This is a genomic window from Flavobacterium sp. ALD4 (assembly GCF_002836475.1).
GTDB lineage: Bacteria > Bacteroidota > Bacteroidia > Flavobacteriales > Flavobacteriaceae > Flavobacterium.
The window spans coordinates 403,701-461,371 of record NZ_PJBJ01000023.1; the positions used below are offsets into that span (position 1 = coordinate 403,701).

Below are 57,671 nucleotides of genomic sequence, written 5' to 3' on the forward strand. Positions count from 1 at the left end.
GGTGTGATTTTAATTTTTAACTCTGCTGTATAAGTTTAATAGACGAGTAAAAAAACGGTTGAAAAACGAGTCCGCACTATAATTTGCGGCACATCCATAAAAAAATCCCAAAATCTAAGAGTTAGATTTTGGGATTTTATACTTGAACTAATCCGTTTATAAAAAGCTATTCGATAGGTAAAATTACAGTAGAAGTAATTTGTTCTAAAACCTCAAAAGCGGTTTCTGCCATCTTATTTCCTTTTGTATCCAAAAGTGGGTTTACCTCCACAACTTCAAAACAAATAACTTTTTTAGACTTAATAATTTGGTTGATCATGGCAATCACTTCATGCTGGTCAAATCCTTTAGGGACTGGAGTTCCTGTGCCATACGAAATCATATCACAATCCATTGAATCTACGTCAAACGAAATATAAATTAAATCACAATTTGATAACTTAGTCAAAGCTTCAGCAACACAGGTTTGAAGTCCTCTATAACGTACTTCAGCGACTTTGTAGTTTCTAATGTCCAATTTTTTAATTTGGCTATCTTCTGCCTCTTCAGTGTCACGAACCCCAAAATAAATTAAATTTTCTGGACGTATTTTGTTACCAGGAGTACCAATGTTTTTAAGGTCTTCCCAGTGTTGTGCTGTATCCGGAGTGATCTCGTTGACTTGACAATCAAAATTATCTTCTCCCAGAGCTGCTGACAAAGGCATCCCATGAATATTTCCCGATGGTGACGTATAAGGCGAATGCAAATCGGCATGCGCATCAATCCAAACAACCCCCAATCTCTTTGTTGGATAAACTGCTTTAATACCGCTTATTGTTCCCAACGCTGAGGAGTGATCCCCTGACAATACTATCGGAAAATAATTCGCTTTTAAATTATGCTTTACGGCATAAGAAACTCGCGTACATTGTTCTAAAACATGTTCAATCCTTTTGGCAAAATTGTTTCTATTTTTATCATAGATGCTTTCGTTGTGAGTTTTCACGTCTTCAAACTCAAATTGACTAAAATAATCACTGTTGCGATTGATGGCTGCAATTTCAATAGCATCAATCCCTAAGTCAGACCCTCTCGTTCCTGCGCCAATATCTGACCGGTTTTTTATTAATTTTATAAATCGTTCCATAACAATTTTTTTTATTTGAAATCGTTGAGCGCTTTTTCTATAATTGAAAGACATTCCTGAATTTGAGCTTCAGTAATGACCAATGGTGGAGCAAATCTTATTTTATTACCGTGAGTTGGTTTAGCCAACAATCCATAGTCTCTAAATTTTAAACAAATCTGCCAAGCTAAATCAGATTCTTCATCACAATCGATCACGATTGCGTTCAACAACCCTTTTCCTCTAACTAAACTGATTAATGAATTTCTTGAAGCGATATCATTTAGCCCTTTTCTTAATATAATTCCTAGACGTTCTGCATTTACAGATAAATTTTCTTCACGAACTACCTCAAGAGCAGCAACAGCAACAGCAGCTGCAACTGGATTTCCACCAAAAGTCGAACCATGTTGTCCTGGCTTGATTACATTCATGATTGCATTATTTGCCAATACCGCAGAAACTGGATAAACTCCACCTGAAATTGCTTTACCTAATATAAGGATATCTGCTTTAACTTCTGGTTTATTTTCACATCCGTTTGTACAAGAGCAATTGCCACAAGTAGCTAATAACCTTCCGGTACGTGCAATTCCTGTTTGTACTTCATCTGCAATGAACAAAACATTATGAGCTGCACAAAGCGCTTTGGCTTTCGCCAAATAACCTTCTGTAGGAACATAAACTCCCGCTTCTCCTTGAATTGGCTCCACCAAGAAACCTGCAATAGTAGTACTTGATTTTAAAGCTGCTTCTAATGCATCAGTGTCATCATAAGGAATTTTGATAAAGCCTTCTGTAAACGGGCCAAAATTCTTACGCGCATTCTCGTCATTTGAGAACGAAATAATGGTTGTCGTTCTTCCATGGAAGTTATTTTCACAAACAATAATTTGTGCTTGATTTTCTGGAATCCCTTTTACTTCATACCCCCATTTTCTACATATCTTCAAAGCCGTTTCAACAGCTTCGGCACCTGTGTTCATTGGTAATACTTTGTCAAAACCAAAGTACTTAGTCACATACTCTTCAAAAACTCCCAACTGGTCATTGTGAAATGCTCTAGATGTTAAAGTCAAGGTTTGTGCTTGCTTTACCATTGCTCCAACAATTTTCGGGTGACAATGTCCTTGATTTACTGCGGAATATGCCGACAAGAAATCATAATATTTTTTACCATCAACATCCCAAACGAAAACCCCTTCTCCTTTGTCAAGAACTACCGGTAATGGATGATAATTATGAGCTCCATATTTATTTTCTTTTTCTATTAACGCTTCTGCTTTAGAAGAAAGTCCTTGATGTGTGTGTTCCATGGTATATTATTTTTTTATGCTTAGAAGACAAAAATACAAATATTTTTTAGGTTTACAATAAAAATAGGTGGTTTTGACTTATTTATAATTATATAAAGTTAATTTTATTAAATTTTATCATTAAAAAAGTCAATTCAAACAAAAAAAATCAACGTTTGGTATGATAAAAGAAAAAAAACATTTACTTTTATATCTATAAAATTACGCATTTTAATTTAAACTAAGTTTCATGGATGTATTAGATGAATTCGATATAAAGATCATACAGGAATTAGAAAAAGATGGTCGTATGGCGTACTCTGCAATTGCTACGGCATTAAAAATATCAAACACTATGGTGCACCAGCGGATCAATCGCTTAATGGAGCAAGGAATCATTACGGGAATCAAACCCATCATAAACGAAAAGAAAATAGGATATGATTGGGGCGCTTTTACTGGGATTACTTTAAATAAGGATGAAGATTCAAGCAGAATTATAGAAGAACTTAAAAAAATCCCTGAAGTGACGGAGTGTTATTACATTACAGGCTCTTATACCTTGTATATAAAAATGATTGCCCGCGACCATGAACACATGAGAAAATTACTATATGAAAAAATTGACACTATTCAAGGAATTGCCAAAACGGATTCCATGATTGAATTGGGCTGTGCCTTTAAAAGAAATATTTCATTGTAACTTTTCTTTCAGAAAACTGTAGAAATTTGTCGCTTTTTTCAAATAAAGAGATACATATATTGGTTTATTCTATCGGATAAAGTTAAATATTTATTTTTATTTCTGATATTTGTCTGAAACAATAACACACAATGAAAAATTTAAAATATTTTATTTTGGGAGTTCTTATATACTCAAACGCATCTTTTGGACAATTAAAAGCCATTGTTTATAAAGACGGAAGTCAGGTTTTAAATGGTTTTGAAATTACGCCAAAAAAGAAAAGCGCCAAAAATCCGGGGATTTTGATTCTTCCTGCATGGCATGGAATTGACAAAGCATCCAAAGATATTGCAGGAGATTTGGCTGAGTTAGGGTATTACTCCTTCATAGCGGATATTTATGGAGAAGGGAATTACCCGAAAGATAATGCTGAAGCAGGCCAAAAATCTAGTTATTATAAAACCAACTACAAGGAATATCAAACAAGAATTTCATTAGCCTTGGAACAATTGGTTAAGGCTGGTGCTAATCCAGATAATATTGTAGTTATTGGATATTGCTTTGGAGGAACAGGTGTACTTGAAGCTGCTCGTGGGCATATCAATGTAAAAGGAGTGGTTTCCTTTCATGGTGGCTTAGGCAGAGATGCTACAAGGCCTACTGAGGCGATTACCGCTAAAGTCTTGGTTTGTCACGGAGCTGATGATCCTTATGAATCTGCAGCAGAAATCACAGCATTTCAACAGGAAATGCGTGACACAAAAGCGGATTGGCAAATGATATATTATGCAAACGCAGTACACGGCTTTACCAACCCAGAATATGGAAATGACAATTCAAAAGGCGCTGCTTATAATGCCACAGCGGCGAGACGTTCATTCGAACATTTAAAACTTTTCCTGAATGAGGTATTAAAAAAATAATTTAGTAACCCCTGTTATTCAAAATCGCTATTATGAGTAAGGATCCTTTAAGAAAAGACAAAACCTGTTTAAATTGCAGATACGTTGTAGAGAATCGATTCTGCTCAAATTGCGGTCAGGAAAATACAGATACGCGAAAAACTTTTCATCATTTGTTCATTCATTTTTTTGCAGATTTAACGCACTATGAAAATGCTTTTTGGAAAACCATAAAAAACCTTTTGTTCAAACCGGCAACTTTAACTAGAGCCTATCTTTCCGGTAAACGATTGTCTTATTTGGCGCCAGTGCGCCTCTATATTTTCATCAGTTTTATTACCTTTTTTTTAATCACCGTATTTCCCAACCGTGATTCAACATCCTCAAACAGTAATGATAAGAAGGTAATGGTGAAGTCAGCTAAGGAGGAAGTAATAGAAAAACGCAAAGTAAATGTTTTTGGAGTTGAGTTTAATTCGTTGAAAGAGTTAGACTCAATTCAAAAACAGGCTCCACAATCTGAAAAAATGTCCGATTTTAATTACTGGGTCGTCGAGAAGGTATTAACAGTCACAGAAAACAATACAAAAGAAGAGCTTCTTGAAAAATTCTTAGAATCCTTTTTGCATAATCTGCCTAAAGTTTTATTTATATTCATGCCATTTTTCGCCTTTAATCTGTGGGTTTTCCACAACAAGAAACGCTGGTATTACTTTGACCATGGTATTTTTACACTTCACTATTTTTCATTCCTATTATTGCTTTTCTTACTACTCTTTCTGACTGATAAAGTACTGTCTCTCTTTCAAGAATCAAGTATTCTTAGTTTTTTGTCGGGAGCCATTAATTTTGTGGGATTTGGCTGGATGGTATATTATTTTTATCCGGCACACCACCGCTTTTATCGCGAAACACGATTAGTTTCCTTCCTCAAAAGTAGTTTTCTATTTTTAATCAACTTTATTATAGTTATTATACTTTTGACCACATTTGCATTTTATACCTTTATCAATCTAAAATAACCCCTAAATGAAAAAAATCCTTTCCTTATTTGTGCTGGCAGCGGCGCTATCATGTAGTAGTGCAAAAGTCAGCGAGTCAGCCGATAATTCTGATCCTACTCCATTTATGAATACCATTACTGCAAATGAGTTAAAAACACATCTTTACGTTGTGGCGGCAGACGGAATGGAAGGTCGAGAAACCGGTTCTGCCGGGCAAAAAAGAGCCGGAGTTTACCTTATCAGTCAATATGTAAAAAACAATATTTCTTTTCCTAAAGGTACCACAAGCTTTTACCAAAAAGTTCCTGCTTCCTTTTTGAATGCCAAGCGAGATCAAAATCTACCTGACTCTGAGAACATATGGGCCTACATAGAGGGATCAGAAAAGCCAAATGAAATATTGGTAATATCTGCTCATTATGATCATGTGGGCGTCAAAAATGGAGATGTCTATCACGGCGCTGATGACGACGGTTCAGGAACGGTTGCACTACTGGAAATTGCTGAAGCATTTCAAAAGGCAAAAAAAGCGGGGCACGGTCCTAAACGTTCTATTCTGTTTTTACATGTCACAGGCGAAGAGCATGGTTTATTGGGCTCCAGTTATTACTCGGAAAACCCTTTGTTTCCTATGGAAAACACCATTACAGATATCAATATCGATATGATAGGCCGTCGAGATGAGGCGCATGCCAATACAAATAACTATGTGTACGTGATTGGCGCAGACCGCCTATCAAGTGATTTAGACAATATCACTACCACTGCTAATAAAAAGTATGTTCAAATGGATCTGGACTACAAATACAATGATCCAGCTGACCCTAATCATTTTTACGAACGCTCAGATCATTATAACTTCGCAAAGCATGGGGTTCCTTCCGTTTTTATATTTAATGGTGTTCACGCAGATTACCATCAAAAAACAGATACACCAGACAAAATCGAATACGACGCCTTAACAAAGAGAGCCCAACTGGCTTTTACTATCGCATGGGACTTAGCCAATAGAGAAAACAGACCGGTAGTAGATAAAAAATAAAACACGAGCCGCTGCTCGCTTTTGCTATCATTCTAGCGACAATGGACTTCCTGATATAAAATAGAAAAGAGCTTTGAAGTAATTTCAAAGCTCTTTTTTTATACTCCGCTTTATTCCACAAAAAAAGCCTCGAATTTCTTCGAGGCTTTTGCCTTTTGGGTGGAAGACGGGGCTCGAACCCGCGACCCTCGGTACCACAAACCGATGCTCTAACCAACTGAGCTACAACCACCATAATGCTTAGCGGTGGCAAAGATACAATATAAGTTTACTTTTGCAAATGATTTTTTCGGAAAATCACATCAAATTTAGATCAAATCCCCTAAACTATTGACTGCCAAACATCTTTCCATCGTAAAACCTTCTGCATAATCGACTCCTACCAGCCTACCTAGGTCCTGCGAACGGTAATTCAGGCTTTCGAAGAAGTTTTTAGAGGTAATAGGCGACTCTGGCTCCTTAGAATCCTTGTCGTAAAACTGGGAACCGTAGGCCAAGATTGACTCTATTTTTTTATCTGTAAATCCTGTAATATCAACAACAAAATCTGGTTCAATGTTTTTCCATTGAATATAATGGTACACTAATTTGGGTCTCCATGCCTGCTGTTGCTCTCCGTCCAGTTCTGTTTCCACCTTCATCAAGCCGGATAGAAAACAAGCGTCAGAAACTAATTTGCTCCCTTTTCCGTGATCAATATGACGGTCGTCGATTGCATTACACAATACGATTTCTGGTCGGTACTTCCGAATCATTTTTATAATTTCACGTTGGTGCTTTTCGTCGTTGACAAAAAACCCGTCGCGCATCTCCAAATTTTCCCTAACAGAAACACCAAGGATTTTTGCTGCAGCATTTGCTTCCTGATCTCTAATTTCAGCTGAACCTCGAGTCCCTAACTCCCCTCTTGTCAAATCAACAATCCCAACTGTTTTCCCTAAGGATATTTCTTTTAATATGGTTCCCGAACACCCTAATTCCACGTCGTCTGGATGGGCTCCGAAAGCTAAAATGTCTAATTTCATTTTTATTTTATTTTGCTTCTTTTAATTAATTCTTACCTCTGTTCTCTAACCTCTTTTGTCTTACCTTTCCTATCCTCTTCCTGCAATACCCTTTTCATCGTCATGGATTTGTTAACGCTCTCCTCCCATTCCAATCTTGGATTACTATCTTTTGTAATGCCGCAACCCATAAACAAATGTGCCTGATTGTCCATAATTTTCATGCACCTTAAATTGACATACAAATCAGATTTTAAACTGTTTTTATTAAATCCTTCTTTGTTTAATTCCCCCAAAAAACCAGTATAATATTCCCTGTCATAACCTTCGTTTTCGAAGATGAACGACTTTGCTTCCTGCTTAGGTAACCCACAGACAGCAGGCGTGGGATGCAACACAGAAATCACTTGTTTCAAATTGGAATTATCGTTTAATATTCCTTCAATATCTGTTTTAATATGCAATAAAGCACCTGCCTTCAAGGCATAAGGACTTGATATAGAAACTTCTGAGGTCAGGTCTTCTAGATTATTTAAAATGAAGTCCGTAACGAGCTGCTGTTCTTCCATTTCCTTTTTCTCCCAGGTCACTTCTGCTGAATACTGATTTTTTTGCGTTCCCGCCAATGCCATAGTAGAAAACTTTTTGTTATCGGATTTAAGCAATCGTTCCGGCGTAGCACCCATCCATAAACCTATTTTTGGGTGAAACCAACAATAACAAAAAGCATTCGGATAGCTTCGAATCAGTCTTTCAAAAACTGAAACTAAATCAAAATTAGTCAAGTCAATGATTTCTTTCCTTGATACCACAACTTTTTTGAAAACGTCGGCACCGATAGCGTCAATTCCTTTTTGGACGAGAGATTCAAAATGTTCTTGATTTTCGTTATTTTCCGTCTGCGCAAAATCAGAATCACGGGTTTCTTCACCAGAAGCTACCAATGTGCTCCATTTTACCGACTGCTCATAAGGAATCAGTATCTTTTGGCTACCTTCAAAAGGAGCAAAAATAAAACCGGCCTCCTCGAAGCTTTCAGCAAAATACAAATGATCATTTTTCTGAAAATACCCCACTACTTTTACGTCACCCGGCTTCTTGTAAAGCACAAAAGGGAGGCTTTGCGATTCTTGTTGTTTTACTTTGATAAAAAAATCATTCATATTTACTTTATTATAAACCTAAGTTTAATTAATACAAAGCCCCCTTCATTCTTATTTATTGGATTTTGCCAATACCATATTAGTCAACTTGCAAAGCGAAATCAAATTCCCTTCTTCATCGGTAACTTTTATTTCCCACAGATGCAACGTTCTTCCTTTGTGAATAATTCGGGCTGTACCAATAACAACTCCTTCGCGAATGCTTCTCAAATGATTCGCAGAGATTTCGATTCCACGTACTTCCTGTTCCTTGTCATTAATAAAAAAATGAGAAGCTGCACTTCCCACACTTTCTGCCAATGCCACTGAAGCGCCGCCATGCAACAATCCCATGGGTTGGTGAACCGATGCATTAACTGGCATTTTGGCTACTAGGAAACCTTCACCCGCATCTATAAACTCAATATTCAGGGTCTCCATTAATGTGTTTTTGGAAAACGTATTGCAATATTCGAGCATTTTATCTTTATCTAATGTCATGGATTATATTTTATAGAATGTAAATTTATGCAAAACAGGAGAAACAAAACAGTAAAAACAATCTTTAGCATAGAATTAGCTTTTGTTCCTAATTTAAATCAACAGATTATTGTTGGATTTAGAAATAGGAATTTTCAATTTAACCATTAAGAACTTAAGAACAATTTAGTCCAAATAAGATAAACCTTTTATTTTCTCCTTTTCGTATCACAAATAACAATTAGACTGATTAATAAAAATTAGGTTGATCGGCGGTTCGTTTTGCGTTTATGACAATAAAGAAAGCCGTATTGTGAATTCTAATCTAAAAATCATCACCATTCAAATGAGTTTTTTCTTATTTTTACAGAAAATAAAACGAAATGCGTCCTTTCTCTCTATTGTTTTTTATCGGAATATTGTTGTCAGTTTGTTCATGTCGTTCTGATTTTGAAACAGTGGCCAGTACCGGAGATTTAACGTTCTCAAAAGATACAATATATCTGGACACCGTTTTTACCAATATCGGTTCCAGCACATACCGACTTAAAGTGTACAATAACAGTAAAAATGACATTACTATTCCCACAATAAAACTGGCAAAAGGACTGAATTCTAAATACCGCATGACTGTGGACGGAATGCAAGGAAACGAGGGAAAATCATTTAATAACATTGACCTACTTGCAAAAGACAGCCTGTATATATTTATAGAAACGACAGCTAATAGTACCGATGCAAACGCAACTGATTTCCTATATATTGACCAAATCGAGTTTGATGCCGGAACAAATCTACAAAAGGTAGAGCTGGTGACGCTTATCCAAGATGCCGTTTTCTTGTATCCGAAACGTTTTGCAGATGGCACCACCGAAACGTTGCCGCTGGGTGATGAAAAAATTTATGGCTTTTATTTGGATGAAAATGACCCCATAAATGGAAACGAACTCGTATTTACAAAACAGAAACCGTATGTTATTTATGGTTACGCTGCGGTCCCCGCAGGAAAAAAAGCTGTTTTTAATGCAGGGTCCCATGTCTACTTCCACGCTAACTCCGGACTTATCGTGGGCAATAATGCCTCATTAAACATCAATGGTTCCAAATCAAATTCAGCTCTATTTGAAAATGAAGTCGTTTTTGAAGGCGACCGATTGGAGCCTCAATATGCAGATGTTCCCGGACAATGGGGAACCATTTGGCTTACAAATGGCAGCACTAATAATGTCATTAACCACTTGACTATTAAAAATGCCACCATTGGTTTATTAATTCAAAACAATAACAGAACTACGGTTTCCATTAAGAATACCCAAATCTACGATTCGTCAAATTATGGGATTTTGGCCCAAACAGCGAAAATCAACGGTGAAAATATTGTGATTAATACTGCCGGTCTGGCGACTTTGGCCTGTTCCTATGGCGGAAATTATAAGTTCACCCATTCTACCTTCAATAACGAATGGAACAGCTCTTCTCAAGTGGCCGTCTCCATAGATAATTTTATTGTGGGTGCCATTCCCGAAGTAAGAAACCTGACGGAAGCCACTTTTAATAATTGCATTATTTATGGTTCCTTTTCGAATGAATTGAGCTTAAGGAAAAAAACAACAGCTGCATTTAACTATCTATTCAATAACTGCCTGATAAAATATGATGCTGCAACGACAAATCCCGATTACCAGTTTACGAATGACAATGTTCATTATTCAGGAATTATTTTGAATCAAAGTCCAAAGTTCTATAAAGCTTCTCAAAACAAACTCACTATCGACGAAACTTCCGGCGCTTTCGCAAAAGGGAACTCGGCCTATTTGATTCCGCTGGATATTTTAGGAAACACACGAACTACGCCCCCTGATTTAGGTGCCTATCAGAATAAGCCCTTTCCTAAATAAATCTCACTTCTCCTATAAGAGGGCACATCTCTTTTCTATATTTTTCAACAGCTTTCCCTGTAAACACATGGAAAACAGTAATTACTGTAAGAAAATTAATGAAAAATATTAAACATTTCATAACATAACATACTCATAAAACATTTAGATTTGCCAACATCTAAAAAGTCAAACTCAAAAAATTCCGTCTTTTTGAAGCTTCTTTTTGGATGCCCTGCTTAACAAATCGATATAAATTAAATTTTATGAAAAAAACCTACTCTTTACTGTTTTTACTGTTCTTCACAGCGGCTATCGCCCAGATACCTTCGGGGTATTATACGACTGCCACAGGAACATCGTACACATTGAAAACTCAATTGTACACTATTATTAAAGGCCATACTGATAATGGATACGGAGGACTATATACTATCTATCAAACGTCTGATGTTGATAATTTTTATGAGAATGACGGAACCGTTTTAGACATGTATTCTGAAAAACCAAACGGAACCGATCCTTATAATTATTCAACAGGATCTACACAACGATGCGGTAACTATTCTGCGGAAGGGGATTGCTACAACAGAGAACATATCATTCCACAATCCACTTTTGGGTCTGCGGCTCCCATGGTTTCCGATGCTCATTTCATCACCCCAACAGACGGTAAAGTGAACGGACAAAGATCAAGTTACCCACATGGAACAGTTGGAACCACTACTTGGACTTCACTAAACGGAAGCAAATTAGGTTCTAGTTCCGTGGCTGGTTATTCAGGAACTGTCTTTGAACCTATAGACGAATTTAAAGGTGATATTGCTCGTATGTATTTCTACTTTGCAACCCGCTATGAAACCACTGTTTCTGGTTACTCTTATCCTATGTTCAACGGAACAAGCAATCAGGTATTCACAACTGCTTTTTTGAATATGCTTTTAGCCTGGAATAGTCAAGACCCAGTTAATGCAAGAGAAATTGCGCGTAACAACGCTATTTATGATACTCAAAATAATAGAAACCCTTATATTGACCATCCCGAATATGTTCAACAAATCTGGAACCCGTCAGCTGATTCGCAAGCACCATCAGTACCAACCAATTTAATAGCTTCAGGAACCACCGACTCTACAACTAACTTATCTTGGACGGCATCCACAGACAATGTGGGAGTGACAGAATATGATGTATACCAAGGAGCGTCTTTAAAAGGGACGGCATCTGGAACTACTTATACCGTTATTGGTTTAACAGCGGCTACTGGTTATACATTTTCAATAAAAGCAAAAGATGCTGCCGGGAATTCATCAGCTTCCAGTACAACTGTAAATGTAACTACTACTTCAACTCCTGCGATTGTCTATTGTGCATCACAAGGAAATAGTACCGTAGACGAAAAAATAGCTAAAGTTGTTTTTGGATCAATAAACAACAGCTCTTCCGGAACGGCAGGATATGAAAATTATACTTCCCTATCAACTACTGCTACTCGCGGAACAGGATATACAATTACTATTACTCCTACTTGGACAAGCACTATTTATAGCGAGGGCTATGCAGTTTGGATTGATTACAATCAAAACGGTGTCTTTACGGATGCCGGAGAACAAGTTTGGTCTAAAGCAGCTTCAACCATAAATCCTGTTTCAGGTTCTTTCATGATTCCTGCCACAGCAACTTTAGGTGCGACAAGAATGCGCGTTTCCATGAAATACAATGGAATCCCGACTGCTTGCGAAGCATTCCCTTACGGGCAAGTGGAAGATTATACGGTAACAATTAGCACGACTGCTGCTGACACTGATGCTCCAACAGCTCCAACATCTTTAACTCCTTCTGGAACAACACAAACGACCACAAATTTATCCTGGACCGCATCCACTGACAATGTAGGGGTAACAGCATACGATGTGTATCAAGGCGCTATTTTAAAAACTTCTGTAACTGGTACTTCATATTCTGTTAGTGGATTAACAGCTTCAACAGCCTATTCTTTCACCGTAAAAGCGAAAGATGATGCAGGAAATGTTTCTGCTTCCAGTAACACTGCAAACGTAACAACTACCGCTTCTGCTGATGCAGGAGCTTCCGACTTATTTTTCTCTGAATACATTGAAGGTTCTTCCAATAACAAAGCATTAGAAATTTCGAATGCTACAGGAAGTGCAGTAAATCTCTCTGTGTATACCGTTAAAAAACAAACAAACGGTGCAGGTGCGTGGAGTTCTGGAATAACTTTAAGCGGAACATTGAACAATGGAAGTAAATACACGTTGGTTAACAGTTCGATTTCTTCTGCCTGTTATTCTACAACTTCAGCAAACATTTCTACCACTGCTACCGAAATGACTTTTAATGGTAATGATGCCGTTGGTTTATTTCAAAACGGAGTACTTATCGATATCATTGGAACCTTCAATGGGGGGACGGCTAATTTTGCTGCAGATGTAACCTTAAGAAGAAAAGCAATCGTAACAGGTCCAAATACAACTTTCAATATTTCTGGGGAATGGGATTCTTATTCAGCAGATACTTGTAACAATTTAGGAAGCCGTATAGCAGTAAAAGGTGCCAAAAAGGAACTAACTGTAGACTCCGATGATTTCAATATTTATCCAAACCCGTCTAATGGTAACTTCACTATCGCTAATTCAAATAAGGTCTATTCGATTGAAGTGTATAACATAATCGGTCAAAAGGTTTTTGAAAGAAAGAACACCGCTGATTCTACATTATCATTGACTACGGTTAACAAAGGAGTGTATTTGGTAAAAATAACGGATGACACAAAATCTATTATTAAAAAAATCATAATCAACTAATTAGATTTAAATATTCAACTATTTTAAAAGCGGCAATTATGCCGCTTTTTTAATTAGAAATTTTAATCTTAATTGACTAAATTTGCACCGAAATACAACAAACTACACAACAATGATCCATTTCTTTGAAAACCAAAGCAACGCAATTTTTGCAGTACAAACGCAAGGCGAAATTTCAGCTCAAGACATTTCAAAATTAAACTGGCTTTTTGCCGACTCAAATAAAATCGAAAAATCCGCACTGACGGATTTTTTTGTTGGTCCCCGCGCCGCAATGGTAACTCCTTGGAGTACCAATGCCGTTGAAATCACCCAAAATATGGCAATTTCAGGAATCATCAGAATTGAGGAGTTTCATTATGCTTCGGCCGATACTGTGGATTTTGATCCCATGCTTTCGCAAAAATATTCCGAGTTAAATCAAACTATTTTCACCATCGACATCGCACCGGAAACCATTTTAGATATTGATGATATTGCAGCATACAACAAAAAAGAAGGGTTGTCTTTAAGTCCTGATGAAGTGGAATACTTGGATAACTTAGCTGTTAAAATAGGTAGAAAACTGACCGATTCTGAAATCTTTGGCTTCTCGCAAGCCAATTCAGAGCACTGTCGTCACAAGATTTTCAACGGAAAATTTGTTATTGATGGTGTAGAAAAAGAATCTTCTTTATTTAAAATGATTAAGAAAACATCGTTAGAAAATCCTAACGATATTGTTTCGGCATATAAAGATAATGTGGCTTTTGTAAAAGGACCTCGTGTAGAGCAATTTGCTCCAAAAAGCGCGGATAAACCTGATTTTTATCAAGTAACAGAATTTGACTCGGTTATTTCCTTAAAAGCAGAAACACATAATTTCCCAACAACTGTAGAGCCTTTCAACGGAGCCGCAACCGGTTCAGGTGGAGAAATTCGCGATCGTTTAGCAGGTGGACAAGGTTCGTTGCCGATGGCAGGAACAGCAGTTTACATGACTTCGTATTCTCGATTAGAAGAAAATAGACCTTGGGAAAACGGAATGGCCGAACGAAAATGGTTGTACCAGACTCCAATGGATATTTTAATCAAAGCCTCTAACGGAGCGTCTGATTTTGGAAACAAATTCGGACAACCACTTATTACAGGTTCTATCCTTACTTTCGAACACGAAGAAGATGCCCGTAAATTAGGTTTCGATAAAGTGATTATGCAAGCGGGTGGAATTGGTTACGGAAAATTAGAGCAAGCCATTAAAAAAACACCACAAACAGGAGATAAAATCGTTATCCTAGGTGGAGAAAATTATAGAATCGGAATGGGTGGAGCTGCGGTTTCTTCTGCGGATACGGGTGCTTTTAGCTCTGGTATCGAGTTAAACGCAATCCAACGTTCGAATCCAGAAATGCAAAAAAGAGTTGCCAATGCCATTCGTGGATTGGTAGAAAGCAATGAAAACCCAATCGTATCCATTCACGATCACGGTGCTGGAGGACATCTAAACTGTCTTTCGGAACTGGTGGAAGATACAGGTGGATTAATTGATTTAGACAAATTGCCTGTGGGTGACCCTACCCTTTCTGCAAAAGAAATCATTGGTAACGAGTCTCAAGAAAGAATGGGATTGGTTATTGGTCAGAAAGACATTGACACCTTACAAAAAATTGCCGACAGAGAGCGCGCTCCTATGTACCAAGTAGGTGACGTAACCGGAGACCATCGTTTTACTTTCGAATCAAAAACTACGGGTGCTAAACCAATGGATTTTGCTTTGGAAGACTTTTTTGGAAGTTCTCCAAAAGTGATCATGACCGATACAACTATCGACAGAAAATATACCGATTTAAATTATTCAAAAGATAAGATCTTAACTTATTTAGAGCAAGTGCTTCAATTAGAAGCAGTAGCTTGTAAAGACTGGTTGACAAATAAAGTAGACCGTTGTGTGGGTGGTAAAGTAGCCAAACAACAAAATACAGGACCATTACAATTGCCGTTGAATAACTGCGGTGTAATGGCTTTGGATTACAACGGAAAAGAGGGAGTTGCCACTTCTATAGGGCATTCGCCTGTAGCCGCTTTACTTGATCCTGTTGCAGGAAGTAGAACCGCTATTGCTGAGGCTTTATCAAATATTGTTTGGGCACCTATCAAAGACGGCTTGGACGGAATTTCATTATCTGCAAACTGGATGTGGGCTTGTAAAAACGAAGGAGAGGATGCTCGTTTGTACGCTGCCGTAGAAAGCTGTTCGAATTTTGCAATCGAATTGGGGATCAATATTCCAACAGGAAAAGACTCCCTTTCCATGAAACAGAAATACCCGAATGACGAAGTAATTGCGCCAGGAACAGTTATTATTTCGGCAGGTGGAAACTGTACCGATATCAGAAAAGTGGTAGAGCCTGTCCTTCAAAAAGACGGTGGGGCTATTTATTATATCAATTTATCGCAAGATGAATACAAACTGGGTGGCTCTTCGTTTGCACAAACGTTGAACACTATCGGGAAAGACGCACCAACAATTAAAGATGCCGCCTTCTTCAAACGAGCGTTCAATACCATTCAGGAATTAATCTTAGAAGACAATATTCTTGCTGGACATGACATAGGAAGTGGTGGTTTGATTACTACCCTTTTAGAAATGTGTTTTGCCGATAACAATTTAGGAGCTAAAATAGACTTCTCTGTTTTTGAAGAGAAAGACATCATCAAATATTTATTTGCAGAGAATATCGGAATTGTATTTCAGGCAAAAGACGATGCTGCATTGGAAAGCAAGCTAAACGCAAACAATGTCGCTTTCTACAAAATGGGAACTGTAACTGCCGAAGCGACTTTAGACCTTGGCCCTATCAAATTAGACATTGCTAAGTACAGAGACATTTGGTTTAAAACTTCATTTTTATTAGATCAAAAACAATCTAAAAACGGAATGGCGCAAGCGCGTTTTGACAATTATAAAAACCAAGCGTTAAACTATACTTTTCCAACACATTTCACAGGAAAAAAACCAGTTATCGATGCTTCAAAACCACGTCCAAAAGCGGCTATTATCCGTGAAAAAGGAAGTAACTCAGAACGCGAAATGGCAAATGCCATGTATCTTGCCGGTTTTGATGTAAAAGACGTGCACATGACCGATTTGATTTCAGGTCGGGAGACATTAGAAGACATTCAGTTCATCGGAGCTGTAGGTGGATTCTCTAACTCAGATGTATTAGGTTCAGCCAAAGGTTGGGCAGGAGCATTTTTATACAACGAAAAAGCAAAAACCGCTTTAGATAATTTCTTTAAACGAGAAGATACTTTATCTGTTGGAATTTGTAACGGTTGTCAGTTGTTTATGGAACTGGAAGTAATCAATCCGGAGCACGATGTACACGGAAAAATGCTACACAACGAAAGTCACAAACACGAGAGTATCTTTACTTCGGTAACGGTACAAGAAAATAAATCAGTGATGTTGTCAACATTGGCAGGAAGCACTTTGGGAGTTTGGGTTTCACACGGAGAAGGAAAATTCAACCTACCAATGAGTGAAGACAAGTATAACATCGTGGCCAAATACGGTTATGAAGGCTATCCGGCAAATCCGAATGGTTCTGATTTCAACACCGCCATGCTATGCGACACTTCAGGTCGTCACTTAGTAATGATGCCGCACATTGAGCGTTCTACATTTCAATGGAACTGGGCGTATTATCCAAAGGATAAAAACGACGCAGTTTCGCCTTGGCATGAAGCCTTTGTGAATGCCAAAAAATGGATTGACAAAAAATAAATTTTCGTAATTTATATAATAAAAAGCGTTCTCGAAAGAGAGCGCTTTTTTTATTGGATTTAATTATAGTATTTTGGGAGTGACCACAAAGGTCAGGCTATTCGCTGCAATCTCTCTCGTCTCGTTTTAAGAATGTGACGAGAGCCGATTTCCGCTGCTATCCTTCACGTGGTTTACACAAGAGCTATTCAACTAGTAGAATTATCCAATTCGTACCCATTTCATTGCTTTATGAACAAAAAAATTTGATAAATTTGGATTAAAAATTATACCGTTAATATAGTAACGATCGCAGTAACTGGGCGTATTGCAGTCGTGTTTTCGATAGTTGGTCCTGCAACCCAAACTGTTTTATACGTAACTTCAGTAGCTGCTTTAGTAACGGCATTAGATCCCATCATGTATCGGATCATTTTTACCCACTTTTTCAACGCTTTATTTTTATTTAAAGTGCTTTCTAACCAGGTTTGCTTTGTACCTACTTTTTGAATATAGGGCGTATTAATCACCGTACAAGGCGTCCCCGATATTTTCTCAGTCAAAACTATATCTTTGGCACCATAATCAACACAGGCTTGTTTGTATTCCTCTGAAACGCCAGACTCCAATGAGGCTATAAAAGGGCTGCCTACTGATACGCCGATAGCACCATAACTTAACATTTTATCTAAATCTGATTTAGTACTCACCCCCCCGGCAGAAATAACAGGTAATCCGGTATTTAAATTTAGGTCTTTAATCAATTGCTCCGGAGCTTGGGGTCCCCTATGTCCTCCAGCCAGATTGTTAACCGCTATTAAGGCATCAGCACCAAGACTTTCCACTTTTTTGGCGAAAGCCAAGTCGGTAACATCACAAAAAACTTTAATCCCAACTTTATGGGCCGCCTTAATAGTTTCTTCAGGTGAACCCAAAGAAGTGATAATAAAATCTACTTTTTCTTCACACAAAACAGCTAATTGATCTTTATATTTGATATTTGATTTATTGACAATCAAATTATAACCAAAACTACCTCCTGGCACTTTAGCTGCCTTAAGTTCAATAATGGAAGCGCGCAATTCCTCTAATGTGCGATAATTTAAGGCTGGTATGCAACCCGCCACACCCGCTTTCATTCCTTCAATTACCATTTTATTATTTGAAACCAGAAACATAGGTGCCATTATCAGCGGTTGATTGATATTCAAAAGGGAAGTTAACGTAGGCTTTGTCATTACTTTAAGTTTTAATTGAAACAAATATAATAAAATATACTATGCACGCCTACTATATACAAAGTAAAAGAAAAGTCGAGACTCAAAGAAAAAATAAGCGGTTTTAATGGAAAAATGGGTAATCTGTCGGCAGCTGTATTGACTGCAGACGGATAAAATGTCAAAGTTAATAGACCACGAACGAAATTAAATTAGGCAAAACTGAAATGCTTAGGTTCCCTGATGCCAATAATCACCATCGACTCCCGATACGGCAACCCCATCCACCACACTGATCTCATTTTTTTTTCAGTTTCAAAATAAACAGCTAAAAAAATCGAGCCTTTTTTAAGCACCAATAAAAAAAGAGCAGAAAGCGTTTTTATCACTTTCTGCTCTTTTTTCAGTGCTCAATAATAATTAGTCTCACAAACTAATACCTTTAATGTATAAATGTATAGTCACGATGGCACTATTGTTAATCTCTAAAGTCTATGTCACGTTAAGATACTACTACAGCTATTTTGTTTATTATTTTATCTATAACTGTGACAATGAATCTGCCTACATTAATTAATCTATGTTAATTTCAACATTTTCCATAAAAATTTCAGGTTCCCTTATAGTTAACCAATAATCGGCAACGATACTTAAAACGACATCCTTTAAACCAGTCAAAGAGCTTTCTATTTGATGTTCTTCGTCTTTAATTACTTCAATAAGCATTTCATTCACTTTTCTGATTTTTTCTGAATTCGTCATCTTGTTTATTATTTAATTGCTAACTATAGGTCTAATTACATGTCTGAAGTTCCCTCAATGTTAGTGCCTAACCTATTAAGAGGCTTCAACTTAAGGGGCGCTTAAATCTTCATTCTTTTCGAGCTAAAAGTAAATGAAATAACTCTTTACGGCAATACCCACTTTTAGTGATATTTTAAATACGAAACAGAAACTAAATTTAGAAAATAAAAACTGTTTAATAAAACCCCTAAAACGAATTAATAGGTATCAAGCTCGTGTACAATTTCCTTAGTCAACGCTATAAAACGACTATGTCATTATTCTATCCTATCAAACTACTTCTTCTGATACCATCAAACAGAATCTATACATTGTAAAAAAAGCTGCTTCATCGCCTGTTTTTACATGACCGCAATGCGAGTAGCTAACCTATAGTTTATTATATATTTATAATTTATCTGTAGAAAAACGAATCCTATTATTCTTGTAATAATTGTTTGAAAATCAAAATCGGTAAAGTTGATAGTAACTTGAGTATTCATTTTATTTATATTTCCTTTACCTAATTCCAATAAGCGATGCAAAGGTTTGTCTCGTTTTATGAGCTACATTTAATGACTATTTATATTTAGAAATTATAGAAAGCATGGAATCTTTTTTTTACTTTAGTAAAAAAAATGGCTGATATTTCTTTAACAGACTGGGTCGGTTATTTAGCATCACTAACATTGATGATTTCATTTTTAATGAAAAACTTCAATACATTCCGTATAATAAATTCAATCGGAGCATTGCTATTTATCATTTACGGAATTATGTTGGCCATCTCCTGGCCAATCATCATAACGAACGCCTTTATTTTAGGAGTGAATATATATTATTTAACAAAGTACTATCTCAAACCTGACCGCACGCAAACGTAATTTGACTTCAATATATTTTACATGGAACTATAATCGGGTTCTTTTAAAAAATAGAGAGACCGTCTCAAAAGACAGCCTCTATTAATTTTCATTGAAAATAAAATTTTTCAATACTCTATTTCTTTTTCCAAAATTTTGTCACTATAATACGCTATTTCGTTGGTAATCATTCCCTCATCATTGAAAGTGTCAATAAAAAGAATTGGCATGACTATTTTTTTATTGTCTGATTTTCTCGTCATGTTACAATTCCACCAGGACTGTACGACTTTAGCATCTCCAAGTTCATAATTTAAATAATCAGGATACCCTCTTACGTCCATACTTGTAACGTCAAATTGTTGCATCATTTTTTTATCCATTTCTTTCATTTGGTCCAATGTTAAACTTTTTTCATCTGGAGCCATATTACTATTTCTAAAACTTGCCTTTTTATCATAAAAACTATAGGCTTTATCGTAATCTTTGTTTTCAAATGCGTGAACCATCACTCTTACTTTGTTGATATAGTCATGATGATTGTATATGGTTCCGTTTTTTCTGACACTATAACTATCTCTTACTTCATTTCCAATACCTGCGTCAGAATACGTCATTATTGATTTTATTTTGTTGTCTTTATTTACTACGAATAATCGATGCATAGGCATGTCTATCTTTACGCCAGTCGTTTTGTGCACTCCTTTCACATCTTCCCAAGTCTGTACCCAAACAACGTCTTTTTGACTGTCATCGGTATATTCTAATGCATCAGGATAAGCCCCTGCCGAACGTTTGATACTCAGATAATCAATGTTATCTTTCCAGTTTTTAACACTTCTTAAAAAAGAAGCTTTATCGCTCCCCTTATCGTCCTTATTGCTACCATCAAAGGATTTAAAATCATCTGCTAAATAACCTGCAACCTTATTCTCATCTCCATTAACAAAAGCTTTAATCATGCCTTCCACTACCGTAATGGCAGGATGATCAACATAAATAGTACCATTAGCTTTCTTTTGCGCGTATGTAATGAAAGTTGCTCCCATCATCACAATTAGTAATACTTTTTTCATTTTATTGATAGTATTGATTAATAATACATTAAATATACATATAATTAACTAATTACCTGATATACAATAATATATAAAATTTAAGTTTTAACCAAAAAATGATTTAAAAAGCATAATAATACCCGAAAATCCTTTTCGAGCTAAAATCTAAGTTTTAGAAACATGATTCTAAAGGAGTCGATTACTGAAAAACTTCTGTTTTTTTAAAAAGTTTAAATTCAATTGGACACCATCACACCTTTGAAAAACGAAAAACTACCATTAATAGAAAATGGAAGATCCCTCTCTACAAAAAAAAATAACTTTAGGCAGATACATAACACTCCCAAACATTATTAAATTCTGTCAATACCGCTATTTAATCTGTAAAAAAAAGTAATTATCGTTATTTTTTAACTATTTTGCAGTAACATTTAATATTCTATGATGACATCCGTAACCCGAATTTTTGATTTTCCATATTATCAATTAGAAAAATATTCCTCTATACCAGATGCTTTCGTAACAAAGAAAAATGGTGTTTGGAAAAAAACTTCAACGGTAGAATTTATTTCCAAAGTCAATGCTGTTTCCAGGGCACTCTTGAAAATGGGTATACAGAAAGACGATAAAATCGCGATGATTTCCACTAACAACAGAACGGAATGGAGCATTGTTGATATTGGGATTCTACAAACGGGCGCGCAAAATGTTCCGATATACCCCACAATCACAGCAGATGATTACGCCTATATACTGAATCATTCTGGCGCAACTTACTGTTTTATATCGGACGGAGAAATACTTCAAAAAGTAAATTCAATACGAGCTAAAGTTCCGGCTTTACAACAAGTGTACTCCTTTGATGAAATTGCAGGCTGTAAAAACTGGTCAGAATTGCTTCTTCTTGGAGAAGACCGAAGCAATCAAAATGAACTTGAAGAAAGAAAAGAAAAAGTGCTGCCGGAAGACTTGGCAACCATTATCTATACCTCTGGAACGACCGGAACGCCGAAAGGGGTTATGCTTTCTCACCAGAATCTTGTTTCCAATGTCCGCGGTATTATTCATTTAATTCCCTTCCCAGCCGGAAAAGGAAAAGCGCTGAGCTTCCTTCCTGTCTGTCATATTTTTGAACGAGTCACTTTATATGTCTATCAATATTATGGTGTTTCCGTTTATTTTGGAGAATCTATAGAAAAAATAAGTGCGAACCTTAAAGAAGTAAAACCAAATGTAATTACTGCAGTTCCAAGACTCTTGGAAAAAGTATATGATAAAATATATTCAAAAGGAACGGAGTTGACTGGAATTAAAAAGAAGCTTTTCTTTTGGGCCATCAATTTAGGCTTGCAATTTGAGCCATACGGAACCAACGGTTTATGGTATAAAATACAACTGAAAATTACCCGAAAATTAATTTTCAGTAAATGGAAAGAAGGATTAGGTGGGAATCTCGAAGTGATAGTTACCGGTAGCGCTGCATTACAACCCAGATTAGCGCGTATTTTTGCGGCAGCAGCAATTCCAGTGTTAGAAGGCTATGGCCTAACAGAAACTTCCCCTGTAATTTCAGCAAATAATTTAAAAAATAAAGGTTTCAGGATAGGAACGGTAGGAAAGTTAATTGAGTATGTAGAAGTTAAAATTGCCGAAGACGGTGAAATACTTTGTAAAGGACCTAACGTGATGATGGGTTATTTTAAAGAGGAAACGCTAACCAATGAAGTCCTGATTGACGGTTATTTCCATACTGGCGACATTGGAACCCTTGACAAAGACGGCTTCTTAAAGATCACGGATCGCAAGAAGGAAATGTTCAAAACCTCTGGAGGAAAGTATATAGCACCGCAATTAATAGAAAACACAATGAAACAATCCCGTTTTATTGAACAGATTATGGTCATAGGAGAAGGCCAAAAAATGCCGGCAGCTTTTATCCAACCTAATTTTGAATTCCTTAAAGAATGGGCAGTTATCCATAAAATAGATATTGGAAAAAGCAATGATGAGCATGTTCTTCATGAAAAAGTATTGGAACGCATACAGCAAGATATTGACAGTTTGAATGACAAATTCGGAAGTTGGGAAAAAATCAAACGATTCGAATTGACGCCAGATGTTTGGTCTATCGACGGAGGACAATTGACTCCAACACTGAAACTGAAAAGAAAAATTATTAAAGAGCTTTACAAAGACCAGTACCACAAAATATACAGCTAGTGTATAGGTGTTCAATTTATGAATAACAGCACTTATTAGGTTAAACAATAGCCGGGTAAAAATAAATACTGGATCACATTTAGTTTTATTATGCTTTAAATCAGCCTAAAAAGTAGAACGATACCAATCGTTGAAACGTTTTACCTTTAAAGAAACCACTTTTTAAAAAAAAGGCTAAAATTAGTTCTGCCTCTCTTTTTACTTATAATCAAGCTTTTAAACTCCGTTTAAAGAAATCGTTTTCGTTAAATGCTAATGTATGAGTTATATATTTTCAACTTTAATTTTTAAAATCAAAAATTATTGTCATTTTTTATTTAATTTGCGGTAAAATTCAACCTTCGAATAATGACTCCAATAACCAGACTCTTTGATTTTCCTTATTATCAACAAGATAAATATACTTCAATTCCAGATGCTTTAAATACCAAACAGAATGGTGTTTGGGTCAAAACGTCTACACAAGAATATATTGCTCAAGCCAATGCTGTTTCGAGAGCGCTATTACGAATGGGAATTAAAAAAAACGATAAAATAGCAATTATTTCTTCAAGTAACAGAACGGAATGGAATATTATGGATATTGGGATCCTACAAACCGGAGCACAAAACATCCCCATTTATCCAACAATTACAGAAGATGATTATGAATATATCTTGAACCACTCAGAGGCAATGTATTGTTTTGTATCTGATGCGGAAATACTTCAAAAAGTAAATTTAATAAAAGATAAAGTTCCCAGTCTGAAAGAAGTCTTTTCTTTTGACCCTATTGAAGGTTGTAAAAACTGGAAGGAACTACTCGTTCTTGGTGAAAACCAAGACAATCAAAATGATGTTGAATACAGCAAAAATTTAGTTAAACCTGAAGATTTAGCCACTATCATTTATACATCGGGGACAACAGGGCGTCCAAAAGGAGTTATGCTGTCCCACAATAACATCGTATCAGACGTACTAAACAGCTCAAAAAGGATTCCATTTGAGGCCGGAAAAAGTACTGCATTAAGCTTTCTTCCTGTTTGTCATATTTTTGAAAGAATGATTTTGTATTTACACCAATACTATGGTGTTTCGATTTATTTTGGAGAGTCTATTGATAAAATCAGTGATAATATAAAAGAAGTAAAGCCCACGGTAATAACAGTCGTTCCAAGACTTATTGAAAAAGTATATGATAAAATCTACGCCAAAGGAGCAGAACTAACCGGGATTAAAAAGAAATTGTTTTTTTGGGCAATTGAATTGGGATTAGTCTATGAACCTTATGGTGCCAATGGTTTATGGTATGAAATGCAACTAAAAATTGCCCGGAAATTAATTTTCAGCAAATGGAAAGAAGGGCTAGGTGGTAACTTAGATTTAATGGTTTCAGGAAGTGCTGCACTACAGCCTAGATTAGCGCGAATTTTTGCCGCTGCCGAAATTCCGGTAATGGAAGGATATGGTTTAACCGAAACTTCACCAGTTATATCAGTAAATGACATGAGAAATGGTGGTTTCAGAGTTGGAACTGTTGGAAAAGTAATTGATAACGTAGACGTTAAGATTGCCGAAGACGGTGAAATTCTTTGTAAAGGACCTAATGTAATGATGGGGTATTATAAGGATGAAAAATTAACCAATGAAGTCATCGTTGACGGTTATTTCCATACCGGTGATATAGGAATCTTTGATAAGGACGGGTTCTTAAAAATTACGGATCGTAAGAAAGAAATGTTCAAAACTTCAGGAGGAAAATATATTGCACCGCAACTTATTGAAAACACGATGAAACAATCCCGTTTCATAGCTGAAATTATGGTAATAGGTGACGGACAAAAAATGCCAGCAGCCTTCATCCAACTGGATTTTGACTTCATTAAAGAATGGGCCATTATTCATGGAATAGACATCGGTGACAGTAATGAGTCGATTGTCTCAAACGAAAAAGTAATTGCAAGAATTCAGGAAGAAATTGACCTATTAAATGCAAAATTCGGTAATTGGGAGAAAATCAAGCGTTTTGAGCTGACCCCAGATATTTGGTCTATTGAAGGTGGTCAACTGACCCCGACACTAAAGCTTAAAAGAAAATTAGTTATGGAAAAATACATTAATTTATTTCATAAAATCTACAATTAATCTAACCTCTTGCTTTATAATTATAACTAATAACTATAGTAATCATGAAACTAAAAATCCTGTTTTATTCTCTATTAAGTATTTTATTATTTTCCAATTGCGAGCAAAAGAAAGAAGAAGAAAATCCAATTAAAGCACATTATTTAGATTTTTCTAAACGAGATGATCAGTTTACGGGAGGCATCAAAATGATTCCGATAACCACACCAAAAGGCACCTTTAAAGTCTGGACAAAAACCGTGGGGAATAACCCCAAAATTAAAGTATTATTACTTCACGGCGGACCTGGATTAACGCATGAATTATACGAATGTTTTGACGGTTATTTTCCGAACGAAAGCATCGAGTACATTTATTACGATCAATTGGGATCCTACTACAGTGATCAGCCTAATGATGACAGTTTGTGGACTAACGAACGTTTCGTTGAGGAAGTGGAACAAGTCCGAATCGCATTGGGCGCAGACAGTTCAAATTTTTATGTTTTAGGTCAATCCTGGGGTGGAATCCTAGCCATGGAATATGCCTTAAAATACCAAAAAAATCTAAAAGGGTTGATTATATCCAATATGATGGCCAGTATTCCTGAATACAATGCCTACGCACAAGAGGTTCTTGCTCCACAAATGGATCCTAAAATCCTGAAAGAGCTGCAAGAAATGGAGAAAAACAATGATTTTGATAATCCAAAATACAGCGAACTGCTTTTCAAATATTATTATACAGAACACATTCTGAGAAAACCATTGGAAGAATGGCCGGAATCCATTAATCGCTGTTTCAAGCATATCAACCCTAATGTCTATGTGTTTATGCAGGGACATAGTGAATTTGGCATCACTGGAAATGCTTCACTAAAAAACTGGGATGTAAAAAACAGACTCAAAACAATAACAGTACCTACATTGACAATCGGTGCTAAATATGATACCATGGATCCGGAGCACATGAAATGGATTGCCAACGAAGTTCAAAACGGACGGTTTCTATTTTGCCCAAATGGCAGTCATCTTTCACAATATGATGATCAAAAAACATATTTTACCGGCCTGATAAAATTTTTAAAAGATGTAGACAACGGCACTTTTAAAAAAGGATAACATAAATAGTGTAGTCCCATTTTAAAGCCTCCTACATACAGGAGCCTTTTTTTGACACTATATAAACTCCCTATTTCTCGAATTACAAACGGACTTTCATTGCATATTTAGCGATTTTTAATAGATTACACCGCTTAATTGATTGTTTTTTAATACTTTTAATACTCTAGTAATTAATGACTTAAAAATAATGAAAGCAAAAAACTTTGTAGTTTCAGGAATTGTAGCTGGTGTTGTCTCCTTTCTCTTAGGCTGGCTACTGTATGGATTCATTTTTAAAGACATTTTCCCGCAAGATGAAAACATGAACTTACTGTTTGTCGTTTTAGGAAGCATGACTTACGGTTTCTTTGCTTCCTATATAATGAATCGGTTTTCGATAATTAAGAATCCAATCATCGGTATACAAATAGGAGCCACAATTGGGTTTTTTTACAGTTTGTCTATGAACTTTTTTAATTATTCCAATATTCCCGTGAATTATGAAACAATGGCTATTGATATTCTTATTGCGATAGCAACGGGTGCTTGTGTGGGAACGTCGATTGCTTTTGTCAACGGAAAGCTTAAATAAAACTTTGACAACTATACCTTTTCTACATAAAGTTCTCCTTTTGTGAGGAGTTTATTTTACAATCCTGAATTTTTAACAAAAAAATAAATTAATTTTATTATGCGTGCATAGTATTTTTTGTTATATTTGAAATCGATATAGTTTATAGATGAAAGATAAAACGATAGATTACATATTAAGAGCTACTTGGCAAGCTGTTTCAAGAATGTACAATGAAGAAGCCTCTAAGTACGGTGCTACAATGGCAACAGGTTTTGCTTTATTGAGTATGGATAAAAAAATAGGCACCCCTTCTACATCATTGGGACCAAAAATGGGAATGGAGGCTACTAGCCTTACCAGAACCTTAAAGTCAATGGAAGAGAAAGGCTTAATCATCCGCAAGAAAAATCCAGACGATGGTCGTGGCGTATTAATTTACTTGACTGAGTTAGGTAAAGAAAAAAGAGATTTATCAAAAAACACTGTTTTAAACTTCAATGACACTGTGAAAAATCACATCACTGAAGAAAAATTACAACATTTTATTGAAGTCTCAGAAACGATCAACGAATTAATTCAAAATAAGAATATATTTAATCAACCTGAAAAAATAGACAATGAAACGCACAATTAAAAAAGTTGCAGTAATCGGATCCGGAATTATGGGTTCGGGAATTGCTTGCCATTTTGCCAATATTGGTGTCGAAGTTTTACTTCTCGATATCGTTCCTAGAGAACTTACTGAGGTAGAAACAAAAAAAGGATTGACATTAGAGAGTAAAATTGTTCGCAACCGATTGGTAAATGAGCATTTAAATAATGCTTTAAAGTCAAAGCCCTCTCCTATTTACACCCAACAATTCGCTAACCGAATTACAACTGGAAACACAACCGACGATATGGCAAAAATTGCCGATGTCGATTGGATTATTGAGGTTGTTGTAGAAAGATTAGATATCAAAAAATTAGTTTTTGAACAAGTAGAGAAATACCGCAAACCGGGTACTTTGATTACTTCAAATACATCGGGAATCCCTATTCACTTTATGAGTGAGGGAAGATCTGAAGATTTCCAGAAACACTTCTGCGGAACTCACTTTTTTAACCCTGCACGTTATTTAAAATTATTTGAAATTATCCCTGGTCCTGCAACTTCTCCAGAAGTATTGGACTTCCTTACAATATATGGAGAGAAATTTTTAGGAAAAACCTCGGTTGTTGCTAAAGACACTCCTGCTTTTATTGGAAACCGTGTTGGAATTTATGGGATTCAAAGTTTGTTCCATTTGGTTAAAGAAATGGGCTTAACGATTGAAGAAGTAGATAAATTGACCGGACCGGTTATCGGACGACCAAAATCAGCTACTTTTAGAACAGTGGATGTCGTTGGTTTAGATACTTTAGTACACGTTGCAAACGGTATCTACGAAAACTGTCCAAACGACGAACAACATGAATTGTTCAAATTACCGAGTTTCGTCAATAAAATGATGGAAAACAAATGGTTGGGAAGTAAAACAGGTCAAGGTTTTTATAAAAAGGAAGGAAGAGACATTCTAACATTAGATTTAGACACTTTAGAATACCGTCCGGCTAAAAAAGCTTCGTTTGCTACTTTAGAAATGACTAAATCAATCGATAAGCCTATCGATCGTTTTAAAGTTTTGGTAAAAGGAAAAGACAAAGCAGGTGAATTTTACAGAAAAAGTTTTGCCGGAATGTTCGCTTACGTTTCTAACCGAATTCCAGAAATATCGGATGAACTTTACAAAATCGATGATGCAATGAAAGCCGGTTTCGGATGGGAGAATGGTCCTTTCGAAATTTGGGATGCCATCGGTGTTGAAAAAGGAATTGCCATTATGAAAGCGGAGGGCCTTGCTCCTGCTGATTGGGTAAATAATATGTTGGCTTCAGGGAGCAAAAGTTTTTACACTATAAAAGAAGGGGCTACTTATTTCTACAATATCCCATCTAAAGCACAGACAAAAATTCCAGGACAAGATTCATTCATTATTCTGAACAACATTCGCGAAAGCAAAAAAGTTTGGAGTAATAGCGGCGGTACTATCACAGACTTAGGAGATGGTATCTTGAACTTAGAGTTCCAATCAAAAATGAATACTATTGGTGGTGATGTTTTACAAGCCATCAACAAAGCAATCGATCTATCTGAAAAAGAATATCAAGGTCTTGTTATTGGAAACCAAGCAGCGAATTTTTCTGTAGGTGCTAATATCGGAATGATCTTTATGATGGCCGTTGAGCAAGAATACGACGAATTGAACATGGCAATCAAAACATTCCAAGATACGATGATGCGTGTGCGTTACTCTGGAATTCCAGTGGTAGTTGCCCCTCACGGAATGACTTTTGGTGGTGGTTGCGAAATGAGTTTGCATGCAGACAAAGTTGTTGCGGCAGCAGAAACCTACATGGGATTAGTGGAATTTGGTGTAGGAGTCATACCAGGTGGTGGTGGATCTAAAGAAATGGCGTTAAGAGCCTCTGATTTATTTCATAAAAATGACGTGGAACTAAATGTATTACAAGAGTATTTCTTAACCATTGCTATGGCAAAAGTATCTACTTCTGGATATGAAGCCTTTGACAGCGGACTTTTACAAAAAGGAAAAGATATCATTGTTGTAAACAAAGATCGTCAAATTGCCGAAGCTAAGAAGCATGCTTTATTAATGGCTGAAGCCGGATATACACAACCGATCCACAGAAAGGATGTAAAAGTACTTGGAAAACAGGCATTAGGTATGTTCTTAGTAGGAACAGATCAAATGGAAGCAGGGAAATACATCTCAGAACATGACAAAAAAATCGCAAATAAACTGGCTTATGTAATGGCTGGTGGTGATTTATCTGAAGCCACTTTGGTCTCTGAACAGTATTTATTAGACTTGGAGAGAGAAGCTTTCTTGTCTTTATGTACAGAAAGAAAAACGTTGGAAAGAATCCAACATATGTTAACCAAAGGAAAACCGCTTCGTAACTAGAAAATAGAACAAAGAGAAAAGAATATAGATTTATTGAACAATCACAGTCTATTTTCTACTATCTATTTCTATTCTCTTAAAAAAATAAAAAGATGAAAACAGCCTATATAGTAAAAGCATACAGAACAGCAGTAGGAAAAGCTCCAAAAGGGGTGTTCAGATTTAAAAGACCTGATGAATTAGCAGCAGAAACCATACAGTACATGATGAATGAGCTGCCTGATTTTGACAAGACTCGTATTGATGATGTTATGGTAGGAAATGCCATGCCTGAAGCAGAACAAGGGCTTAATGTGGGACGTTTAATCTCTTTGATGGGGTTAAAAATTGAAGATGTCCCTGGAGTAACTGTAAACAGATACTGTGCTTCTGGATTAGAAACAATCGGAATGGCTACAGCCAAAATCCAGTCAGGAATGGCACATTGTATTATTGCAGGTGGTGCTGAAAGTATGAGTTTTATTCCGATGGGAGGTTACAAGCCTACTCCGGACTATGCTGTTGCAAAAGCAGGAAACGAAGATTACTACTGGGGAATGGGTTTAACAGCCGAAGCAGTTGCGCAGCAGTTTAAGGTTTCTAGAGAAGATCAAGATGAGTTTGCTTATCTCTCTCATATGAAAGCCTTAAAAGCACAAGCAGAGGGTAAGTTTGACAAACAAATTGTTCCTATCAATGTAGACCAAACGTTTATTAATGAAAACGGGAAAAAAGAAACTAAATCTTACGTAGTAAACAAAGATGAAGGACCTAGAGCGGGAACTTCAAAAGAAGTTTTGGCTGGTTTAAGACCTGTTTTTGAAGCTGGCGGAAGTGTTACAGCTGGTAACTCGTCACAAATGAGTGACGGTGCTGCTTTTGTACTTGTGATGAGTGAAGAAATGGTAAAAGAACTTAATCTTGAACCTATTGCAAGATTGGTAAATTTTGCTTCTGCAGGAGTTGAACCTAGAATAATGGGAATTGGGCCTGTAAAAGCAGTACCAAAAGTATTGAAACAAGCTGGGTTATCTCTAAATGATATCGGTTTAATTGAATTAAACGAAGCTTTTGCCTCGCAGTCACTAGCGGTTATCCGTGAATTAGGATTAAATCCGGACATCGTGAACGTAAATGGTGGTGCAATCGCAATGGGACACCCGCTGGGATGTACCGGAGCTAAATTGTCAGTTCAATTATTCGACGAAATGAAACGTCGTGGTGACAAATACGGAATTGTTACCATGTGTGTGGGAACAGGTCAAGGTACTGCTGGTGTTTACGAATTGATGTAGACTCTAATTTCCAACCTTTTGTCTTTTCGACAAGGAGTAATTACATTAAGTATTTCAAAATTAGCTTTAGAGATTCCTCCTTGGTCGGAATAACACTAATGAGGAATTTAGATTATAAAAAATATTATTAAAAAACTATCATTTAAAATAACAAAAAAATGAGCAACGTAACAAGAGGTGGACAATTCATCGTAAAAGAAACTAAGTGCGAAGACATCTTCACTCCTGAAGATTTTTCAGAAGAACAATTAATGATGCGTGACTCTGTAAAAGAGTTCGTAGACAAAGAATTATGGGCACACAAAGATCGTTTTGAGAAAAAAGATTATGCTTATACAGAAGAGTGCATGAAAAAAGCCGGAGATTTAGGTCTTTTGGGTGTTGCTGTTCCTGAAGCTTACGGTGGATTAGGAATGGGATTTGTATCAACAATGTTGGTTTGCGATTACATTTCTGGTGCAACGGGATCTTTCTCAACTGCTTTTGGAGCACATACAGGTATCGGTACTATGCCAATTACTTTATATGGTACAGAAGAGCAAAAACAAAAATATGTGCCTAAATTAGCTTCTGGTGAGTGGTTTGGAGCCTACTGTCTTACTGAACCTGGTGCTGGATCAGATGCCAATTCAGGAAAAACAAAAGCAGTTTTATCAGAAGACGGAAAGTATTATTCGATTACCGGACAAAAAATGTGGATCTCTAATGCAGGTTTCTGTTCTTTGTTTATCGTATTTGCTCGCATTGGAGATGATAAAAACATTACTGGTTTTATCATAGAAAATGATGCTGAAAACGGAATTTCAATGGGTGAAGAAGAACATAAATTAGGTATTCGTGCTTCTTCTACTCGTCAAGTATTCTTTAATGAAACGAAAGTTTCTGTTGAAAACATGCTTTCTGAAAGAGGAAATGGTTTCAAAATAGCTATGAACGCTTTGAATGTGGGACGTATTAAACTGGCAGCAGCTTGTCTGGATGCACAAAGGAGAGTAATTTCCAATTCAGTGAAATATGCAAACGAAAGAGTCCAATTTAAAACGCCTATTGCAGAATTTGGAGCTATCCGCTCTAAGTTAGCAGAAATGGCTATGAATTGTTATGCAGATGAAAGTGCCTCTTACAGAGCTGCAAAAGATATTGAAGACAGAATAACTGCTCGTGAAGCAGAAGGATGTACGCACCAGGAAGCTGAATTAAAAGGTGTTGAAGAATATGCTATTGAATGTTCAATTTTAAAAGTGGCTGTTTCTGAAGATGTTCAGAACTGTGCTGATGAAGGAATCCAAATCTATGGAGGAATGGGATTCTCAGAAGATACCCCAATGGAAAGTGCTTGGAGAGATGCCAGAATTGCTCGTATTTATGAAGGTACAAACGAAATCAACAGAATGCTATCTGTAGGGATGTTGATCAAAAAAGCAATGAAGGGACATGTTGACTTGTTAGGACCAGCAACAAAAGTGGGTGAAGAGTTAATAGGTATTCCCTCTTTTGAAACTCCTGATTATTCTGAATTATTTGCAGAAGAAAAAGAAATGCTTGGCAAATTGAAAAAAGCCTTTCTAATGGTTGCAGGTAGCGCTGTTCAAAAATTTGGTGCAGACTTAGATTCACACCAACAATTATTGATGGCTGCTTCAGATATGTTAATTGAGATATACATGGCTGAAAGTACTATTCTTAGAACGGAGAAACTAGCAAAAAACCAAGGAGAAGACAAAGTTCAGGAGCAAATTGCAATGGCAAAATTATACTTATATCAAGCGGTAGATATCGTTACTCTAAAAGGAAAAGAAAGTGTTATTTCTTTTGTAGAAGGTGACGAACAACGTATGATGCTGATGGGTTTAAGACGTTTCACTAAATATACCAATATGCCAAATATTGTTGGATTAAGAGAAACCATCACTAAGAAATTAGTGTCAGAAAATGAATACTGCTTCTAAGCATTCAGATCATTTTTTGTTAAATTTGTTTATAAAAAAAGCCACAATCATCAAAGATGATTGTGGCTTTTGCTATGTACACACTTTCCGTTTCAATCAGTTATTGGGCTATATAAAAAAATCATCTAATCCATCGCGAACTAAGAACACGAGACGATACTATTCCTTTAATGAATATGCGATGATTCGCAATTATCTTAATACAAAATATCCTACTTAGAGAACGTGTCATAACGAAGCTACTCTCAAAGGATGGCTATGAACCTCTTACTATTAACCCCATTTAATCAATAAAAAAGCCGCAACCATTAAAAATGATTGCGGCTTATATTTGCTATCCTATGTCAGTGATTTCTTTACAGGTCGGTTTAAAATAAATTAGAACATAAAACAAGGAATGTACTGATCGAATTAACTTGTTTGTTATAAATAACCAAAACCAACTTAACTTTGCTTTTTTTCAAAATCTAACAGAGTACTTTCAAATTAAATTTCTATTTTACAATCCACAAAGGTATTTCCAAGTCATGATTAAAAAGCTCTTCAGTAACACTTCCTACAAGTAAAGAAGAGAACGTATTTCTACCTTTATCTCCTACAATAATAAGATCTACTTTAGCAGCTTGAGCTTTACTACGCATTTTTTCTGCAACCCCATTTTCTCTTCCTGCAATAATCTCTGTAGTCAGCACACCCTTATAACCAATCTTCTTTATAAATTTTTCATACTTTTCCTTTAAATGAATTTCTACTTTTTTATCAAGGTGCTCTTTTGGAATGTATGGAGAGAATTGAATCGGAACATTGTAAACGTGTACTGCTTTTACCGTCGCATCAGTGGCTTTTTGCACATTTTCAGCAACGTCAAAAACCTTGTGTGAAGCACTTGAAAAATCTGTGCCAGCCCAAATATTGCTGATAACTGGTTTCGCACTTTTAGGTATAGACAGGATGTTGCATTTAAGTAAACGTAGCAATTTACCGCTAACAACTCCAGTACCTTTTATCTTGTTTTTATTTCCGATTAAAGCAAGTTGTACCTCATATTTATTGACAATATAATTGATCAAGGCTTCCGAATAAGGATCTTCTGATATAAGAACCTCCCATTCAACCGAAGATTTGAATTTCTCTGCTACCTTTTCATTTAACTCATCCCCAATTATTTCGTCAAGGTTAACATCCTTTAACTGCTCTTCAAATAATTCCGAGATCTCATATTTTTTGATATTATGTACAAAGTACACTTTTTTAACCTTAAGAGTATCTGCAATAAATGATGCATACTCAATTAAGGTATTATCAATATCTGAAAGGTCTAAAGCGACCAAGATGTTTTTTATTTCAGTCATGATTATTTAATTTTGTTTTGCTGATTACTATTTTGTTTTTTAACTAAGTCAGAAACTATTTCCTCATAATTTTCAAGTTCTTTTTGGGATTCCCGCTTTTTAAGTTTCTTAAAATCTTCATCTAATCCTTTATAAAGCGAAAAGCACATAACTATTAAAATAACGGCAAATGGCAATCCTGTTACTATTGTGGCTGTCTGAAGCGCCTGTAAACCACCTCCTATTAAAAGAACTGCAGCTACAGCACCTTCGGCGAGAGCCCAGAATATTCTTTGTCCTACTGGCGCATCTATTTTGCCTCCAGAAGTTAAATTATCAACTACCAAAGATCCCGAATCTGAAGAAGTAACAAAGAAACCTGCAATTAATATTATTGCAATTATATTAAGAATAAATGCGAAAGGATAGTCTTCTAAGAAAACAAACAAAGCTGTAGCAACGTTATCATTAACAGCATTTGCAATAGTATCATCACCAAGTAGCACTTGATGTACCGCTGAACTTCCAAAAGCTGAAATCCAGAAAAAAGTCACAATAGAAGGTACTATTAAAACTCCTAAAATAAACTCGCGGACAGTACGCCCTTTTGAAATACGAGCAATAAACATACCTACAAAAGGAGACCAAGCAATCCACCATCCCCAATAGAAGACGGTCCAGGCATTTTGCCAATTAGATCCGGTATAACTTTCTGTCCAAGTTGCAACTTGTAAGAAGCCAGAAAGGTAATTTCCAGTGTTTTGTACGAAGGATTGAAAAATAAATATTGTTGGCCCTAATATGACTACAACCAAAAGAAATAGCGCGGCTACCCTCATGTTCCATTCACTCAAAACTCTCACTCCCTTATCTACTCCTAAAACAACTGAAACAGTAGCAATGGCGGTAACTCCAACAATTAAAATAACTTGAGTTTGCACACCACTATCTACATCAAATAAGTGCTCTAATCCTGCTGCAATTTGTTGCACTCCCAATCCCAAGGAAGTAGCTAAACCAAATACGGTAGCAAGAACAGCAAAAATATCTATCGCATCTCCAATTCTACCGTAAATTTTATCCCCTAAAAAAGGATAAAAAATAGATCTAATAGTAAGTGGAAGTCCGCGAGAATACGTGAAGTATGCCAAAGATAAACCTACTAATGCATACACTGCCCAAGCATGAAAACCCCAATGTAAGAAAGTAAATTTCATAGCTTCCTTAGCTGCTTCAGCGGTCCCTCCTTCCGCCATTGGCGGACTAAGAAAATGGTAAATAGGCTCTGAAATACTCCAAAATAACAATCCAATTCCCATTCCCGCGCTGAATAACATTGCGAACCAAGAAAGAGTTTTAAATTCAGGCTTAGCGCTTTGCCCTCCTATTCTTAACTGACCAAACTTACTGAAGGCCAAATAAATCATAAATATTAGAAAAATATTTACACTTAATATAAAAAACCAACCCGCTTTATTTGCCACAAAATTCTGAGTTGCGGTAAACACCTCTTCTGCCCCTTCTTTAAACATAAGGGTCAGCGCTATTATGATGATGATCGTGATAGCAGAGGTGAAAAACACCGGTCCATTCACATCTAATCCAAAAATGGATTTCTTTTCATCGCTTCTTATAATCTTCTTAGCCATAATTCATCTTTTTTTTGATGTAATTTAATTTCTCTGAGAGTTTATAACTCTCCATTTATAAATAAAACCTAAAACAATATCCAATATTAATATCAAAACTTACTTATGATTTAGCTTCAAAATTGCCTTTCAAAAAATTAATTATAAAATTTCCACTGAACTAAAAATGATTGTATCCATAGGATAATAAATACATATGTACTTCTGAAAACGACTAAATCTTCGAGTACATTCATTTAAAAATCAGTAAATCTGGGGGCAGTTTTCTGCATAAAAGCAAATCACAGTAAATACAATGGCTAAATACCAGAGCAAGAATATTAAAAAACTAAAATAAGTAAATGAGCAAAGAACTTTAGTCAATATCAACCTGTTCACTAAAACAGTCTTAAAAAAGCAATATATTGGAGTGCAAACTTAGTGAAAAAAAGAGAGGTCATCACACACAAATAAGGAATAGAAACAATAACAGAGAATAACACAAATATAAAAATAAAATAACAAATAATCTTCATTTATTTTACTAAAAAACTCATTATAAACTGTTAGCAATATTCCCCTAAAATTGAGTTGTGACACTATTTGAGCTAGTAAGTAGTATCACAACTATAAAAAGCCCTCTTATTAGTCCCGTAAATAGAGAACTGCTTGTGATCTAACTTATAAATAAGAGTCCAAATTAGTCATGGAACCTATACTTACTATTGAACAAAAGCAACCTTTTATACCTTTATTTATTTTGTAAGTTAATCCCAATAAAAACTTAAACTCTACTTAAATTACGTAATTTTAGATGAAATCTATAAAACATACAATATCATGAAAAAAATAATATTATCGACAGCCTTACTAATTGCTGTAGTTATTGGTTGTAAAACAAGTAGCAGCTCCGGTGACTCTAAGAAATTAGCCATTGCTTTTGAAGCAAAAAGCAACAGTACTGTTTCTGGTACAGCAACTTTTATTGAAAAAAATGGCAAAGTAACTTTCGTAGCAAAATTAGCAGGGTTAAAACCGGGAGTTCATGCCATTCACATCCATGAAAAATCAGATTGTTCAGCTGCAGATGGAAGTTCCGCTGGAGGACATTGGAACCCTACTTTTAAGAAACATGGAAAATGGGGTCTTGGTGAACACCACAAAGGAGACATAGGAAACTTTACTGCTGATGCTAACGGTAACGGAACCATTACTTTGACTACAGATGAATGGAATATAGGCTCAGGAGATCCAACAAAAGATATTCTGGGAAAAGGATTGATTGTACATGAAGGAACTGATGATTTTATTTCCCAACCTTCCGGTAATGCGGGAGCGAGAGTAGCCTGTTCAGCAATTATCAAGTAAATTCACAATATAGAGATACATGTAGTTTTTAAAATAACTGCATGTATATCTTAACTTAATAACAAGACCATAAATAACATAGCTTTGTACTATTAAAAATAAACAATGATTAACCCTTCAGCATCCGGTTGGATACATAAGTATTTTACAAAACAAAAACTCAAGGAACAAATTGTTTACGACGGTCTTGATTTATTTTACACTAATATTAGAGAAACAGGATTCATATATGGTCACATTGTCTCTTTTGAAACAACCGTTCCCATAATAACGAAAGGTTGGGTTCAAAACGAAATACCAAAGGTAGCCCTCCTAAATACACTTTACGCCATTTATGGATTAACTACTAGTGACAACAATCCTGATAATTTCCTGTCGAAAGCTTTAGCCTTTTACAATGAAATGACTCCTCAAGGATATAATTTGTTAAAAAAAATACTTCCTGATAGTCCGCCTTCTTTAAATTTAGAAAAAATAATTGATGATAGAGTTCAAACCAACATTGACATCTTCAGTAAAAACTTTTCTCATATCGTAACGAACGCATTACTTTTTATTGATGTTTTAGCTTTTCGACAATATTTAACTTACGGTACGATTCCAGAGAAATATTTAAAAAAAATTGAGGAAGCGGTCATTAGCGTTGTTTCACTTGCTTTGAAAACCAAATCGAATAAATCCACATACGACGATTTATTAATTAAGTTATTTGAAGCCTCAGTTCGTTATAGTAAGTTCTCAAAAGTAAGTGTTCAAAACCTAGAAGAACTTAATCTGGACTATTTTGAGTCTGAATTAGAAAAATATTATCTAATTGATATGGCAGGAATGGCACTATGGAGTGATGGAAAGATTGAAAATGAAGAGGCTTATTTTTTACACAAATTAGCAGAACTGATTGCAGTTCCTGATGAGTTTGTAACAGAAAGCATTAAAAGTACTGATACATTTATCACAAAGCATAAAAGTAAAATTCCTTATTTCAATTATTCGAATCCTGTTAAACATTTTTATGACCAAACAACTCAAAGTGTAATTACCTTAATAACAAGAAATAAAAACAGATTAGTCAAAGAAATTGTTCAAAGTAGAGACTTAATGATACTTTTGGCAATCTCAACAAGGAGAGATTTAGATGAAAAAGAAAAGAAAAAAGTAAAGAAACAGTTGCTTGACATTTGTAAAACCGTTCCGTCACTGACTATCTTCTTACTTCCTGGCGGTAGTTTGCTATTACCGATTTTGATCAAATTTATCCCAACATTGCTGCCATCAGCTTTCAACGAAAATTTAGATATAGATTAAAAAAAAAATCGCCCTAAGGCGATTTTTTCTATAGATTTAATTGGTAAACTTGGTCCAATTCTTTATTTGAGCTGATATTGACTTTTAAATCGGTAACAAAACCTGAGTTTAATCCGTAAACCCATCCGTGAATACTTAAATCTTGTCCGTTTTTCCATGCTGCCTGCACGATCGATGTTTTAGATAAATCATAAACCTGCTCTTTAGCATTAATTTCTACAAAAGCATTGAATCGCTCCGTTTCATCCTCAATAGAATCTAGATAGGCGTTATGCAGACGGTAAACATCTTTGATATGACGAATCCAGTTATCTATTATACCTATGGATTGGTTACCCATAGCAGCTTTAACTCCACCACAACCATAATGTCCACAAACAATGACATGTTTTACTTTTAATACATTAACTGCATAGTCTAATACACTTAGCATGTTCATATCTGAATGGACTACCATATTGGCAATGTTTCTGTGAACAAACACCTCACCTGGCTTCGCACCAATGATTTCATTTGCTGGAACGCGACTGTCTGAGCAACCAATCCATAATAATGGTGGTGTCTGCCCTTTGGCTAAATCTGCGAAATAATTTGGATCGATAGCTAATGCTTTCTCAACCCACAGTTTATTGTTTTCTAATATTTTTTTATAAAAATCACTCATTTTCTTATGTTTTATAAATTATCAGATCAGTCTCAAACCTTAAAATTACTATAAAGAAAACAATTTTTACGGTTTGAATTACACTGTCCTACTCTATTTTTAATTAATCTTTAAAAACTTCTTTTTTAACCATTACCCTTTTGGCAACATCATAATAGTGTTCAAAAGAAACATGATTGGCAGTATCTGGACTATTATCTATATAATAGGCCTTTTTAAACCCTTTAAGCTTTACATTAATATTTTCATCAACTGCTCTAGTTTCTTTAAACTCTCGAATCAAATCTAAGATGTCATGAGCTATATAAACGGTGTCTTCAGCATTTATTACTACTTTAGAATTCTCTGGAACATCGTTTAAGGTGCTTTTTATTGCCGCCTTATTCAAAAAAGATACCTCTTGTGCTAAATCAATATGGATGATATCACCGTCAACATACTCTTCCTTCTTAAAACTATAAGCTCTTTTTAAATTCCCTTTAAGTATAAAAATAATACTAATTAAAATACCTAAAAGTACTCCTTTAAGCAAATCGGTTGTTACGACCGCTACTAAGGTGGCAATAAAAGGAATAAACTGGTATTTTCCTTTTTCCCAGAAATGAACAAAAGTAGCTGGTTTAGCTAATTTATATCCCACTAAAATTAATATTGTCGCTAATGTTGCTAATGGAATCTTGTTTAAAATAACAGGTACTGCCAGCACACTGATTAATAAAAGTACCCCATGAATAATCGCTGACATCTTTGATTTGGCACCAGCATTATTATTTGCCGAAGACCTTACCACCACGGATGTCATTGGCAAACCACCAATTAGCGAACTTAAAAGATTACCAAATCCTTGTGCTTTAAGCTCAACATTGGTATCAGTATACCTCTTATGTACATCCATTCTATCGGAAGCTTCAATACACAATAGTGTCTCAATTGAAGCCACTATCGCAATCGTTAGTCCTACAATCCAAACTTTAGGATTCAAAAACCCTGAGAAATTAGGAGTAATAACAATCGCTTTTAACTCATCAAAAGAAGTGGGTACCGGTAACGTAACCAAATGTGCGTTAGAAATTGCCAATGAGCTACCAGACATGATAAAAACTTCGTTTAGCACAATTCCCGAAATCACCGCTATCAATGCACCAGGAATTAATTTTAATTTCTTTAAAAAAGGAACTTTGTCCCAAGCAATCAGTATGACTAGTGACACTACTGTGATCACTAGTGCCCCTAATTGAATATGGTTAAAAATTTCGAATAATGAAGAAAACGAATTGCTTCCATTACTTTGAATAAAAGACTGATCCCCTTCAAAATCAGCATCATAACCAAAAGCATGAGGGATTTGTTTTAGAATAATAATAATACCGATACCGGCAAGCATTCCTTCAATTACATTTGTTGGGAAATAATTTGAAATACTACCTGCTTTAATAAAACCTAAAGCTAGTTGAATAAGTCCTGAGATAAAAACGGCTGTTAAAAAGATGTCAAAAGCACCCAAATCGGTAATAGCAGTTAAAATAATAGCGGTTAAGCCAGCTGCCGGTCCTGAAACACTAACATGAGACTTACTCAAGAAACCAACTACGATTCCTCCAATAACTCCTGAAATAATTCCTGACATCAATGGTGCACCAGACGCCAATGCAATTCCTAAACATAACGGGAGAGCCACCAAAAAAACCACTAAACCAGACGCAAAATCTGATTTAAGGTTGGCAAAAAGATTAATTTTTTTTGTCATAATACTAAAATAATTCATGCATAAACCGTCACCAACATCTATAAACGCGACAGTAATTTTTTTTTAAAAGATAATCGGAGGTATTAAGCCAAATTCGGCGGAGGGGAAAATATAGAGGTCGAAATCTTATCGTGTTTAGATAGATTTTCAGAAAGGATAAGACTTGACTTATTGTACTTTCCTAATAAGAAACCAAATTCTATATCAGTATGGTACGCAAAATTTTTAACCTCTTTTTGAATCTGTTCCTCTTCAGATAAACTAAAGAAAACGGAAGTATCGCATGTCTTCTCTATCATCGTCACTATGGCTGGCGTTGATAGAAAGGCTATAAATAAGAATAAAAATATGCGAGCTATAAATTTCATTAATGCTACCTATAAATTTAATTAATGTAAAAGTATAATTTAACTAACTAATTAGCTAGTGTTGAAAAAGAATTTTGTAAAAATTTAACATTAACAAAAAAAACCAAAATAGTAATTGATTACTATTTTGGTTTTTTTGATATTCTAAAAGAAAGTGGAGTCCCGTTATTCTTCTAACCAAGCCTGCATCATCCAGATCGTTTTCTCTTGCTCTGAAATGAAGTCACTCATCATGGCATTCGACCCTTCGTCATTAATCGCTGCCGATTTATTTAAAATTTCTCTTTCTAGCACTAGCAGATGAGATAATGAATGTACAATCAAATGAACCGCTTTTTCATCATTTGAAATATTTTTACCAACTACAATATTATTGTGCTTGATATAATCCTCAAACGTATGCAACGGGGTACCGCCCAACGTTAAAACACGTTCAGCTATCATATCAACCTTAAGTTGTGAATCGTTGTAAAGTTCTTCAAATTTTACATGCAAATCAAAAAAACGTTTTCCTCGGATATTCCAATGAATCCCTCTTAAGTTCTGATAATAAACTTGATAATTAGATAATAATGAATTTAGTTCATTTACTATTTCTTCTGTTCCTTTTACTGGTAGACCTAAAATATTTGTTTTCATGTTTTTAATTTTAACAAACGTAGCAAGAAAAGAACGAAATACACTATAAATTAAATTGATTGTTTTTATATTTGTATCGTAAAATACTATTTAATGACAATTACTCAATTAAGATACGTCCTAGCTGTTGCTGAACATAAAAATTTCACACTGGCCGCAGAAAAATGTTTTGTAACGCAACCGACGTTAAGTATGCAAATTCAAAAAATTGAAGAGGAATTAAGCATCTTAATTTTTGACCGATCTAAAAAACCGATTCAATTGACTGACATTGGGCAAAAGATTGTGAATCAAGCCAAAAACATTGTCAACGAAGCGGGGCGAATCCAAGACATCGTCGAACAACAAAAAGGCTTTGTAGGCGGTGAATTCAGGTTAGGTATAATTCCGACCGTCATGCCTACACTACTTCCCATGTTTTTAAATAATTTCATAAAAAAATATCCAAAAGTTAAACTAATAATTGAAGAGTTAAATACAGAGGAGATTATCACAAAACTCAATAACGGCCATCTGGATGCCGCAATTGCAGCTACTCCCTTGATGGAAGAAAAAATCAAGGAAGTAGTTTTGTACTTTGAACCTTTTGTAGCCTACATTCCTGAAAGCCATCAGCAATTTAAAAAAGAAGAAATCACAATCTCAGATTTAAATCTGGACGAAATCCTTTTACTGCAAGATGGGCATTGCTTTAGAGATGGAGTATTAAATTTATGTAAAAATAATCCAAAAAGTGGATTCAGCCATTTTCAAATAGAAAGCGGAAGTTTTGAAACTTTAATAAAACTGGCCGATGAAGGATTAGGTACAACCCTCCTTCCTTTTTTGCACACCTTGGATTTAAAAGAAGCCGACAAAACAAAACTACGTCATTTTGCAGAACCTAAACCAGCGCGAGAAGTAAGCTTAATTTTTCCTAAAAGCGAATTGAAAATGCATATAATTGATGCATTACGCACCACTATCGCCGGAGTGATAAAAGGGGCTATTGTTTTTCAAAATGTACAGATTGTGAGCCCGCTCAAAAGCAAATAAAAAAAAGGGAAATTATATAATCTACTTTTTTTATTCTTTACGCAATGACAGCTAAACACCCTTTTAATTCTGGTTTTTCATTCGTAAAGGATAAAAGCCATTTCCTTAAATGGTCAATTTCGTATGGTAATAAATTTCTAATTGCTTTTTTAAGCTCTTTGATAAAAAGCTCGGTGTTAAAACTCACTCTTTCAAGTACCTCTTTTGTGTAATCATAAATCATTCTGGACATAACAATAGGATTTAAATTCATCTTAATAAAACATATCGCTAATATATTGATTAATGACATTGATTTTACATTAAAACCAGATTAAATGCAGTAAACATCGCTTAAATACATCTTTTTCTACATAATTCATTAAAAATCCTACAGCACTAATTATCAAAACAATAGTAATTATAGTAAAACTCATAAGTTCTAAAGTAAAAAAAAAGGAACCTTTACGGGTTCCTTTTTTATATCTATGGCTCTACTATTAGTAAACACTGTTGTAATTCTGGTTTTTCGATTATAAAATTAAATAGCCATTCTCGCAATTGTTCCATTTCATACGGTAGCAATGTTTTAATGGCTTTTTCCAACTCTTTGCAAAAAAGTACCGGGTCGAAACTCACTCTTTCTAGTATTGATTTTGTGTAATCAAACATGATTTTAGACATAATAAATTAAGAATTTATGGTTAAATTATTGTTTTTAACATATAGTAAAAATACATTTTTTATAATTATTAATTGTAAATTTAACGTGTAATTTTCATTATTACTTTATTTCGACTAACTATTTTTACAAATAAAAATAAAAATCAATGCTAATTTACAAGGTTTTTCTTGCACGAAACATCTCTCTTTTTCCCGGTGGTCCTTCCAGTTTCTCGACTTTAAAACCTACTTCAATCATACTCCTTTTCACTACACCACGTGCAGCATAAGTTACTAGCACCCCATTGTTTTTAAGTGCATCAAACATTTTTTTGAATATGGCGGTACTCCATAACTCTGGCTGTACACGGTAGCCGAAAGCATCAAAATAAATAAGATCGAACCTATCCAAATCATCAATTTTCTCAAACAGCTGTTTCCTTTTGGTTAATGAAAAATCATTCTCAAAAACCTCCTTTTCACCCCAATTGCATTGGTGCATTTTTTCGAAAACATCTTTGTAATCGATAGCGTTCAATTCTTCAACATAATTCATGGAAACCAATTCTTCCGAAGATATAGGATAGGCTTCCACCCCTACATAATCGATTAATTGATTCATTTTTTTTCCTTCCAAAAAAGTAATAAAGGCATTCAGCCCGGTACCGAAACCAATTTCCAAGATTGAAATTTGTTTGTTTTGAAATAAAGACAATCCGTTTTTTATAAAAACATGTTGCGCTTCTTGTATCGCGCCATGTTTAGAATGATAGCACTCATCCCATTCCTTAATTTGTATGGTAGTCGAACCGTCAAGTGTCTGTATAATTTCTCTTTTCAAAATAATATTTTTGAGGGTATTATTAAATTCATACTTTTTGTGCTTCGCCAAATTTAATAAAAACTACTATAGTTACTCCACATACCCCTAAGTATTATTCATTTCATAGAAAAAGCAAAGTTTTTATTGATTTTAACACCTGCAAATTAATCACAATTAAAAGCTATAATTAATGTCATTTTGACAAGAGTTTCGGTGATTTTTATTTAATTTTACATGGATTAAAATTTTATATGCATAACAACAATTTTTTATGCAATTGCGAACAGTATTTCCAACTTTAAAAAAAACAACAGAATATTATGAGTACAACTCACAGTAACAAAATTGAAATCATAAAAGCAGAGACTTCTAAAATTAATGAAGTAGATTTTGAAAACTTAAGCTTTGGTTCGGTATTCACCGATTATTTACTTGAATGTGATTTTAAAGATGGAGAATGGCAAAAGCCGGTCATCAAACCCTATGCACCATTTTTACTGGACCCTTCGGCTAGAGTTTTTCATTATGGACAAGCTATTTTTGAAGGAATGAAAGCTTATAAAGATGAAAGTGATGATGTTTGGCTTTTTAGACCTGATGAAAACTACGAACGATTCAATAAATCAGCGGTAAGAATGGCAATGCCAGAAGTTCCTGAAGCTGTTTTTATGGATGGTCTAAACGAATTATTAAAGTTAGATGAAGCTTGGATAAAAAAAGGAAAAGGGAATACATTGTACATCAGACCATTTATGATCGCGACCGGTAAAGGAGTTATTGCAAACCCATCTGACGATTACAAATTTATGATTATTTTGTCTCCTGCAAAATCATATTATTCTGGAGAAGTAAAAGTCTTGATCGCAGAGCATTTTAGTAGAGCGGCAAATGGCGGAATTGGAGCTGCAAAAGCTGCAGGTAATTATGCTGCGCAATTTTACCCGACCAGCTTAGCAAATGAAGCAGGTTTTCAACAGGTAATATGGACTGATGATGCAACACACACAAAACTGGAAGAAGCAGGTACAATGAATGTTTTTTTCAGAATAAATGACACTTTATTCACAGCTCCTGTAAGTGAGAGAATCCTGGATGGTATTACTAGAAAGAGTCTTATTGATATGGCTAAAAAAGAAGGTATTAGTGTTGAAGTGCGTCCTGTTCTAGTTTCAGAACTTGTTGAAGCATCTAAAAATGGTTCGCTAAAAGAAATATTCGGTGCAGGTACTGCAGCCGTAGTTAATCCGATTATTGGTTTCTCTTATCAAGAGATTTATTATGAATTACCGAAAATTGAAAATTCATATGCTGATCAACTAAAAGATAAATTAACGAACATACAACACAAACTGGCTGAAGATACATTTGGCTGGACCGTAAAAGTATAGCTTTTAGTTCCGCTTCGTTAGCGGGTGCAACTTTAAATAAAAAAGCGATTCCCAAATTGGGAATCGCTTTTTTTATATTCTCTTTTTTCGGCGTATCAAAACAATATTTATCTAAAACGCAAAATCAACTGCTATTAAAATGCAAAACTGAACTTTGTTATTCGCCCAATATTTTAGAAAAATCGGGTTTAAAATAATTAGGTCCCTTCATTACTTTTCCGTCTTCACGATATATAGGATTGCCTGACTCGTCTAATTTACTCATATTGCTGCGTTGAATTTCATCAAAAACCGCTTCTATTTTATGTTGCAATCCGTGTTCAATAATAGTCCCGCAAAGGATATACATCATATCGCCTAAGGCATCGGCTATTTCAATTAAATCATTATTTTGAACAGCCTCCAGGTATTCTTCATTTTCTTCTTTCATCAAATGATACCGTAGTGTGTTCTTGCTGTCTCCTAAATTGGCAATAGGACTTTCACTATGCCCAATTTTAAATGCGGTATGAAATTCTTTAACTGAATCGATTTGCTTTTGCATAATTTTATTTGATTAAATGAGACCGCAAATTAGCAACTAATCCTAAACAATTGATTAAATTTGCTCAAAATAATTAAAACTATGTTTAGTCAAAGACAATTAATATTTGCAGGCTGTTTTTTTGTTGCTTTTGTTATTGCAATTATTATTTCCTACCGGAAAGACATCAAAATTCACAAAGAATTTTACAAAGGTAATTACAAGATATTACTGGGTTTTCTACTTTTTATTGTGATTCTATTTGTAATAAAAGTGTTTTTTAAACGTTAATTTTACTTTTTAAAACAAAAAATGCCCGCTTCACAGCAGGCATTTTTTATTTATTCAATTCTAATTTTCTAGCGGTAAAAAGCTAAAGTTTTTTGAATATTCCAACATTTGTTCGGCAAAAGTTTTTGGTTGTTCTACATTGATTGATATAATCTTTCCTTTTGAATCTATATTAGGAACCAACATCGGGTTTACAAAACCGCTATAAGGGGCAGAAGGAAACTTTTTATTCCGTTCCAATACTTCCGCATGAAGCTTTTGATCCACTTTAACACCGTAATTTTCAACCAAGGACTTACCTGCATTATAATCGCCTTCAGATTTTATACGTTGTACTTCACGTAACAACTGTCCGAACAAAGCATGCAACTTCTCGTAATTGGTAATATTAAAATACGTTTTTCCATCGCGGCTGATTTTTTCGATTACATTATCTTTCTTTCCTTTTTCAAATGCCCAAGCACTAACCCATTGACGGTTTCTCATATGAGACTCTTCAATATCTGCCCCTAATTCTAAACGAACTAATTGAGTCATTAAGCCATTTCTAATGTAACTGTCATAAGACTCTCTTCCAGTTTTTTTCCAATCGTCAACTAAACCTAACTCTTGAATTTTAGAATCGTACAAATAAAACAATCCAACTAAGTCAGCTCTTCCCTCTTCCAAAGTTGAAGCATAACTTTTCAATGTTTCTCTAGGAGTTCCTACACCGGAGTTGATTTGTCCTGAAGCATGCCCTACTACTTCGTGTAAGGCGGTATGCAATTTATCTCCAATTTCTCCATATTTTTCAGCCAAAGCAATTTCCTCTTTGTCATTTGCAAATTCCCCTAACTTTCCTTTTCCGCCAGCTTTAGAATACGCATCGATGATATTTCCTAAAGAAACTGATTTAGAACCATGTTCCGCACGAATCCAGTCCGCATTAGGAAGATTCACTCCAATGGGCGTACTTGGTGATGCATCTCCGGATTCTCCTGCAACGATTACTGTTTTATAGGAAACACCAACCACATTTTTCTTTTTATGTTGTTCCATTAACGGAGAATTGTCTTCAAACCATTGCGCGTTTTTAGAAACCTTTTCCATTTTTTTGGACATATCGAAATCCTTGATTTGTACAATCCCTTCATAAGAACCCCTATATCCTAAAGGATCATTATACACTTCAATGAATCCATTGATATAATCAATGTTTCCCTCGGTAGCAGATAACCAAGCAATATTATAATCGTCCCAAGTTTTTAAACTTCCCGTTTTGTAGTATTTGATCAACAGTCCTAAAGCTTTCCCTTGTTTTTTATTTTCGGCTACACTTTTTGCTTTTTTTAACCAAAAAATAATTTTTTCAATTGCATCACCGTACATCCCATTAGACTTCCAAACTTTTTCTTCCAACTGTCCTTTTGAGTTACGGACTAATTTTGAATTTAATCCATAAGAGTAAGGCTTAGTAGGGTCTGGATTCACTTTTTTAGTATAAAAATCTTCTGCTTCTTTTAATGAGATTTCTTTATCATAAAAATTAATGGCCGAGCCTTCCAGTAGCCCTTTCGATTCGTCTAGGTTAACTTTTTTGGAATCTGCATCATTAAAAATAACGGCAACAATAGCAGGCGCTAATTCAGTTTTGGTCGCTTTCATCAAAATATCAAAATAATCCTTTGCAAAATCCGGTTTGATTTTATCACTTGAGTAATGGTGATGAATTCCATTTGAAAACCAAACTCTTTTTAGATATATTTCAAAATTTTTCCAATCTGCAGTCGTTTTATCGCCATTATAATTTTGATAAATATGCTCTAATGCAGCTCTGATCTTCAGGTTGTACTTATAATTTTGATCCCACATGATGTCACGACCTGAAGTTCCAGCCTGCGTAAGGTAATAAACTAATTTCTGCTCCTTTATTGTAAGGTCCCCCCATCCCGGAATTTGATATCGCAACACTTTAATGTCGGCAAATTGTTCCACAAGATAATCGAAAGGCTCATTCTGTGCCGTTTTTACTACTGTTGACTCTACTGCTTGTGCATTACAGAAAACAGAAACTACCAGAGTCATAAAAATCCCGGCCATTTTAAATAATTTCATTATTATTAATTTTTAGAAGTTTAATAAATTATAGTTCGTCAAATATACATATTCTCTGAATAAATCATAAAAAACAATACTTAAAATGCTTCGAACACGAAACGAGAACCAAGCTTATTTTAGCAACTATTTTCGTTAGTCCATTTATTAGCCGTAGGATTACATTTAGATTCATTCAGAGATGATAGTAGTATTAGAATTAAGAAGTAATTTCAGATAAATTATGCTTAGCGAATAAAGCAGTTTTTCCAAAATTCTTTTATGCTTCGTCTTCTATATTAATAAAAAAATTAACTTTACCACTGAAAAAAATCAATTGATCATGCGCATTTTAAAATATATTTTTCTTTTACTATTGCTAAGCATAGTTGCTTTGTCCATTTTTATTGCCACTCAAAAAGGCAATTTCACTATCGAAAGAAGCAAAATTATCAATTCACCAAAATCAGCCGTGTTTAGCTACGTAAACGATTACAGAAACTGGGCCGACTTTGGTTCGTGGACTACTGAAGATCCAGAAATCAAAGTACTGTATCCGGAAGTAACTGTTGGTAAAGGCGCGTACTATTCCTGGGAAGGAAAAGAGGGTACGGGTGAAGTACGTACCCTTTTTGTTAAAGAAAATGACAGTATTGCTCAAAAAATGAATTACAACGGAACATCTTCCTCCGTTTCCTGGAGTTTTAAAGATACCATAGGCGGGACTAAAGTCACATGGCAGTCAGAAGGAAAGATGAGTTTTCTTTTTAAAGTCTACACTGCCTTAAATGGTGGAGTTAACGAAGTTATTGGTAAAATATATGAAAAAAGCTTGGCGAATTTAGATAAGGCACTTGACTATGAAATTAACACCTTTTCGGCAAAAGTAAACGGACTGGTGAAAAAACCACAAATTTTTTATTTAGCCCAAACCTTTACAAGCGAATTATCAAAAGTTAACAAAAACACTAAAATAGTTATTCCAACTATCGTGGCTTTTTGCGAGAAAAATGATATTTCTATAAGTGGAAAACCATTTGTAATTTATCATACCTATGATTTAGTAAAAGGTTTAGCAAAAATTTCAATTAGTGTTCCCATAAAAAAAGAAATATTTATCAGCCCAGGAAGTGATATCGTATCTGGAAAACTGGAAGCATCGGAAGGGGTAAAAACAACTGTAACGGGAGACTATTCTCATATCAAAAAGGGATACGAAAAGACGCTAGAATTCCTTAACAAAAACCAATTAACCCCAGATCCACTAACTTCACATATCGAGATTTATTCGACCGACAAAACTGAAATAAAGAACCCATCTAAATGGGTTACTGAAATTTACATTCCGGTACTATCTAAAATCCTACCTGTGAAAGCCGCTATTCCGGCACCTGCCAAAATACCTGTTACCACAACGGATGCTACAGCTACAAGTGCAATTGAGCCGGCAAAAATTAAGAAACCAGTCGTAAAAGTCACTGAAACAAAAAAATTACCAACACATAAAACTGCGGAAGAAGAACCATCAGAGTTCTAGATTTTTTTTTAGTTTGCGATTAAACCTATTTAATAAATTCCAATTTAACTCTATAAAATATTGCTTTGCAGGAAGAAGAGGAACTTATACAACAGTTACTGAACCCCAAAACGCAAAATGAGGCGTTCCAAAAACTCTTGTTGGCCTATCAAAAACCTTTGTACAATCACATTCGGAATATCATTTTGAATCATGATGACACAGATGATGTCTTGCAAAATACATTTATTAAAGTCTTTCAAAATTTAAAAAATTTCAAAGGAGAAAGCAAACTGTTTTCTTGGATGTATCGTATTGCTACAAATGAAGCTCTTACCTTTTTAAACCAAAAAGCTAAAAAAGGAGGAATCTCCTCTGAAACATTACAAAATAAAACTATTGATAATCTTAAATCGGATAGCTATTTTGATGGAAATGAAATCCAAATAAAATTACAAAAAGCGATTGTTACCCTTCCGGAAAAACAACAATTAGTTTTTAAAATGAAATATTTTGAAGAGCTGAAATACGAACAAATATCAGAAATATTAGGTACATCAGTAGGTGCATTGAAAGCATCCTACCATCATGCCGTAAAAAAAATAGAAGCATTTGTGACCACAAATTAAACCTTTTACCAAAAATTAAGTCCTATACTTGTTATGAAAGCATTTAAATTAGAAAACGAGCCTAAAATTGAATCTGGATTTAAAACTCCAGAGTATTACTTTGAAAATTTTTCAGAAAAGCTGATGCATCAGTTACCTGAAAAACAACCAAAGGTAATTTCTCTTTTTCAAAAAAATAAAAAGGTTTTCATGTTAGTTGCTGCAGTTTTGATTTTAGCATTGCTTATTCCTGTATTTTATACTAGTACCGCTACTGCAAATAGTAATGAAATAGATACAACAACTTTGGAAAATTATTTGAGTTACCAATCCAATATAAATCAATTTGATCTGATTTATGATTTAGGACCTGATGAAATTGATAATATCAAGACAACGGTTGCTTTGCAAGACATAACTATTGAAGATCTATTAGCGGGTAATGCTAATTTAGAGAACCTTATCGTTGAATAATTCTTCTAAAAAAGTATGAAAAAAAATTAGAAAAAATGAACATCAAAAAAATCATCCCATTACTTTTATTATTGACTTCCTTTAGTTTTTACGCACAAGAGCGTGGAATCAAAGATAAAAGAGAGCAAATTAAAGCCCTAAAAGTGGCTTTTTTGACTACTGAATTAGACTTGACGACACGCCAAGCCGAGAAATTTTGGCCAATCTATAATACTTTTGATAATAAGCAATTTGAGATAAGACAGCAAAAAATGAGAGCATTTAAAAATCGCATGAATAATAGTGCCTTAGATGACATGAGTGAAAAAGAAGCAAATGTATTACTTACACGAATGGAAGTCGCAGATGAAGAGCTGTTTTTATTACGAAAGAAATTTACTAAAAATCTGAAAGAAGTACTACCCGCCGTAAAGATTATAAAACTTAGAAAATCTGAAGAAGGTTTTAATAGAAAGTTATTGCATCAATATAGAGATTCAAGAAAATAATACGGTACCGCAATGAAACTACTACCTTATTCCACTCCTCAGAGTATGGAATAGGGTTTTATTTTAGGAAGTTAATCCGAATCATTTTATTTTTACCTGCAGCAATTGCAGTATGATTGTCTATAAACCGAATTGTAAACAGGCTCGAATCAGTAGCCAGTTGTTTCCAAGAATTCCCACTGTCATAGGAGTAATAAAGTCCGGATGCACCAACGCTAACTAATGATTTTCCGTTACTGTTCGGAACATATTGCACACAAGAAGCATATCCAAAACCTTGATTTTCCGCCATGAGTTCCCAAGTTTTACCTCCATCTTCAGTTCTAGCTTTGTTTCCGAAATTTTGATTCAGCGCTTCATAATCACCCCCTGCGATAAATCCATTTTTAGCATCATAAAAATCGGCGGTGAAGATACCGGCCATTGCTTTTCCTTGTACAATGGGAGTATCATATACTTCCCAAGTATTCCCCTTATCCGCCGAATAGAAGACTCTAGCTTTCTTACCTCCTGAAACAATCCAGGTTTTATTTCCCTTTATCACTATATTAGTATTGCTTGCAGCAAAAGCAGCTTCACCATCCATAATTTCCGGCAGTTTACCCGACGGGATTTTGTTCCATGAATTCCCTCCGTCCCTAGTTATGATAATCGAAAGGCAATCTGTTATGGGGTCACCCATCGCTATTCCTTCGTTTTTATTCCAAAATTTCATGCTGTCGTAAAAAACCTTTTCATTATTTTCCTCATACTCTAAGGTTATTTTTAAATCCTCCTTGGAAACCTTATAAAGCAAAGCCGGATTAGCCACGCTCAATAGAAAAACATTTGTTGTTGTTTGTGCAATACTTCTAAATTCCAACTGTAGGGTATCCTTAATGATTTTGCTTTCAAATTTTTTGTTTTTTTTCAAATCATAAAAACCAAATCTTGAATTATTCCCTGCATACCAAATTTTATTTCCATCAACGGTAATGGCTCTGATACTAATATTATCTTTAAATAGCGTGTCTATACTCACTGTTTTGAAAATAGTTTTATCACTACTTGAATTAGTATAAGAAGCTGTTTTACAACTATTAAAAAAAACAACTCCCAGTGCAATTAAAAAAATATTTCTCATTTTAACTCTTTTATTAGAAGCTAATTTACAATTTAATATAGTAATACCAAACGCTCTTAAAATTACTTGGCACAGTAATTGGATATTGAATTATTGTTAAACGTAAATACACATACTATGAAAACTAAACTATTATTATTAAGCCTGATGACCTCAGTTTTTATAGTGCAAGCGCAAGATAGAAACAGGGTTAGCGCCATGAACAATGAAATTAGCGATAATTTAGACTTGAGAGCCGTTGCTGATATTTTTGGAGATTCAAGAAATCTTCAGGAATTTGAAAGACAACTAAATGATCCTGAACTACAAATATCAAATTTAGATTTAAACAACGATAACGAAGTAGATTACTTACGGGTTATAGAGACTGTAGATAACAGAACCCATGTCGTGATAATACAATCTGTACTTGATCGCGATGTTTACCAAGATGTTGCAACAATCGAAATAGAAAAGGACAGATACAATAAGGTTCATGTACAAGTTGTGGGTAATGAATATATGTATGGTCAAAATTACATTTACGAACCCGTATATTATAATACACCAATAATTTACGCTTCTTTTTGGTCTTATAATTACAGACCGTATGTTTCAAACTGGTATTGGGATTATTACCCATCATACTATTATGCTTGGAATCCATTCCCCGTATATAGGTACAGGAATAATATCCAAATTAGCTTGAATATAAACAACAACTATAATTATGTCAATTATAGAAGAAGCAATCAAGCAGTTATACTTTACAATTCAAGACGTTCAAATGGCTATGAAAGACAATATCCCAACAATAATTTTTCGAGAAGAAACACTAATGTTTCAAATCGTTATGAATTAGAGCAAAGAAGAGGGAATCGAAATGAAATTGGTTATTATCAAAACAGAAACCGATCATCTAGAGTAGATAAAGCGCAAAGAGGAGGAAATCAAAGAGATATTTCTCAAAATAGAAACCAATCATCAAGAGAAAGTAACCAAAGAGGCTATGCTCAAAACAGAAGTACTCCTTCCAGAGAAAATACTTCTCAACGAGAAGGAAATCAAAGAGCCAATGCTCAAAACAGAAGTAATCCTTCACGAGAGACAGCTCCGGGAAGTAACAGACCACAAAGAGACTATGCACAAAACATATCAAACCCTTCAAGAGAAAATGCCCAACAAAGAACTGAAACGCAAAGAGACAATTCTCAGAACAGAGATAATTCTCCTAGAGAATCTGCTCCACAAAGAACTCAAACGCAAAGAAACAACTCTCAAGACAGAGCTAGCTCTTCTAGAGGAAGTGCACCACAAAGAACTCAAACGCAAAGAAGCAACTCTCAAGACAGAGTTAACTCTTCTAGAGAAAGTGCTCCACAAAGAACTCAAAATAAAAGAGGAAATTCTCAAAAGAGTGATGCACAGCGAACCGAATCAGGTAGAGACAATTCTTCCAGAGGAAACAATAGAAGATCTTAAAAACAATTAAATAAAATGGTTTTAAACACGGTCAATTGACCGTGTTTTTTTTATGCCCTTTTTCAAAATAAACAAGCTTACTTTATTTAAAAAGAGTAAATTTGACAAGTTTTTTAAAAGTACTACATGAGCACATCGCATAAAAACCTACATTCAAAATTATCATTAGGCGGATTACTGATTACATTGGGAATAATATATGGCGATATTGGAACATCCCCTTTATATGTTATGAAAGCCATTCTTGGTGAAAGTATAATTAATGCAGATATCGTTTTAGGGGGAATTTCAGCTGTCTTTTGGACTCTTACCCTACAGACTACCATCAAATACGTCATCATTACTTTAAGCGCAGACAATCATGGTGAGGGCGGAATCTTTGCTTTATATGCCTTAGTCAAAAAAACGAAAATTAAATGGTTAATAGTACCCGCCATTATTGGGGGTAGCGCATTGCTTGCAGACGGAATCATAACTCCTCCTATTTCTGTTTCGTCAGCAGTAGAAGGAATTAGAACCTATTACCCTCAAATAAACACAATCCCTATTGTCATCGGCATACTATTCGTGCTGTTTAGCATCCAGCAGTTCGGGACAAAATTAGTTGGGAAGTTTTTTGCACCTATGATGCTTATTTGGTTTAGTATGCTTGGCATCCTTGGCTTAATACAAGTCGCAAAACATCCTGAAGTTTTCAAAGCATTTAACCCGTACTATGCCTATCATCTATTATCGATACATCCGGATGGTTTTTTCGTGTTGGGTTTTGTATTTTTATGTACGACTGGAGCCGAAGCATTGTATTCGGACATGGGGCACTGTGGACGAAAAAACATTCGAATCAGTTGGATTTTTGTAAAAACCACTTTGGTATTAAATTATTTTGGACAAGCAGCCTATTTAATCCATCATGAAGGGGAATCCTTGACAACCTTGGGAGGACCAAATGGCAATCCGTTTTATTTGATCATGGCAGACTGGTTTCAGCCTGTGGGAATTGTAATTGCTACACTTGCTGCGGTTATAGCCTCTCAGGCACTTATTAGTGGCTCCTTTACATTGATAAATGAAGCGATGCGATTAAATTTTTGGCCAAAAGTAAAAATAGAATACCCCACCGAACTGAAAGGGCAATTATACATTCCTTCCATCAACTGGTTGTTATTTGTTGGATGTGTTGGCATAGTATTGCATTTTGAGGAATCGGGAAATATGGAACATGCCTATGGCCTAGCCATAATTTTATGCATGATAATGACCACTATTTTACTCAATTTCTACTTAATCATGAAAAGAGTGAAGTTATATATTATCATACCTATAATATCCACTTACCTATTGATTGAATTCAGTTTTTTAGTAGCAAATATCACGAAATTTTCTGAAGGCGGTTACGTAACATTGATCATTGCCCTCGCTTTAATCTCGATTATGACCATCTGGTATTTAGCTAAGAAAATCAATAAAAGTTACACGAAAATTGTAAAAATTGAAGATTATAAAAAAGTATTGACAGAATTAGGCGCTGACCTTTCAATTCCAAAATACGCCACCCACCTAGTTTATATGACTAATGCAAATCGTGTGGACGAAATTGAAGAAAAAGTGATGTATTCCATTTTACAAAAACGACCAAAAAGAGCGGATATATATTGGTTTGTTCATGTCAACATATTATCCGAACCTTACAAAACCGAATATAAAGTAACTGAAATCATTAAAGATGATTTATATCGTGTAGACTTTAATTTAGGATTTAGAGAACCTACTAAAATAAACCTGATGTTTAGGGAAGTAATCAGGGATATGGTAAAAAAAGGAGAGGTAGATATTACCAGCAGGTATGAATCTTTAAGCAAAAACAATATAATAGGTGATTTCAAATTTGTGCTGTCTGAAAAGTTTCTTTCAAATGACAGTGATTTAAGGTGGCATGAAAAAATAATCATGAACTCCTACTTCTTTATCAAGAAACTAAGTTTATCTGAAGAACGAGCATTTGGACTTGACAGCAGTTCTGTGAAAATAGAGAAATTCCCTATGGTGCTACATGCTCCTCAAAACATAGGTTTAACGCGAGTTAAATAATCATTCTCTACTGAAAATTTCAAAAACACCGCTTTAATAGCGGTGTTTTTTTTTATAAAAAAAATATAAAACCAACATTCATTATTTAAAATTTAACTTTTGATCAATTAATACTACCTTTGCACCTCAATTATTTAAAATGAGATTACACAGAAATTTAGTTTATACCACCATTGATTCCCTAAATGCAATATTTAACGAAGGGGAATATGCAGATAAAGTGGTTGCAAGAGCCTTAAAAAAAGACAAACGTTGGGGAAGCTCTGATAGAAAATTTGTTGCCGAAACCATCTATGAAGTAGTACGATGGAAAAGATTATATGCTGAAATTGCAGAAGTAAAGGAACCTTTCGACAGAGACAATCTTTGGAGAATGTTTGCTGTATGGGCCGTTTTAAGAGGCTATCCTATTCCGGATTGGCGCCAAATGGAGGGAACTCCTGAAAGAAAAATAAAAGGACGCTTTGATGAATTATCAAAAGTAAGAGCCTTAAAAGAATCTATTCCGGATTGGATGGACGAATTGGGAGTAAAAGAATTAGGAGAAAAGGTATGGGCTGCAGAAATAACGGCTCAAAACCAACCTGCAAAAGTAGTCCTTAGAGTAAACACACTTAAAACTACCAAAGAGGTTTTGAGAGCAATCCTAATGGATTTAAATATCGAAACAGATTATTTAAAAAGTCAACCTGATGCTTTAGTTTTAAAGGAAAGAGCCAATGTCTTTATGACAGATGCTTTCAAACAAGGTTTTTTTGAAGTTCAAGATGCCAATTCACAACTGGTTGCCGCTTTTCTTGATGTTAAGCCAGGAATGCGTGTAG

The 57,671-nt window shown here is 35.1% G+C and carries 46 protein-coding genes and 1 tRNA gene (1 of these 47 only partly in view); 26 read left to right on the forward strand and 21 right to left on the reverse strand.

The features are described from left to right. Nucleotides 1-166: 166 nt before the first annotated feature. On the reverse strand, nucleotides 167-1,129 hold the full coding sequence (rocF, locus tag CXF59_RS04195) for an arginase (RefSeq protein WP_101136523.1): 963 nt from the start codon (nucleotides 1,127-1,129) through the stop codon (nucleotides 167-169). An 11-nt stretch (nucleotides 1,130-1,140) separates the two neighbouring features. Then, a complete protein-coding gene (gene rocD, locus CXF59_RS04200) occupies nucleotides 1,141-2,424 on the reverse strand; it encodes an ornithine--oxo-acid transaminase (protein ID WP_101136443.1) in 1,284 nt (427 codons plus the stop codon). A gap of 229 nt (nucleotides 2,425-2,653) precedes the next feature. Between rocD and CXF59_RS04205 the strand changes: the two genes are divergently transcribed. The 4 genes from CXF59_RS04205 (at nucleotide 2,654) to CXF59_RS04220 (ending at nucleotide 6,036) form a co-directional block, all read left to right on the forward strand. After that, entirely contained in the window at nucleotides 2,654-3,106 is a 453-nt protein-coding gene (locus CXF59_RS04205; RefSeq protein WP_101136444.1) for an Lrp/AsnC family transcriptional regulator, read from the forward strand. 131 nt (nucleotides 3,107-3,237) lie between these two features. Continuing rightward, entirely contained in the window at nucleotides 3,238-4,011 is a 774-nt protein-coding gene (locus CXF59_RS04210; RefSeq protein ID WP_101136445.1) for a dienelactone hydrolase family protein, read from the forward strand. 32 nt (nucleotides 4,012-4,043) lie between these two features. Next, nucleotides 4,044-5,012 (forward strand): DUF3667 domain-containing protein, encoded by a 969-nt coding sequence (locus CXF59_RS04215; protein ID WP_101136446.1) that lies wholly within the window; start codon nucleotides 4,044-4,046, stop codon nucleotides 5,010-5,012. A 7-nt stretch (nucleotides 5,013-5,019) separates the two neighbouring features. Next, complete coding sequence (locus CXF59_RS04220; RefSeq protein WP_101136447.1) at nucleotides 5,020-6,036, forward strand: M28 family peptidase; 1,017 nt, start codon at nucleotides 5,020-5,022, stop codon at nucleotides 6,034-6,036. A 157-nt stretch (nucleotides 6,037-6,193) separates the two neighbouring features. Here the strand turns inward: CXF59_RS04220 and CXF59_RS04225 are convergent. From CXF59_RS04225 to CXF59_RS04240, 4 genes are all read right to left on the reverse strand, one after another. After that, nucleotides 6,194-6,269, reverse strand: a tRNA-His gene (locus CXF59_RS04225). A gap of 75 nt (nucleotides 6,270-6,344) precedes the next feature. Continuing rightward, nucleotides 6,345-7,061: a bacillithiol biosynthesis deacetylase BshB1 gene (gene bshB1, locus CXF59_RS04230; RefSeq protein WP_101136448.1), complete on the reverse strand. Its 717-nt coding sequence runs from the start codon at nucleotides 7,059-7,061 to the stop codon at nucleotides 6,345-6,347. Nucleotides 7,062-7,093: 32 nt separating this feature from the next. Next, nucleotides 7,094-8,203, reverse strand: coding sequence for an isochorismate synthase (locus tag CXF59_RS04235; RefSeq protein WP_101136449.1), 1,110 nt, complete (start codon nucleotides 8,201-8,203; stop codon nucleotides 7,094-7,096). 51 nt (nucleotides 8,204-8,254) lie between these two features. After that, complete coding sequence (locus tag CXF59_RS04240) at nucleotides 8,255-8,683, reverse strand: PaaI family thioesterase (RefSeq protein WP_101136450.1); 429 nt, start codon at nucleotides 8,681-8,683, stop codon at nucleotides 8,255-8,257. A 362-nt stretch (nucleotides 8,684-9,045) separates the two neighbouring features. Here CXF59_RS04240 and CXF59_RS04245 point away from each other — a divergent pair, with 362 nt between their 5' ends. The 3 genes from CXF59_RS04245 to purL all read left to right on the forward strand — a co-directional run bounded on the left by CXF59_RS04245 (nucleotide 9,046) and on the right by purL (nucleotide 17,130). Then, complete coding sequence (locus CXF59_RS04245) at nucleotides 9,046-10,560, forward strand: hypothetical protein (RefSeq protein WP_101136451.1); 1,515 nt, start codon at nucleotides 9,046-9,048, stop codon at nucleotides 10,558-10,560. Between the two features lie 245 nt (nucleotides 10,561-10,805). Next, a complete protein-coding gene (locus CXF59_RS04250) occupies nucleotides 10,806-13,364 on the forward strand; it encodes an endonuclease (protein ID WP_101136525.1) in 2,559 nt (852 codons plus the stop codon). 112 nt (nucleotides 13,365-13,476) lie between these two features. After that, nucleotides 13,477-17,130, forward strand: a complete 3,654-nt coding sequence (gene purL / locus CXF59_RS04255; protein WP_101136452.1) for a phosphoribosylformylglycinamidine synthase — start codon at nucleotides 13,477-13,479, stop codon at nucleotides 17,128-17,130. A 266-nt stretch (nucleotides 17,131-17,396) separates the two neighbouring features. Here purL and CXF59_RS04260 read toward each other — a convergent pair whose 3' ends face one another. From CXF59_RS04260 to CXF59_RS04275, 3 genes are all read right to left on the reverse strand, one after another. Further along, nucleotides 17,397-18,347: a nitronate monooxygenase family protein gene (locus CXF59_RS04260; protein WP_101136453.1), complete on the reverse strand. Its 951-nt coding sequence runs from the start codon at nucleotides 18,345-18,347 to the stop codon at nucleotides 17,397-17,399. Nucleotides 18,348-18,899: 552 nt separating this feature from the next. Continuing rightward, nucleotides 18,900-19,088, reverse strand: coding sequence for a hypothetical protein (locus CXF59_RS04265; RefSeq protein ID WP_101136454.1), 189 nt, complete (start codon nucleotides 19,086-19,088; stop codon nucleotides 18,900-18,902). A gap of 1,012 nt (nucleotides 19,089-20,100) precedes the next feature. Continuing rightward, nucleotides 20,101-21,048, reverse strand: coding sequence for a hypothetical protein (locus CXF59_RS04275; protein WP_101136456.1), 948 nt, complete (start codon nucleotides 21,046-21,048; stop codon nucleotides 20,101-20,103). 426 nt (nucleotides 21,049-21,474) lie between these two features. Here CXF59_RS04275 and CXF59_RS04280 point away from each other — a divergent pair, with 426 nt between their 5' ends. The 8 genes from CXF59_RS04280 to CXF59_RS04315 all read left to right on the forward strand — a co-directional run bounded on the left by CXF59_RS04280 (nucleotide 21,475) and on the right by CXF59_RS04315 (nucleotide 33,261). Then, nucleotides 21,475-23,250, forward strand: a complete 1,776-nt coding sequence (locus tag CXF59_RS04280) for a long-chain fatty acid--CoA ligase (RefSeq protein WP_101136527.1) — start codon at nucleotides 21,475-21,477, stop codon at nucleotides 23,248-23,250. Between the two features lie 348 nt (nucleotides 23,251-23,598). Beyond that, a complete protein-coding gene (locus tag CXF59_RS04285; RefSeq protein ID WP_101136457.1) occupies nucleotides 23,599-25,374 on the forward strand; it encodes a long-chain fatty acid--CoA ligase in 1,776 nt (591 codons plus the stop codon). 44 nt (nucleotides 25,375-25,418) lie between these two features. Beyond that, nucleotides 25,419-26,474: a proline iminopeptidase-family hydrolase gene (locus tag CXF59_RS04290; protein WP_101136458.1), complete on the forward strand. Its 1,056-nt coding sequence runs from the start codon at nucleotides 25,419-25,421 to the stop codon at nucleotides 26,472-26,474. Nucleotides 26,475-26,664: 190 nt separating this feature from the next. Beyond that, the gene (locus tag CXF59_RS04295) at nucleotides 26,665-27,048 is read left to right on the forward strand and encodes a hypothetical protein (protein ID WP_101136459.1); all 384 of its coding nucleotides are present in this window, start codon (nucleotides 26,665-26,667) and stop codon (nucleotides 27,046-27,048) included. A gap of 148 nt (nucleotides 27,049-27,196) precedes the next feature. Then, on the forward strand, nucleotides 27,197-27,664 hold the full coding sequence (locus tag CXF59_RS04300) for a MarR family winged helix-turn-helix transcriptional regulator (RefSeq protein WP_101136460.1): 468 nt from the start codon (nucleotides 27,197-27,199) through the stop codon (nucleotides 27,662-27,664). Next, nucleotides 27,648-30,038: a 3-hydroxyacyl-CoA dehydrogenase/enoyl-CoA hydratase family protein gene (locus tag CXF59_RS04305; RefSeq protein WP_101136461.1), complete on the forward strand. Its 2,391-nt coding sequence runs from the start codon at nucleotides 27,648-27,650 to the stop codon at nucleotides 30,036-30,038. Before CXF59_RS04300 ends, CXF59_RS04305 begins: the two co-directional genes overlap by 17 nt. A gap of 92 nt (nucleotides 30,039-30,130) precedes the next feature. After that, entirely contained in the window at nucleotides 30,131-31,312 is a 1,182-nt protein-coding gene (locus tag CXF59_RS04310) for an acetyl-CoA C-acyltransferase (protein ID WP_101136462.1), read from the forward strand. A 158-nt stretch (nucleotides 31,313-31,470) separates the two neighbouring features. Beyond that, nucleotides 31,471-33,261, forward strand: a complete 1,791-nt coding sequence (locus CXF59_RS04315; protein ID WP_101136463.1) for an acyl-CoA dehydrogenase family protein — start codon at nucleotides 31,471-31,473, stop codon at nucleotides 33,259-33,261. A gap of 494 nt (nucleotides 33,262-33,755) precedes the next feature. Here the strand turns inward: CXF59_RS04315 and CXF59_RS04320 are convergent, their stop codons facing one another. Beyond that, the gene (locus CXF59_RS04320) at nucleotides 33,756-34,613 is read right to left on the reverse strand and encodes a universal stress protein (protein WP_101136464.1); all 858 of its coding nucleotides are present in this window, start codon (nucleotides 34,611-34,613) and stop codon (nucleotides 33,756-33,758) included. A gap of 2 nt (nucleotides 34,614-34,615) precedes the next feature. Then, on the reverse strand, nucleotides 34,616-36,241 hold the full coding sequence (locus tag CXF59_RS04325) for a BCCT family transporter (RefSeq protein WP_101136465.1): 1,626 nt from the start codon (nucleotides 36,239-36,241) through the stop codon (nucleotides 34,616-34,618). A gap of 819 nt (nucleotides 36,242-37,060) precedes the next feature. Between CXF59_RS04325 and CXF59_RS04330 the strand changes: the two genes are divergently transcribed. After that, the gene (locus tag CXF59_RS04330; protein WP_101136466.1) at nucleotides 37,061-37,588 is read left to right on the forward strand and encodes a superoxide dismutase family protein; all 528 of its coding nucleotides are present in this window, start codon (nucleotides 37,061-37,063) and stop codon (nucleotides 37,586-37,588) included. Between the two features lie 105 nt (nucleotides 37,589-37,693). Continuing rightward, complete coding sequence (locus tag CXF59_RS04335) at nucleotides 37,694-38,893, forward strand: LETM1-related biofilm-associated protein (protein ID WP_101136467.1); 1,200 nt, start codon at nucleotides 37,694-37,696, stop codon at nucleotides 38,891-38,893. A 28-nt stretch (nucleotides 38,894-38,921) separates the two neighbouring features. Here the strand turns inward: CXF59_RS04335 and can are convergent, their stop codons facing one another. The 4 genes from can to CXF59_RS04355 all read right to left on the reverse strand — a co-directional run bounded on the left by can (nucleotide 38,922) and on the right by CXF59_RS04355 (nucleotide 42,311). Continuing rightward, complete coding sequence (can, locus tag CXF59_RS04340) at nucleotides 38,922-39,557, reverse strand: carbonate dehydratase (protein ID WP_101136468.1); 636 nt, start codon at nucleotides 39,555-39,557, stop codon at nucleotides 38,922-38,924. A 103-nt stretch (nucleotides 39,558-39,660) separates the two neighbouring features. Next, nucleotides 39,661-41,304 carry a SulP family inorganic anion transporter gene (locus CXF59_RS04345; protein WP_101136529.1) on the reverse strand — a complete coding sequence of 548 codons (1,644 nt, stop codon included), beginning with the start codon at nucleotides 41,302-41,304 and terminating at the stop codon, nucleotides 39,661-39,663. A gap of 83 nt (nucleotides 41,305-41,387) precedes the next feature. Further along, the gene (locus CXF59_RS04350; protein ID WP_101136469.1) at nucleotides 41,388-41,672 is read right to left on the reverse strand and encodes a hypothetical protein; all 285 of its coding nucleotides are present in this window, start codon (nucleotides 41,670-41,672) and stop codon (nucleotides 41,388-41,390) included. 165 nt (nucleotides 41,673-41,837) lie between these two features. Continuing rightward, a complete protein-coding gene (locus CXF59_RS04355; protein ID WP_101136470.1) occupies nucleotides 41,838-42,311 on the reverse strand; it encodes a Dps family protein in 474 nt (157 codons plus the stop codon). 93 nt (nucleotides 42,312-42,404) lie between these two features. On the opposite strand from CXF59_RS04355, the gene CXF59_RS04360 reads away from it, so the two are divergent. Beyond that, nucleotides 42,405-43,346: a LysR substrate-binding domain-containing protein gene (locus tag CXF59_RS04360; protein WP_101136471.1), complete on the forward strand. Its 942-nt coding sequence runs from the start codon at nucleotides 42,405-42,407 to the stop codon at nucleotides 43,344-43,346. 37 nt (nucleotides 43,347-43,383) lie between these two features. Here CXF59_RS04360 and CXF59_RS04365 read toward each other — a convergent pair whose 3' ends face one another. From CXF59_RS04365 to mnmD, 3 genes are all read right to left on the reverse strand, one after another. Further along, nucleotides 43,384-43,578 carry a hypothetical protein gene (locus CXF59_RS04365; RefSeq protein WP_101136531.1) on the reverse strand — a complete coding sequence of 65 codons (195 nt, stop codon included), beginning with the start codon at nucleotides 43,576-43,578 and terminating at the stop codon, nucleotides 43,384-43,386. A gap of 233 nt (nucleotides 43,579-43,811) precedes the next feature. Continuing rightward, complete coding sequence (locus tag CXF59_RS04370; protein ID WP_101136472.1) at nucleotides 43,812-44,009, reverse strand: hypothetical protein; 198 nt, start codon at nucleotides 44,007-44,009, stop codon at nucleotides 43,812-43,814. Between the two features lie 154 nt (nucleotides 44,010-44,163). Next, on the reverse strand, nucleotides 44,164-44,829 hold the full coding sequence (gene mnmD / locus CXF59_RS04375) for a tRNA (5-methylaminomethyl-2-thiouridine)(34)-methyltransferase MnmD (protein WP_101136533.1): 666 nt from the start codon (nucleotides 44,827-44,829) through the stop codon (nucleotides 44,164-44,166). A 302-nt stretch (nucleotides 44,830-45,131) separates the two neighbouring features. Here mnmD and CXF59_RS04380 point away from each other — a divergent pair, with 302 nt between their 5' ends. After that, the gene (locus tag CXF59_RS04380; protein ID WP_101136473.1) at nucleotides 45,132-46,199 is read left to right on the forward strand and encodes a branched-chain amino acid aminotransferase; all 1,068 of its coding nucleotides are present in this window, start codon (nucleotides 45,132-45,134) and stop codon (nucleotides 46,197-46,199) included. A 157-nt stretch (nucleotides 46,200-46,356) separates the two neighbouring features. On the opposite strand, the gene CXF59_RS04385 is transcribed toward CXF59_RS04380, so the two are convergent. Next, on the reverse strand, nucleotides 46,357-46,743 hold the full coding sequence (locus CXF59_RS04385) for a nucleoside triphosphate pyrophosphohydrolase family protein (protein WP_101136474.1): 387 nt from the start codon (nucleotides 46,741-46,743) through the stop codon (nucleotides 46,357-46,359). Nucleotides 46,744-47,073: 330 nt separating this feature from the next. Continuing rightward, a complete protein-coding gene (locus tag CXF59_RS04395; RefSeq protein ID WP_101136476.1) occupies nucleotides 47,074-49,110 on the reverse strand; it encodes a dihydrofolate reductase in 2,037 nt (678 codons plus the stop codon). A gap of 322 nt (nucleotides 49,111-49,432) precedes the next feature. On the opposite strand from CXF59_RS04395, the gene CXF59_RS04400 reads away from it, so the two are divergent. From CXF59_RS04400 to CXF59_RS04415, 4 genes are all read left to right on the forward strand, one after another. After that, the gene (locus CXF59_RS04400; RefSeq protein WP_101136477.1) at nucleotides 49,433-50,626 is read left to right on the forward strand and encodes an SRPBCC family protein; all 1,194 of its coding nucleotides are present in this window, start codon (nucleotides 49,433-49,435) and stop codon (nucleotides 50,624-50,626) included. A 65-nt stretch (nucleotides 50,627-50,691) separates the two neighbouring features. Beyond that, on the forward strand, nucleotides 50,692-51,234 hold the full coding sequence (locus CXF59_RS04405) for an RNA polymerase sigma factor (protein ID WP_101136478.1): 543 nt from the start codon (nucleotides 50,692-50,694) through the stop codon (nucleotides 51,232-51,234). Nucleotides 51,235-51,267: 33 nt separating this feature from the next. Further along, nucleotides 51,268-51,687 (forward strand): hypothetical protein, encoded by a 420-nt coding sequence (locus CXF59_RS04410; protein WP_101136479.1) that lies wholly within the window; start codon nucleotides 51,268-51,270, stop codon nucleotides 51,685-51,687. A gap of 35 nt (nucleotides 51,688-51,722) precedes the next feature. Next, a complete protein-coding gene (locus CXF59_RS04415) occupies nucleotides 51,723-52,175 on the forward strand; it encodes a sensor of ECF-type sigma factor (protein ID WP_101136480.1) in 453 nt (150 codons plus the stop codon). A 58-nt stretch (nucleotides 52,176-52,233) separates the two neighbouring features. Here CXF59_RS04415 and CXF59_RS04420 read toward each other — a convergent pair whose 3' ends face one another. Further along, nucleotides 52,234-53,298: an oxidoreductase gene (locus CXF59_RS04420; RefSeq protein WP_101136481.1), complete on the reverse strand. Its 1,065-nt coding sequence runs from the start codon at nucleotides 53,296-53,298 to the stop codon at nucleotides 52,234-52,236. A 117-nt stretch (nucleotides 53,299-53,415) separates the two neighbouring features. Here CXF59_RS04420 and CXF59_RS04425 point away from each other — a divergent pair, with 117 nt between their 5' ends. From CXF59_RS04425 to CXF59_RS04435, 3 genes are all read left to right on the forward strand, one after another. Next, complete coding sequence (locus tag CXF59_RS04425; protein WP_101136482.1) at nucleotides 53,416-54,759, forward strand: hypothetical protein; 1,344 nt, start codon at nucleotides 53,416-53,418, stop codon at nucleotides 54,757-54,759. A gap of 126 nt (nucleotides 54,760-54,885) precedes the next feature. Then, nucleotides 54,886-56,847, forward strand: coding sequence for a KUP/HAK/KT family potassium transporter (locus CXF59_RS04430; RefSeq protein WP_101136483.1), 1,962 nt, complete (start codon nucleotides 54,886-54,888; stop codon nucleotides 56,845-56,847). 139 nt (nucleotides 56,848-56,986) lie between these two features. Continuing rightward, nucleotides 56,987-57,671 carry the 5' portion of an RsmB/NOP family class I SAM-dependent RNA methyltransferase gene (locus CXF59_RS04435; RefSeq protein WP_101136484.1) on the forward strand. The gene runs 575 nt beyond the window's last position, so only the first 685 of its 1,260 coding nucleotides appear in the window; its start codon is at nucleotides 56,987-56,989; its stop codon lies beyond the right edge, outside the window.

Excerpts from the sequence above, each read along its gene's own strand:
- CXF59_RS04370 (WP_101136472.1), bottom strand. The coding sequence starts at position 44,009 with ATGTCTAAAATCATGTTTGATTACACAAAATCAATACTAGAAAGAGTG.
- CXF59_RS04430 (WP_101136483.1), top strand. The coding sequence starts at position 54,886 with ATGAGCACATCGCATAAAAACCTACATTCAAAATTATCATTAGGCGGA.
- CXF59_RS04305 (WP_101136461.1), top strand. The coding sequence starts at position 27,648 with ATGAAACGCACAATTAAAAAAGTTGCAGTAATCGGATCCGGAATTATG.
- CXF59_RS04395 (WP_101136476.1), bottom strand. The coding sequence starts at position 49,110 with ATGAAATTATTTAAAATGGCCGGGATTTTTATGACTCTGGTAGTTTCT.
- CXF59_RS04365 (WP_101136531.1), bottom strand. The coding sequence starts at position 43,578 with ATGTCCAGAATGATTTATGATTACACAAAAGAGGTACTTGAAAGAGTG.
- CXF59_RS04355 (WP_101136470.1), bottom strand. The coding sequence starts at position 42,311 with ATGAAAACAAATATTTTAGGTCTACCAGTAAAAGGAACAGAAGAAATA.
- CXF59_RS04210 (WP_101136445.1), top strand. The coding sequence starts at position 3,238 with ATGAAAAATTTAAAATATTTTATTTTGGGAGTTCTTATATACTCAAAC.
- CXF59_RS04350 (WP_101136469.1), bottom strand. The coding sequence starts at position 41,672 with ATGAAATTTATAGCTCGCATATTTTTATTCTTATTTATAGCCTTTCTA.
- CXF59_RS04385 (WP_101136474.1), bottom strand. The coding sequence starts at position 46,743 with ATGCAAAAGCAAATCGATTCAGTTAAAGAATTTCATACCGCATTTAAA.
- CXF59_RS04425 (WP_101136482.1), top strand. The coding sequence starts at position 53,416 with ATGAAAACTAAACTATTATTATTAAGCCTGATGACCTCAGTTTTTATA.
- can (WP_101136468.1), bottom strand. The coding sequence starts at position 39,557 with ATGAGTGATTTTTATAAAAAAATATTAGAAAACAATAAACTGTGGGTT.
- CXF59_RS04275 (WP_101136456.1), bottom strand. The coding sequence starts at position 21,048 with ATGAAAAAAGTATTACTAATTGTGATGATGGGAGCAACTTTCATTACA.
- CXF59_RS04245 (WP_101136451.1), top strand. The coding sequence starts at position 9,046 with ATGCGTCCTTTCTCTCTATTGTTTTTTATCGGAATATTGTTGTCAGTT.
- CXF59_RS04220 (WP_101136447.1), top strand. The coding sequence starts at position 5,020 with ATGAAAAAAATCCTTTCCTTATTTGTGCTGGCAGCGGCGCTATCATGT.
- CXF59_RS04280 (WP_101136527.1), top strand. The coding sequence starts at position 21,475 with ATGACATCCGTAACCCGAATTTTTGATTTTCCATATTATCAATTAGAA.
- CXF59_RS04380 (WP_101136473.1), top strand. The coding sequence starts at position 45,132 with ATGAGTACAACTCACAGTAACAAAATTGAAATCATAAAAGCAGAGACT.
- CXF59_RS04250 (WP_101136525.1), top strand. The coding sequence starts at position 10,806 with ATGAAAAAAACCTACTCTTTACTGTTTTTACTGTTCTTCACAGCGGCT.
- CXF59_RS04300 (WP_101136460.1), top strand. The coding sequence starts at position 27,197 with ATGAAAGATAAAACGATAGATTACATATTAAGAGCTACTTGGCAAGCT.
- CXF59_RS04205 (WP_101136444.1), top strand. The coding sequence starts at position 2,654 with ATGGATGTATTAGATGAATTCGATATAAAGATCATACAGGAATTAGAA.
- CXF59_RS04260 (WP_101136453.1), bottom strand. The coding sequence starts at position 18,347 with ATGACAAAGCCTACGTTAACTTCCCTTTTGAATATCAATCAACCGCTG.
- CXF59_RS04360 (WP_101136471.1), top strand. The coding sequence starts at position 42,405 with ATGACAATTACTCAATTAAGATACGTCCTAGCTGTTGCTGAACATAAA.
- rocF (WP_101136523.1), bottom strand. The coding sequence starts at position 1,129 with ATGGAACGATTTATAAAATTAATAAAAAACCGGTCAGATATTGGCGCA.
- CXF59_RS04415 (WP_101136480.1), top strand. The coding sequence starts at position 51,723 with ATGAACATCAAAAAAATCATCCCATTACTTTTATTATTGACTTCCTTT.
- CXF59_RS04325 (WP_101136465.1), bottom strand. The coding sequence starts at position 36,241 with ATGGCTAAGAAGATTATAAGAAGCGATGAAAAGAAATCCATTTTTGGA.
- CXF59_RS04420 (WP_101136481.1), bottom strand. The coding sequence starts at position 53,298 with ATGAGAAATATTTTTTTAATTGCACTGGGAGTTGTTTTTTTTAATAGT.
- CXF59_RS04315 (WP_101136463.1), top strand. The coding sequence starts at position 31,471 with ATGAGCAACGTAACAAGAGGTGGACAATTCATCGTAAAAGAAACTAAG.
- CXF59_RS04265 (WP_101136454.1), bottom strand. The coding sequence starts at position 19,088 with ATGACGAATTCAGAAAAAATCAGAAAAGTGAATGAAATGCTTATTGAA.
- rocD (WP_101136443.1), bottom strand. The coding sequence starts at position 2,424 with ATGGAACACACACATCAAGGACTTTCTTCTAAAGCAGAAGCGTTAATA.
- CXF59_RS04400 (WP_101136477.1), top strand. The coding sequence starts at position 49,433 with ATGCGCATTTTAAAATATATTTTTCTTTTACTATTGCTAAGCATAGTT.
- CXF59_RS04290 (WP_101136458.1), top strand. The coding sequence starts at position 25,419 with ATGAAACTAAAAATCCTGTTTTATTCTCTATTAAGTATTTTATTATTT.
- CXF59_RS04345 (WP_101136529.1), bottom strand. The coding sequence starts at position 41,304 with ATGACAAAAAAAATTAATCTTTTTGCCAACCTTAAATCAGATTTTGCG.
- CXF59_RS04320 (WP_101136464.1), bottom strand. The coding sequence starts at position 34,613 with ATGACTGAAATAAAAAACATCTTGGTCGCTTTAGACCTTTCAGATATT.
- CXF59_RS04285 (WP_101136457.1), top strand. The coding sequence starts at position 23,599 with ATGACTCCAATAACCAGACTCTTTGATTTTCCTTATTATCAACAAGAT.
- CXF59_RS04310 (WP_101136462.1), top strand. The coding sequence starts at position 30,131 with ATGAAAACAGCCTATATAGTAAAAGCATACAGAACAGCAGTAGGAAAA.
- CXF59_RS04410 (WP_101136479.1), top strand. The coding sequence starts at position 51,268 with ATGAAAGCATTTAAATTAGAAAACGAGCCTAAAATTGAATCTGGATTT.
- CXF59_RS04240 (WP_101136450.1), bottom strand. The coding sequence starts at position 8,683 with ATGACATTAGATAAAGATAAAATGCTCGAATATTGCAATACGTTTTCC.
- CXF59_RS04335 (WP_101136467.1), top strand. The coding sequence starts at position 37,694 with ATGATTAACCCTTCAGCATCCGGTTGGATACATAAGTATTTTACAAAA.
- CXF59_RS04215 (WP_101136446.1), top strand. The coding sequence starts at position 4,044 with ATGAGTAAGGATCCTTTAAGAAAAGACAAAACCTGTTTAAATTGCAGA.
- CXF59_RS04295 (WP_101136459.1), top strand. The coding sequence starts at position 26,665 with ATGAAAGCAAAAAACTTTGTAGTTTCAGGAATTGTAGCTGGTGTTGTC.
- CXF59_RS04235 (WP_101136449.1), bottom strand. The coding sequence starts at position 8,203 with ATGAATGATTTTTTTATCAAAGTAAAACAACAAGAATCGCAAAGCCTC.
- bshB1 (WP_101136448.1), bottom strand. The coding sequence starts at position 7,061 with ATGAAATTAGACATTTTAGCTTTCGGAGCCCATCCAGACGACGTGGAA.
- purL (WP_101136452.1), top strand. The coding sequence starts at position 13,477 with ATGATCCATTTCTTTGAAAACCAAAGCAACGCAATTTTTGCAGTACAA.
- CXF59_RS04330 (WP_101136466.1), top strand. The coding sequence starts at position 37,061 with ATGAAAAAAATAATATTATCGACAGCCTTACTAATTGCTGTAGTTATT.